50 protein-coding genes (1 of these 50 only partly in view) are annotated in these 56,028 nt (G+C 63.3%); 26 read left to right on the plus strand and 24 right to left on the minus strand.

Annotation, left to right across the window (positions count from 1 at the left end; translation table 11 throughout):
• Positions 1-106: 106 nt before the first annotated feature.
• Positions 107-838, minus strand: a complete 732-nt coding sequence (locus tag AC6UAL_RS02655; protein ID WP_500681810.1) for a hypothetical protein — start codon at positions 836-838, stop codon at positions 107-109.
• Positions 839-1,246: 408 nt separating this feature from the next.
• On the opposite strand from AC6UAL_RS02655, the gene AC6UAL_RS02660 reads away from it, so the two are divergent.
• Entirely contained in the window at positions 1,247-2,695 is a 1,449-nt protein-coding gene (locus AC6UAL_RS02660; RefSeq protein WP_500681811.1) for a catalase, read from the plus strand.
• 135 nt (positions 2,696-2,830) lie between these two features.
• On the opposite strand, the gene AC6UAL_RS02665 is transcribed toward AC6UAL_RS02660, so the two are convergent.
• From AC6UAL_RS02665 to speA, 3 genes are all read right to left on the minus strand, one after another.
• Positions 2,831-3,901 (minus strand): GNAT family N-acetyltransferase, encoded by a 1,071-nt coding sequence (locus AC6UAL_RS02665; RefSeq protein ID WP_500681812.1) that lies wholly within the window; start codon positions 3,899-3,901, stop codon positions 2,831-2,833.
• 42 nt (positions 3,902-3,943) lie between these two features.
• Positions 3,944-7,360 carry a preprotein translocase subunit SecA gene (secA, locus tag AC6UAL_RS02670; RefSeq protein ID WP_500681813.1) on the minus strand — a complete coding sequence of 1,139 codons (3,417 nt, stop codon included), beginning with the start codon at positions 7,358-7,360 and terminating at the stop codon, positions 3,944-3,946.
• Positions 7,361-7,657: 297 nt separating this feature from the next.
• Positions 7,658-9,598 carry a biosynthetic arginine decarboxylase gene (gene speA / locus AC6UAL_RS02675; RefSeq protein WP_500681814.1) on the minus strand — a complete coding sequence of 647 codons (1,941 nt, stop codon included), beginning with the start codon at positions 9,596-9,598 and terminating at the stop codon, positions 7,658-7,660.
• Between the two features lie 171 nt (positions 9,599-9,769).
• Between speA and aroB the strand changes: the two genes are divergently transcribed.
• From aroB to AC6UAL_RS02695, 4 genes are all read left to right on the plus strand, one after another.
• The gene (aroB, locus tag AC6UAL_RS02680) at positions 9,770-10,879 is read left to right on the plus strand and encodes a 3-dehydroquinate synthase (RefSeq protein ID WP_500681815.1); all 1,110 of its coding nucleotides are present in this window, start codon (positions 9,770-9,772) and stop codon (positions 10,877-10,879) included.
• A 64-nt stretch (positions 10,880-10,943) separates the two neighbouring features.
• A complete protein-coding gene (locus tag AC6UAL_RS02685; RefSeq protein ID WP_500681816.1) occupies positions 10,944-12,053 on the plus strand; it encodes an aminopeptidase in 1,110 nt (369 codons plus the stop codon).
• A 23-nt stretch (positions 12,054-12,076) separates the two neighbouring features.
• On the plus strand, positions 12,077-13,186 hold the full coding sequence (locus AC6UAL_RS02690; protein ID WP_500681817.1) for an aminopeptidase: 1,110 nt from the start codon (positions 12,077-12,079) through the stop codon (positions 13,184-13,186).
• A 126-nt stretch (positions 13,187-13,312) separates the two neighbouring features.
• Positions 13,313-14,158 carry a metallophosphoesterase gene (locus AC6UAL_RS02695; protein WP_500681818.1) on the plus strand — a complete coding sequence of 282 codons (846 nt, stop codon included), beginning with the start codon at positions 13,313-13,315 and terminating at the stop codon, positions 14,156-14,158.
• A gap of 249 nt (positions 14,159-14,407) precedes the next feature.
• Here the strand turns inward: AC6UAL_RS02695 and AC6UAL_RS02700 are convergent, their stop codons facing one another.
• Positions 14,408-15,499: an LOG family protein gene (locus AC6UAL_RS02700; protein ID WP_500681819.1), complete on the minus strand. Its 1,092-nt coding sequence runs from the start codon at positions 15,497-15,499 to the stop codon at positions 14,408-14,410.
• A gap of 104 nt (positions 15,500-15,603) precedes the next feature.
• Positions 15,604-16,419 (minus strand): hypothetical protein, encoded by an 816-nt coding sequence (locus tag AC6UAL_RS02705; RefSeq protein WP_500681820.1) that lies wholly within the window; start codon positions 16,417-16,419, stop codon positions 15,604-15,606.
• A gap of 117 nt (positions 16,420-16,536) precedes the next feature.
• Here AC6UAL_RS02705 and leuS point away from each other — a divergent pair, with 117 nt between their 5' ends.
• Positions 16,537-19,113 carry a leucine--tRNA ligase gene (gene leuS / locus AC6UAL_RS02710; RefSeq protein WP_500681821.1) on the plus strand — a complete coding sequence of 859 codons (2,577 nt, stop codon included), beginning with the start codon at positions 16,537-16,539 and terminating at the stop codon, positions 19,111-19,113.
• A gap of 362 nt (positions 19,114-19,475) precedes the next feature.
• Here the strand turns inward: leuS and AC6UAL_RS02715 are convergent, their stop codons facing one another.
• The 3 genes from AC6UAL_RS02715 to AC6UAL_RS02725 all read right to left on the minus strand — a co-directional run bounded on the left by AC6UAL_RS02715 (position 19,476) and on the right by AC6UAL_RS02725 (position 25,277).
• Entirely contained in the window at positions 19,476-22,448 is a 2,973-nt protein-coding gene (locus AC6UAL_RS02715; protein WP_500681822.1) for an autotransporter family protein, read from the minus strand.
• Between the two features lie 347 nt (positions 22,449-22,795).
• On the minus strand, positions 22,796-23,710 hold the full coding sequence (locus AC6UAL_RS02720; protein WP_500681823.1) for a ribonuclease Z: 915 nt from the start codon (positions 23,708-23,710) through the stop codon (positions 22,796-22,798).
• Between the two features lie 73 nt (positions 23,711-23,783).
• Complete coding sequence (locus AC6UAL_RS02725; protein ID WP_500681824.1) at positions 23,784-25,277, minus strand: NAD(P)H-hydrate dehydratase; 1,494 nt, start codon at positions 25,275-25,277, stop codon at positions 23,784-23,786.
• Positions 25,278-25,398: 121 nt separating this feature from the next.
• On the opposite strand from AC6UAL_RS02725, the gene AC6UAL_RS02730 reads away from it, so the two are divergent.
• The 3 genes from AC6UAL_RS02730 to AC6UAL_RS02740 are packed head-to-tail and all read left to right on the plus strand — an operon-like array spanning position 25,399 to position 28,221.
• Positions 25,399-27,165, plus strand: coding sequence for a hypothetical protein (locus tag AC6UAL_RS02730; RefSeq protein WP_500681825.1), 1,767 nt, complete (start codon positions 25,399-25,401; stop codon positions 27,163-27,165).
• Positions 27,162-27,818 (plus strand): ribonuclease HII, encoded by a 657-nt coding sequence (gene rnhB / locus AC6UAL_RS02735; protein WP_500681826.1) that lies wholly within the window; start codon positions 27,162-27,164, stop codon positions 27,816-27,818. The genes AC6UAL_RS02730 and rnhB overlap by 4 nt, the downstream gene beginning before the upstream one ends.
• Positions 27,748-28,221: a YraN family protein gene (locus tag AC6UAL_RS02740; RefSeq protein WP_500681827.1), complete on the plus strand. Its 474-nt coding sequence runs from the start codon at positions 27,748-27,750 to the stop codon at positions 28,219-28,221. The genes rnhB and AC6UAL_RS02740 overlap by 71 nt, the downstream gene beginning before the upstream one ends.
• On the opposite strand, the gene AC6UAL_RS02745 is transcribed toward AC6UAL_RS02740, so the two are convergent.
• The 3 genes from AC6UAL_RS02745 to AC6UAL_RS02755 form a co-directional block, all read right to left on the minus strand.
• Positions 28,175-28,486, minus strand: coding sequence for a hypothetical protein (locus AC6UAL_RS02745; protein WP_500681828.1), 312 nt, complete (start codon positions 28,484-28,486; stop codon positions 28,175-28,177). The two genes, AC6UAL_RS02740 and AC6UAL_RS02745, sit on opposite strands and share 47 nt — an antisense overlap.
• A complete protein-coding gene (locus tag AC6UAL_RS02750) occupies positions 28,465-28,767 on the minus strand; it encodes a helix-turn-helix domain-containing protein (RefSeq protein ID WP_500681829.1) in 303 nt (100 codons plus the stop codon). The genes AC6UAL_RS02745 and AC6UAL_RS02750 overlap by 22 nt, the downstream gene beginning before the upstream one ends.
• Before the next feature lie 86 nt (positions 28,768-28,853).
• The gene (locus AC6UAL_RS02755) at positions 28,854-29,597 is read right to left on the minus strand and encodes a phage connector family protein (protein ID WP_500681830.1); all 744 of its coding nucleotides are present in this window, start codon (positions 29,595-29,597) and stop codon (positions 28,854-28,856) included.
• A 159-nt stretch (positions 29,598-29,756) separates the two neighbouring features.
• Between AC6UAL_RS02755 and AC6UAL_RS02760 the strand changes: the two genes are divergently transcribed.
• From AC6UAL_RS02760 to AC6UAL_RS02780, 5 genes are read left to right on the plus strand one after another with little or no spacing between them, the layout of a single operon-like run.
• Positions 29,757-30,125 (plus strand): hypothetical protein, encoded by a 369-nt coding sequence (locus tag AC6UAL_RS02760; protein WP_500681831.1) that lies wholly within the window; start codon positions 29,757-29,759, stop codon positions 30,123-30,125.
• A 32-nt stretch (positions 30,126-30,157) separates the two neighbouring features.
• Positions 30,158-30,394 carry a hypothetical protein gene (locus tag AC6UAL_RS02765; protein ID WP_500681832.1) on the plus strand — a complete coding sequence of 79 codons (237 nt, stop codon included), beginning with the start codon at positions 30,158-30,160 and terminating at the stop codon, positions 30,392-30,394.
• An 8-nt stretch (positions 30,395-30,402) separates the two neighbouring features.
• The gene (locus AC6UAL_RS02770; protein WP_500681833.1) at positions 30,403-32,025 is read left to right on the plus strand and encodes a portal protein; all 1,623 of its coding nucleotides are present in this window, start codon (positions 30,403-30,405) and stop codon (positions 32,023-32,025) included.
• Between the two features lie 29 nt (positions 32,026-32,054).
• A complete protein-coding gene (locus tag AC6UAL_RS02775; RefSeq protein WP_500681834.1) occupies positions 32,055-32,360 on the plus strand; it encodes a Bbp19 family protein in 306 nt (101 codons plus the stop codon).
• Positions 32,329-33,252, plus strand: a complete 924-nt coding sequence (locus AC6UAL_RS02780; protein ID WP_500681835.1) for a hypothetical protein — start codon at positions 32,329-32,331, stop codon at positions 33,250-33,252. The genes AC6UAL_RS02775 and AC6UAL_RS02780 overlap by 32 nt, the downstream gene beginning before the upstream one ends.
• A 160-nt stretch (positions 33,253-33,412) precedes the next feature.
• Here the strand turns inward: AC6UAL_RS02780 and AC6UAL_RS02785 are convergent, their stop codons facing one another.
• Positions 33,413-34,417: a hypothetical protein gene (locus AC6UAL_RS02785; RefSeq protein ID WP_500681836.1), complete on the minus strand. Its 1,005-nt coding sequence runs from the start codon at positions 34,415-34,417 to the stop codon at positions 33,413-33,415.
• Positions 34,418-34,699: 282 nt separating this feature from the next.
• Here AC6UAL_RS02785 and AC6UAL_RS02790 point away from each other — a divergent pair, with 282 nt between their 5' ends.
• The 6 genes from AC6UAL_RS02790 to AC6UAL_RS02815 all read left to right on the plus strand — a co-directional run bounded on the left by AC6UAL_RS02790 (position 34,700) and on the right by AC6UAL_RS02815 (position 38,400).
• Positions 34,700-34,981 (plus strand): large ribosomal subunit protein bL28, encoded by a 282-nt coding sequence (locus tag AC6UAL_RS02790; RefSeq protein ID WP_500681837.1) that lies wholly within the window; start codon positions 34,700-34,702, stop codon positions 34,979-34,981.
• A 152-nt stretch (positions 34,982-35,133) separates the two neighbouring features.
• Entirely contained in the window at positions 35,134-35,361 is a 228-nt protein-coding gene (locus tag AC6UAL_RS02795; RefSeq protein ID WP_500681838.1) for a hypothetical protein, read from the plus strand.
• 179 nt (positions 35,362-35,540) lie between these two features.
• Positions 35,541-36,173 carry an MBL fold metallo-hydrolase gene (locus AC6UAL_RS02800; RefSeq protein WP_500681839.1) on the plus strand — a complete coding sequence of 211 codons (633 nt, stop codon included), beginning with the start codon at positions 35,541-35,543 and terminating at the stop codon, positions 36,171-36,173.
• A gap of 131 nt (positions 36,174-36,304) precedes the next feature.
• A complete protein-coding gene (locus tag AC6UAL_RS02805) occupies positions 36,305-37,507 on the plus strand; it encodes a DEAD/DEAH box helicase (RefSeq protein WP_500681840.1) in 1,203 nt (400 codons plus the stop codon).
• A 6-nt stretch (positions 37,508-37,513) separates the two neighbouring features.
• The gene (ruvC, locus tag AC6UAL_RS02810) at positions 37,514-38,020 is read left to right on the plus strand and encodes a crossover junction endodeoxyribonuclease RuvC (RefSeq protein WP_500681841.1); all 507 of its coding nucleotides are present in this window, start codon (positions 37,514-37,516) and stop codon (positions 38,018-38,020) included.
• A gap of 152 nt (positions 38,021-38,172) precedes the next feature.
• A complete protein-coding gene (locus AC6UAL_RS02815; protein WP_500681842.1) occupies positions 38,173-38,400 on the plus strand; it encodes a hypothetical protein in 228 nt (75 codons plus the stop codon).
• On the opposite strand, the gene AC6UAL_RS02820 is transcribed toward AC6UAL_RS02815, so the two are convergent.
• From AC6UAL_RS02820 to AC6UAL_RS02830, 3 genes are all read right to left on the minus strand, one after another.
• On the minus strand, positions 38,391-38,954 hold the full coding sequence (locus AC6UAL_RS02820) for a hypothetical protein (RefSeq protein ID WP_500681843.1): 564 nt from the start codon (positions 38,952-38,954) through the stop codon (positions 38,391-38,393). The genes AC6UAL_RS02815 and AC6UAL_RS02820 overlap by 10 nt on opposite strands.
• 691 nt (positions 38,955-39,645) lie before the next feature.
• Complete coding sequence (locus AC6UAL_RS02825; RefSeq protein ID WP_500681844.1) at positions 39,646-40,263, minus strand: hypothetical protein; 618 nt, start codon at positions 40,261-40,263, stop codon at positions 39,646-39,648.
• 55 nt (positions 40,264-40,318) lie between these two features.
• On the minus strand, positions 40,319-41,053 hold the full coding sequence (locus tag AC6UAL_RS02830; RefSeq protein WP_500681845.1) for an outer membrane lipoprotein-sorting protein: 735 nt from the start codon (positions 41,051-41,053) through the stop codon (positions 40,319-40,321).
• 261 nt (positions 41,054-41,314) lie between these two features.
• Between AC6UAL_RS02830 and AC6UAL_RS02835 the strand changes: the two genes are divergently transcribed.
• Positions 41,315-42,277: a sugar phosphate isomerase/epimerase family protein gene (locus AC6UAL_RS02835; protein WP_500681846.1), complete on the plus strand. Its 963-nt coding sequence runs from the start codon at positions 41,315-41,317 to the stop codon at positions 42,275-42,277.
• Between the two features lie 199 nt (positions 42,278-42,476).
• On the opposite strand, the gene AC6UAL_RS02840 is transcribed toward AC6UAL_RS02835, so the two are convergent.
• The 6 genes from AC6UAL_RS02840 to hemL all read right to left on the minus strand — a co-directional run bounded on the left by AC6UAL_RS02840 (position 42,477) and on the right by hemL (position 47,284).
• Positions 42,477-43,097, minus strand: a complete 621-nt coding sequence (locus tag AC6UAL_RS02840) for a TetR/AcrR family transcriptional regulator (protein WP_500681847.1) — start codon at positions 43,095-43,097, stop codon at positions 42,477-42,479.
• A gap of 78 nt (positions 43,098-43,175) precedes the next feature.
• Positions 43,176-44,123, minus strand: coding sequence for a thioredoxin domain-containing protein (locus AC6UAL_RS02845; RefSeq protein ID WP_500681848.1), 948 nt, complete (start codon positions 44,121-44,123; stop codon positions 43,176-43,178).
• On the minus strand, positions 44,124-44,945 hold the full coding sequence (gene mazG, locus AC6UAL_RS02850) for a nucleoside triphosphate pyrophosphohydrolase (RefSeq protein WP_500681849.1): 822 nt from the start codon (positions 44,943-44,945) through the stop codon (positions 44,124-44,126).
• Positions 44,935-45,252, minus strand: a complete 318-nt coding sequence (locus AC6UAL_RS02855) for a hypothetical protein (protein WP_500681850.1) — start codon at positions 45,250-45,252, stop codon at positions 44,935-44,937. The genes mazG and AC6UAL_RS02855 overlap by 11 nt, the downstream gene beginning before the upstream one ends.
• A 153-nt stretch (positions 45,253-45,405) precedes the next feature.
• Positions 45,406-45,933 (minus strand): hypothetical protein, encoded by a 528-nt coding sequence (locus tag AC6UAL_RS02860; RefSeq protein ID WP_500681851.1) that lies wholly within the window; start codon positions 45,931-45,933, stop codon positions 45,406-45,408.
• A gap of 64 nt (positions 45,934-45,997) precedes the next feature.
• Positions 45,998-47,284, minus strand: coding sequence for a glutamate-1-semialdehyde 2,1-aminomutase (gene hemL, locus AC6UAL_RS02865; protein ID WP_500681852.1), 1,287 nt, complete (start codon positions 47,282-47,284; stop codon positions 45,998-46,000).
• Positions 47,285-47,659: 375 nt separating this feature from the next.
• Between hemL and AC6UAL_RS02870 the strand changes: the two genes are divergently transcribed.
• From AC6UAL_RS02870 to AC6UAL_RS02885, 4 genes are all read left to right on the plus strand, one after another.
• Positions 47,660-48,355: a Bax inhibitor-1/YccA family protein gene (locus tag AC6UAL_RS02870; protein WP_500681853.1), complete on the plus strand. Its 696-nt coding sequence runs from the start codon at positions 47,660-47,662 to the stop codon at positions 48,353-48,355.
• Positions 48,356-48,473: 118 nt separating this feature from the next.
• Complete coding sequence (locus AC6UAL_RS02875; protein WP_500681854.1) at positions 48,474-48,938, plus strand: Jag family protein; 465 nt, start codon at positions 48,474-48,476, stop codon at positions 48,936-48,938.
• The gene (locus AC6UAL_RS02880) at positions 48,935-49,660 is read left to right on the plus strand and encodes a hypothetical protein (RefSeq protein WP_500681855.1); all 726 of its coding nucleotides are present in this window, start codon (positions 48,935-48,937) and stop codon (positions 49,658-49,660) included. Before AC6UAL_RS02875 ends, AC6UAL_RS02880 begins: the two co-directional genes overlap by 4 nt.
• Positions 49,661-49,709: 49 nt before the next feature.
• A complete protein-coding gene (locus AC6UAL_RS02885) occupies positions 49,710-51,839 on the plus strand; it encodes an alpha-galactosidase (RefSeq protein WP_500681856.1) in 2,130 nt (709 codons plus the stop codon).
• Between the two features lie 42 nt (positions 51,840-51,881).
• Here the strand turns inward: AC6UAL_RS02885 and AC6UAL_RS02890 are convergent, their stop codons facing one another.
• On the minus strand, positions 51,882-54,041 hold the full coding sequence (locus AC6UAL_RS02890) for a RecQ family ATP-dependent DNA helicase (RefSeq protein WP_500681857.1): 2,160 nt from the start codon (positions 54,039-54,041) through the stop codon (positions 51,882-51,884).
• 158 nt (positions 54,042-54,199) lie between these two features.
• On the opposite strand from AC6UAL_RS02890, the gene AC6UAL_RS02895 reads away from it, so the two are divergent.
• Positions 54,200-54,382, plus strand: a complete 183-nt coding sequence (locus AC6UAL_RS02895; protein WP_500681858.1) for a hypothetical protein — start codon at positions 54,200-54,202, stop codon at positions 54,380-54,382.
• A 105-nt stretch (positions 54,383-54,487) separates the two neighbouring features.
• On the opposite strand, the gene AC6UAL_RS02900 is transcribed toward AC6UAL_RS02895, so the two are convergent.
• Positions 54,488-56,028: the 3' portion of a glutamine synthetase III family protein gene (locus tag AC6UAL_RS02900; RefSeq protein ID WP_500681859.1), read on the minus strand. It continues 565 nt past the right edge of the window; only the last 1,541 of its 2,106 coding nucleotides appear in the window; its start codon lies off the right edge, out of view; it ends in the stop codon at positions 54,488-54,490.

The raw sequence follows: 56,028 nt of genomic DNA on the forward strand, positions 1-56,028 counted from the left end.
CCGTGTCGGGGTGCCGCGAATTATACAGATGAGTTGCCGCGACGTCAAGCTTTTTCGGCTGATTTTTTCGCAAATTTTTCAGACCACCCCGCAAGAGCCCGAGAAATCAATCGCTAAGCGAGATAATGTTATCTTCACTTTCCGCATCGGCGGCGTTTCGGCCGCGCGAATGCTCGTCTTTTGCTGATGCTTGGCCCTGCCGAAGGGTTTTAGACGAGAGTCTGAGGCTTGTTCGGCAGAAGTATTTGCCGCCTTGTGAGCAGAGGCGTGACGGTGTGTCTGTGTCGACCGAGGGGCTCACCCTTGCGAGGGGCTTCCTGCGGCGGGCTTCTTTCAGCCTCGTGTTCAAGAGGCTGCACAGGTCTTGTACGTCACTGAAAATGCTGCTGTTAATGGGCAGGGTCTTGCATCCTTGAGTTCGCCGTTGGGCTACGATGAACTTTATGCCCCTGACGTCCAGAAGGGCAAAGAATTGCACGTCGCGGTACAAGAGGGTTTCGCATGTTTTTCGTAAGGCGTGTCGATACAGAATGCGATCGCTCTCCACGCGCAGTAGCGGCTTTTTGGCCCGTGACAGGTACAGCGTGCGGAGGGCGACACCCAAACCTAGGAGGGAAAAGGCCACGCCCGCTACGCCAATCGCTTGCACTAGGGGCTCGCCTATGATGACGACAAAGCCGCAGAGCAGCATCATGCCCACCAAGGCGCAGGCCAAGCGCAGGATTCGTCCCGGCGAGGGGAAGATATCGACGGCGGAGTTTTTCGCGGAGTTTTTCTCGGTGTCTTCCCCTTCTCGCGCGTTGACGCTCTCGCATTCTTGACGGCCGGAGGTGTTCATGCTTTGTTCGTTGCCGGGCGTGTTGTCCGCCGACGGTGTTTGTTTCTCCTATACGCTTGGGTGGGTGCGATGTCAAGGCTGATGTCATGCCAGAGCAGAAGGGGGCGCTTCCGCGAGTCGGCTTCGCGGGCGTGTAAGCGGCTCCTCGGCTCTCTCTTCTCCCCCGCTTTTTCCCCGGCCGACGGGCGGCGGCGGGGCTCATTCTAAATGATTTTGAACCTTCCGGGTTTTCTCGGGGGTCTTCCCTATGAGGGTTGAGGGAGTCTTTTCTATTTTTTTATTTATTCTAATTCTATTTTCTTGACTTGTGTTTCGGGTATGTGTAGAAAGATGGTGACGCGGTCAGCTCGCCTTGGTGTTGCAGGCTGCCGTCAACCACAAACTAAAACTCAAGAAAGGAATGATACGATGGGTGAGGAATCAAAACGATTGACGACGGCTGCCGGGGCTCCGGTTGCGGACAATATGCATGTGCAGACGGCAGGGCCGCAGGGCCCGATGTTGCTGCAGGATGCTTGGTATTTGGAGAAGTTGGCGCATTTCCACCGCGAGGTGATTCCCGAGCGGCGCATGCACGCGAAGGGGTCGGGCGCGTACGGTGTGTTCAGGGTGACGAATGATATTACTCGCTACTCACGGGCGGCGCTGTTTGCCGAGGTGGGGAAGGAGACGCCGGTTTTTGTGCGATTTTCGACGGTGGCCGGGGAGCGCGGTGCGGCTGACGCGGAGCGCGATATTCGCGGTTTTGCGGTGAAGTTTTACACGGAGGAGGGTAACTGGGATTTGGTGGGGAATAATACGCCGGTTTTCTTCCTGCGTGATCCGTTGCAGTTCCCGGATCTGAATCACGTGGTGAAGCGCGATCCGCGCACGGGTCTGCACAATGCGGCGCAGAACTGGGATTTCTGGACTTCGTTGCCCGAGGCTTTTCATCAGGTGACGATTGTGATGAGTGATCGCGGTATTCCGGATGGGTACCGCTACATGCACGGGTTCGGCAGTCATACCTTCTCGCTGATCAATGCGGCGGGGGAACGTGTGTGGGTGAAGTTTCACCTCAAGAGTTGCCAAGGTATTCGCAATTTGACGGATGAGCAGGCGGCGGCGGTGATTGCCCGCGACCGCGATAGTGCGGGGCGCGATTTGCTGGAGGCTATTGAGCGGGGCGAGTTCCCGCGCTGGCGTTTCTGTATTCAGGTGATGACGGAGCAGGAGGCGCGCGATTTCCGCTTCAATCCCTTCGATTTGACGAAGGTTTGGCCGCACAAGGATTTTCCGCTGATTGAGGTGGGTATCTTGGAGTTGAATCGCAACCCGGAGAATTATTTTGCGGAGGTGGAGCAGGCTGCGTTCAATCCGGCGCATGTGGTGCCGGGTATCGGTTTTTCTCCGGATAAGATGTTGCAGGGGCGTTTGTTCGCTTATGGCGATGCGCAGCGCTATCGGCTGGGTGTGAATCATGATCAGATTCCGGTGAACCGTCCCCGCTGTCCCTATCACAGTTACCACCGCGACGGGCAGATGCGTACGGATGGTAATTTGGGCGCGACGCCGGCTTATGCGCCGAATAGTCTGGGGCTTTGGAAGGATTCTCCGGAGCTTGCGGAGCCGCCTCTGCCGCTCGCCGGGGATGCCGGGCGCTACGATTATGCCTGCGATGAGGCGGATTATTACGAGCAGCCTCGGGCTTTGTTCCGGCTGATGACGCCGCAACAGCAGGCGGAGCTTTTTGCCAATACGGCGCGTGCTCTCGCGGGGGTGCCGGAGGCGATTGTGCGACGCCATCTGGAGCACTGCTATGCCTGTGATCCGGCGTACGGACGCGGGGTGGAGGAGGCTATCGCTGCGCTGCGATAGGTGCCGAGAGGACGGTGTGCACCCGCGCAGGGCGGGTATGCGGGCGGCGGGCATCCGAGGAGTCGGGTGCTCGCCGCTTGGCAAGGGGGGAGATGCCCGGCAGTGGGGCAGGGAGAAGCCGCAGGGGCGGCGCCGTCACGCGTTGAGGCGGATGCCGAAGACGCCGGAGCGGCGGCCGGATTCTTCGAGTTGCTGCCGACGGGCGGCGGGCAGGACGCTGCGCGGGAGTTCGGCGTATTTGAGCCGGTCGCGGAAGTAGCTGACGGCACTCTGGGAAATGGCAAAGATGCGGTCGAAGCCGGCGTTGCGGGCGGTTTCTTCGACGAAGCGGCACATGGCTCGCCCGTAGCCGTGGCCTTCATAGCTTTTTTTGATGAAGAGGCAGCCGAGTTCGGCGCACTGTTCTTCGGGGTAGGGGTAGATGGCGACGCAGCCGACGATGGTGTCGTCGAGGGTGTAGACGTAGTAGCTGTCGAGGTGCTCGTGGATGGATTCGTAGCTGCGGTGCACGAGTTTGGCGTCGGCCATGCTGCGGGCGATCATGGAGAGGAGCTCGGGGATGTCGTCTTCGTGCAGGGGGCGGATTTCGCGGTAGGAGTCGCTGTGCACCATGGTGCCGACGCCTTCTTCGGAGAAGAATTCGTCGAGCATGACGCCGCGGTGCCGGCCGTCCAACAGGTGGACGCGCGGGATGCCGCGCCGACAGAGGGCGGCGGCTTGCTTCAGTTCGTCGGCGTGGGTGCAGTCGGCGGCGTGTTCGGTCTCGCTCTCGAGGATGGCGAAGATGGGCTGGCCTTGCCGACAGGGGACGCCGCCGGCTTGCAGGGTGACGTATTTGGATGCGCCCAGCCGCACGGCGAGCTCGACGCTGCCGTCGTCGAAGCGGCCTTCGGTGCCGGAGGCGACGATGGCGACTTGGTGCCGCTCGATGATTTCCCGCACGCGGGCGCAGGCGGCTTCGCCTTCGCTGAGGGCTTGCTCGGCGACGGCGGCGTGGATTTCGCATTCTCCGGCGCGTTGCTCGAGGATGCGGGTGTCGCTGCCTTCGGCGACGAGGACGAGCCGGACGCCGATTTCGTGTAGGGCGTCGGCGTCGAGCAGGGCGTCGACGAGTTCATCGGCAGCCAGCAACTCGGCGTCGATGTGGACGACGAAGAGCCGACCGCGAAAGTACGGAACGTATTCCAGAACGGAGCGGACGTTCATTGCCGATGGTGGGGTGGCGACGCAAGGGGGGCGTCTCGATCCTCAGGCTTTGGGTTCGTCGCTTTCGGGTGCCGCGCTGGCGCTTTGCCCGCCTTCGGGGGTGAAGCTGAGGTCGGCAGTGGGTTCGCCGGCGCCGGGTTCAGCTTCGAGCTCGTCGGCGGCGGGCATGACGAGGTCGCCGGAGCCTTCGGGGCGCTTGATGTTGATGCGCTGCCGCTTGCGCTTGAAGTTGAAGGGCTTGGTGTCGTGAAACTCGGGGACGGCTCCGGCTTCGACGCTGCTGCCGGACGCGCTCAGGGCGACGGGCGCAGGGGCGCCTTCCGTGTTGCTGCTGCTCGCGGTGTCGACGGTGTTGCTGCTGACGTCGACGGCATCGCTGTCGCCTGCGATTTCCTGCTGCCGAGCGCGGATGCGGCCGAGTTGCTCGCGAAGCATGCTCAGCAGGTCGCCGCCGCCGAGCAGGTCGGCGATGCTGCTGTCTTCTTCTTCGGCGTTGCTCTCGGGCAGCGAGGAGAGGAAGTCTTCGAAGGCGTTGAGGCTCGTCGTGCTGCGGAAGAGGCCGGAGCAGATTTCCGTGTCTATGTTGTGCATGAGCGACTCGAAGATTTCGTAGGCTTCACGCTTGTATTCGACGAGGGGGTCGCGCTGGCCTTGGGCGCGCAGGCGCACGCCTTCGCGCAGGGCGTCCATGTCGGTGATGTGGCGCTGCCAGAGTTTGTCGACGGCCTGCAGGATGATGTGCCGCTCCATCTGGTCGATGCGGTCGGGGCGCTCGCCGGCGATCTTTTTCTCGTAGAGTTCGCGGACTCGGGCGCTGATGTTGGCGGCGATTTCGTTGCTTTCCAGATCGTTGAAGCGGACGTCGTTCTCGCCCCAGCCCATGGGGAAGGTGGAGTTGACCCAGTGGATGAGGTCGCCGACGCGGGGTTTGCCGTTTTCGTCTTTGCTCAGCAGGGTTTCACACTTGAAGGCGGTGGCGTTGTCGAGCGCTTCGTAGATCATGTCGCGCGGGTCTTCGCACAGCAGGGCGTCGTTGCGCATGGCGTAGACGATGATGCGCTGCTGGTTCATGACGTCGTCGTAGTCGAGGACGTGTTTGCGCCAGATGTAGTTGCGCTGTTCGACGCGCTTCTGGGCGCCTTCGATGATTTTGTTCATCAGGCCGCTTTCGACGGCTTCGCCGTCTTTCATGCCGAAGCGATCCATCATTTTGGTCATGCGCTCGCTGCCGCCGAAGTTGCGCATGAGGTCGTCTTCAAAGGAGAGGAAGAATTGCGAGGCACCCGGGTCGCCTTGGCGCGAGCAGCGGCCGCGCAGCTGGCGGTCGATGCGGCGGGATTCGTAGCGCTCGGTGCCCAGAACGAAGAGGCCGCCGAGTTCGGCAACGCCTTCGCCGAGTTTGATGTCGGTGCCGCGCCCCGCCATGTTGGTGGAGACGGTGACGGCGCCGCGCTGGCCGGCCAGTGCGATGATTTCGGCTTCGCGCTGGTGGTTTTTGGCGTTGAGGACTTGGTGGGGGACTTTGACGTAGCGCAGCATGCGCGAGAGGGTCTCCGAGGCTTCGACGCTGGCGGTGCCGATGAGCACGGGCTGACCTTTCGTGTGCAGTTCGACGATTTTCGCGACGACGGCGTTGAATTTCTCGCGGCGGCTGCGGAAGATGAGGTCGTTGAAGTCGTGGCGGATGCAGGGGCGGTGCGTCGGGATGGGCAGAACGTCGAGTTTGTAGATGTCGTGGAACTCGGCGGCTTCGGTCTCGGCGGTGCCGGTCATGCCTGCCAGGCGGCTGTAGAGGCGGAAGTAGTTCTGGATGGTGATGGTCGCATAGGTCATGTTCTCGGGCTCGACGTTGACGCCTTCCTTGGCTTCGATGGCCTGGTGGAGGCCGTCGCTCCAACGGCGCCCGGGCATTTCGCGACCGGTGTTCTGGTCGATGATGACGATTTTGTCGTCCTTGACGACGTATTCTTTGTCTTTTTCGTAGATGGTGTAGGCTTTGAGAAGCTGGCTCGTGGTGTGGAGGCGCAGGCCGGTTTCTTCAAGCCGTTTCATGAGGGCGGTTTTGCGCGCTTCGCGCTCGCGCTCGGAGATGGTTTCGTCTTCGTCGAGGGTGACGAATTCGGAGCCGAGGTCGGGCAGGACGAAGGTTTCGGGATGCCCGGGGCTGATGATGTCTCGGCCCTTTTCCATGAGGTCGGCGTCGTGGGTCTTCTCGTCGATGCAGAAGTAGAGTTCTTCTTTGAGTTTGAAGAGTTCGAGTTTGCGCGGGTCCTGGTAGAGGAAGAGTTCGTATTTTTCAACGATGCGGCGCAGGTTGACGTCTTCTTGCGAGCGCATGAAGGCGCGGTTGCGCGGCATGCCGAGCTTGACTTTGAAGAGGCAGCGGCCGGCGGTGTCGTTATCGCCGGCTTTGGCGGCTTCGAGGGCTTTGGACATGAGGCCGTTGCAGAGTTCGATCTGGGCGCGTACGACTTGCTCGACGAGGGGTTTGAGGGTGTCGTACTGCTGCTCTTTTTCGATGACGGCGGGGCCGGAGATGATCAGCGGGGTGCGGGCTTCGTCGATGAGGATGGAGTCTACCTCGTCGATGATGGCGAAGTAGTGCCCGCGCTGCACTTGGCTTTCTTTGGAGGTGGCCATGCCGTTGTCGCGCAGGTAGTCGAAGCCGAACTCGGCGTTGGTGCCGTAGGTGATGTCGCAGGCGTATTGCTTGCGGCGCAGTTCGCTGGGCATCATGCTCTGAATGCAGCCGACGCTCAGCCCCATGAAGTTGAAGAGGGCGCCCATCCACATGGAGTCGCGGCGCGCGAGGTAGTCGTTGACGGTGACGACGTGCACGCCGAGGCCGGTGAGGGCGTTGAGGTAGACGGGGAGGGTGGCGACGAGGGTTTTGCCTTCGCCCGTGGCCATTTCGGCGATGAAGCCGCGATGCAGGGCGATGCCGCCGATGAGCTGGACGTCGAAGTGCACCATGTCCCAGCGGATGGGGGTGCCGCAGACGTCGATGTCTTGCCCGCAGAGGAGGCGCGCGGCGCATTTGACGGCGGCAAAGGCTTCGGGGAGAATGGATTCGAGGTAGCGGGCGCGCAGTTGGTCAAAGCGCGGCTCGATGTCGAGCAGGGCGGCTTTGGCGGCTTCGATGGATTCGGGAGCGGGTTCGACGGTGGGCAGTTTGGGGAATTCGGGGGCCAGCGAGCGGAAGCGTTCGTTGAGTTTTCCGGCGAGTTCTTCGAGCTCCTGCTGATCCATGGTCTGCACGACGCTGCGGGTGGGCAGGTCCATGGGGGTGAAGCGGTGCAGGTGCTTCTGCCATTCGCGGGTTTTGCCGACGAGGAAGTCTTGGTCCTTGTCCTTCCACTGTTCTTCCATCGCAAGAATCTTGGTCACGATGGGTTTGAGTTTGCGCACTTCGCGCTGGTTCTTAGAACCCACGATCTTGTTGAGAATCCATTTAATCATGACAGCAGAAGTTTTGTATACGATTCTTCGCGCCGCTTCGTCCGGCGGCGCGGTATTGTAGCATAGCCCCCGTCGCTTGGCAAGTGCACAGCGCCAAAAAGTGAGTTAGTGGCTCGCCCCCCGGGGCTCCGGATGCAGAGGGGCTTGGCGCGAAGGGCGTTGAAGGCGTTGACGCAAAGCTTGTTGCGGCGCGTCAGAAGGCCGCCCGGCAGCTCGGCTGTATGACAGAGATACCCCCCTGCCCTGCGGCGGAGGGGGAAGGGTGCGGATGCCTGCCTGCGCCGAGGCTTGCCTGCGTCAGAGCTCGTAGTAGGTGTAGCCGTTGAGGCCCTCGCGGTAGGCCTCGAGGGCGTCGCGTCTCTGGCGCGGGGTGATGCGGCCGTCTTCGACGGCGCGTTCGGCGATGGCGCGGAATTGGGAGACGAGGTCTTTGGGATCGTACTTGACGTAGCTGAGTACGTCGGCGACGGAGTCTCCTTCTTCTTCGTGGGTGTAGACGGGGCGGCCGTTCTCGAGGTGGACGCTCACGACGTTGGTGTCGCCGAGCAGGTTGTGGAGGTCGCCGAGGGTTTCCTGATAGGCGCCGACGAGGAAGACGGCGACGTAGTAGTTCTCCTGCCCTTCCACTTCATGCAGGGGGAGGGATTTGGCGACGTCTTCGCGGTCGATGAAGCGATCGACTTTGCCGTCGCAGTCGCAGGTGATGTCCACCAGCACACTCTTCTGGGTGGGGCGTTCGCAGAGGCGCTGGATGGGCATGACGGGGAAGAGCTGGTCGACGGCCCATGCGTCGGGCAGGCTCTGGAAGAGCGAGAAGTTGGCGTAGTAGAAGTCGACCATGTTGTCGGAGACTTCTTTGAGGTCTTCGGGGATTTCGCTCATTTCGGCCAAGCGGCGGGAGATGAGCCCCATGATGTGCCAGTAGATGGCTTCGCCGACGCCGCGCTCGCGCAGCGAGGCGTTGCCGTAAAAGAACTGCATGCGCAGCTGGTCGCGGTAGTAGTTGGCGTCGTTGTAACACTCCTGAATGTTTTTGCCGGTGAGCATGCGGTGCGTTTCATCGAGAGCCTTGAGGATTTCACTGGGGTTCTCGGGCAGCTGCGGCACTTTGGAGTCGTGGCCCGGGGCGCAGGTGACGTCGAGGATGTTGAAGACGAGCACGGAGTGGTAGGCCGTGATGGCTCGCCCGGATTCGGTGACGAGGGTGGGGTGCGGCACGTCGCACTTGGTGCACATTTCACCGACGACTTCGACGATGTCTCGCGCGTACTCCTCGATGGAGTAGTTGCAGGAGGAGTGGAAGTTGGTCTGCGAGCCGTCGTAGTCGACGGCGAGGCCGCCGCCCATATCGAGTGTGCCCATGGGTGCGCCTTCGCGCACGAGGTCGATGTACATGCGGCAGGCCTCGGTGAGGCCTTCGCGAATGACGGAGATGTTCGGTATCTGCGAGCCCTGATGGTAGTGCAAAACCTTGAGGCAGTGCAGCATGTTGACTTCTTTGAGCTGGTCGACCACCTCGATGACCTGCGCGGCATTGAGGCCGAAGACGGATTTGTCGCCCGCCGACTCGCTCCAGTGCCCCGATCCCTTGGCGGCGAGGCGCACGCGGACGCCGAGGTTGGGCTCCATGCCGAGCTTGCGGGCGCGCTCGAGGATGGCGGGCAGCTCGTTGGGCATCTCCAAAATGATGCAGATGTTGAGGCCCATGCGCTGCCCCATGAGCGCGAGGTCGATGAACTCGTCGTCCTTGTAGCCGTTGCACATGAGGAAGGCTTCGCTGTCCTTCATCTGGGCCATGGCGGCGATGAGCTCGGGCTTCGAGCCGGCTTCCAGCCCGTAGTGGTAGCGCGCGCCGTACGAGACGATTTCTTCGACGATCTGGCGCTGTTGGTTGACTTTGATGGGGTAGACGCCGCGGTATTCGCCTTGGTAGTTGACGGCTTTGATGGCGCTGCGGAAGCTGAGGTTGAGCTCGTCGATGCGGGCACGCAGCAGGTCGCGGAAGCGCAGCAGCACGGGGGCATCGGTTCCGCGCTCGACGAGACCCTGCATGATGCTCAGCAGGCTGACGTTGCGGAACTCTCCGGCGGAATCCTGCAGGCGCACGGTCACTTCGCCCGTTCGCGAGACGCCGAAGTAGCCGTTGCTCCAGTCTTCAACGCCGTAGAGGTCTGAGGAGTCCGCTGCGGTCCAGTTGCGTACTTTGCGCTTGATGGTGTTGTCTTTGCGTGCAGGCATGGCGGTTGATGGGGTCGTTTGCTCAGCGATACCCCGCGTTATATATACCAAGGGGAAGATTTTGTCAACGTTAAGTTGTCGCGCTGCTTGTCGCGCTGCGGCTCCGGGCCGGCACAAAGGATGTCAGAATAACGCCTTGCCTGCTTTTGCGGGCGCGTGTAGAATGGGCGCATGCCTACCGTATCTCTGTCGCTCGGCGCTCGTTCTTATGATGTCCACACATCCAACGGGGCGCTGGATTCTGTCGGCTTTCTCTGCGCCCGGCTGCGCATGCAGGGGCGGGCAGCGGTGATTACGGATTCAAACGTCTGCCCGCTCTATGCCGAGCGCGTCATGGCCAGTTTGGAAGACGCCGGCTATGAGGCGAGCCTCCATGTGTTTGAGGCGGGCGAGCAGAGCAAGAATCTCAGCACCGTCGAGACGCTGGCGTCCGAGATGGTCGCAGAGGGGCATGATCGTTCGTCCTTCGTGGTCGCCCTCGGCGGCGGCGTGGTCGGCGATATGGCAGGTTTTATCGCGGCGATTTATTACCGGGGTATTCCCTTTGTGCAGGTGCCCACGACGGTGATGGCTCAGGTCGACAGCTCCGTGGGCGGCAAAACGGCGGTGGATCTGGCGACGGGCAAAAATCTCATCGGCGCCTTCCACCAGCCGCGCTTCGTGGTGGCCGACCCGATGACGCTCACGTCTCTGCCGACGCGCGTGCTGCGCGAGGGCATGGCCGAGATGGTGAAGCACGCGATTATCCGCAAGCCGCGCCTGCTGGCCGATCTGCGCTGCCTGGCCGATGAGTTGCCGCTGGGCTTCACGCTCAAGACGATCGACCGCCTGCCGCGCATCATGTCCGACAACATCGAAATCAAGGCTCGCATCGTCGAGGAGGATGAGCGCGAGACGCACGGCGTGCGCGCTTTCCTGAACTTCGGCCACACGATCGGCCACGGCATCGAAGCGAGTGTTCCCTTCGGGCAGTTGCTGCACGGCGAAGTCGTGAGCCTCGGGATGCGCGCGGCTCTGTACCTGTCGCGCAAGTACGCCGGGCTGTCACGGGCGGACGAGGACGCGGTGCTCGATACGCTGCGGGCGCTCGAGTTGCCGCTGGTGCTGCCCGAGGGCGTCAACCCCGATCGCGTGATGGAGTGCGCGGCTCGCGACAAGAAGTTCGTCAACGGCGCGGTGCGCTTCGTGCTGCTGCGTGCGCCGGGCAAGCCCTTTGTCTCCGACCATGTGACAACGGAGGATCTGCGCGAGGCGCTGATGCACCTCACCACCCCCTGCTGAGCGGCGGCTCCGCCGCTTCCGCTCGCTCTCTCTGCTTTTTCTCAACATTAACCTACTGATTGATATGACAGACCCGCGCACGACGCAGTTGGCGCAGAGCCTGATTCGCCACTCCTGCCGCGTGCAGCCCGGCGAGCACGTTCTGCTTGAGATTATTGATGCACCGGATGAGATCACCATTGAGCTGATCCGCGCCGTGCGGGCGGCCGGAGCCTACCCGCACGTCAACCTGCGCCACGCTCGCGTGACGCGCGAGATGTTTGCCGGAGCCACGGATGCCCAGTACGAATCCATCGCCGCCTTTGAGCTGGCGGAGATGAAGGCGATGGACGCCTACATCGCCATTCGCGGCGGCTACAACAGCTTTGAGCTCTCGAGCGTCCCGGCAGAAAAAATGAAGCTGACGCAGAAGCACCTGCGCGCCGTGCACAATCAGCGCGTCTGCCGCACCAAGTGGTGCGTGCTTCGCTGGCCCAACCCCGCCATGGCTCAGGGCGCAGGCATGAGCACGGAGGCTTTTGAGGATTTCTACTTCCGCTGCTGTCTGGCTGACTACGACAAGCTCAAGGTGGCGATGGACCGTCTCGCGGAGCGCATGATGCGCACGGATCGCGTGCACATCGTGGGGCCGGGGACGGATCTGAGCTTCTCCATCAAGGGCATGCCGGCCATTCCCTGCGCGGGCGAGCTCAACATCCCGGACGGCGAGGTCTTCACCGCCCCGGTGCGCGATTCCGTCAACGGCACCATCTTCTACACGGCCCCGACGGTGTATCAGGGCATCCCCTTCGACGGCATCCGCCTGCGCTTCTGCAACGGCAAGATCGTGGAAGCGAGCTGCAATGGTGATTCCGAGGCTCTCAACAAGATTCTCGATACGGACGAGGGCTCGCGCTTCATCGGTGAGTTCGCTCTGGGCGTCAACCCCGAGGTGTTGCAGCCGATGCGCGATATCCTCTTTGATGAGAAGATCGCGGGCTCCTTCCACTTCACCCCCGGGCAGGCCTACGAAAACTGCGACAACGGCAACCGCTCCCAAGTGCACTGGGATTTGGTCTGCATCCAGCGCAAGGATTACGGCGGCGGAGAGATGTACTTCGACGACGAGCTCGTGCGCCGCGACGGCATTTTCGTTGACCCCGAGCTGTCTATCCTCAACCCGGCCGTGCACTGAACCCCCTTGCCCGATTTCGCGATATGAAAGACGCACGTTACGCGCTGCTGGCGCAGCAGATTGTGGGTTATTCCGTGCGCGTGCAGCCCGGCGAGCACGTGAATCTGCGCATGCAGGACATACCCGATGCCATGGTCGTCGAGCTCATCCGCGCGGTGCGCACGGCAGGCGGCATTCCCCACCTCGATCTGAGCCATGCCGCGCTGAGCCGCGAGATGCAGATGGGCGCCACCGAAGAGCAGTATGAGCTCGAAGGCCGCTACCGCCTGCAACGCGCCGAAGACATGCAGGTGCACATCTGCCTCTACGCCGACCACAACAGCTTTGAATCCGCCGACGTACCCGCCGAGCGCATGAAAATCGTCAGCAAGCACATGCTGCCCGCCAGCAACCTGACCTGCAACAAGCGCAAATGGACGGTGCTGGCGTGGCCGACGGCCTCCATGGCCCAGGCCGCCGGCATGAGCACGGAGGATTTCGAGGACTTCTACTTCCGCTGCTGCCTGGCCGACTACGGCAAACTGCGCCGCGGCATGGAGAAAATCAAGGCGATGATGGAAGCGACGGACCGCGTGCGCATCGTCGGCCCCGGTACAGACCTCAGCTTCTCCGTCAAGGGCATGCCCGCCATCGTCTGCGCGGGCGACTGCAACGTTCCCGACGGCGAAGTCTACACGGCCCCGCTGCGCGACTCCGTCAACGGCGTTCTCAGCTACAACGCGCCGTCGATCTACCACGGCTCGCCCTTTGATCAGGTTCGCTTCCGCTTCGAGAACGGCAAAATCGTCGAAGCCCATTGCAGCGGCGATGAAGAGAAACTCAACGCGATTCTCGACACGGACGAGGGTGCTCGCTTCATCGGCGAGTTCGCCTTGGGCGTCAACCCCTACATCCTCAAACCGATGCGCGACATCCTCTTCGATGAGAAAATCGCGGGCTCCTTCCACTTCACCCCCGGCCAGTGCTACGACGAAGCCCCCAACGGCAATCAGTCGGCCATTCACTGGGATCTGGTCTGCATCCAGAGGCCGGAGTACGGCGGCGGAGAAATCTATTTCGACGACGTACTCATCCGCAAAGACGGCGTCTTCATCGACCCCGAACTGGCGATCTTCAACGCCGTGACGGACTGAAGACGGCGACCCAAGCCCCTTCCCCGACCGCCCGCTCCCGCACGCCGACCGGCGCGGGAGCGGGCACGAGCGAGGGGAACGGCGCGCCCCTCGGCATTTCCCTCTCACCCACCGCATCGGCAGCTCATGAAACTCCCCAACCCCTTCGTCGGGCTGTGGCGCTGCGTCAAGCGGCACCGTTCCGCCTCCCTCGTTCTGCTCATCGGCCTGCTGCTCTGCATCGCCGTCCGAGAATACGGCAAATGGTCGGCCCGGCAGCTTGAGTTCAACACCGTCGAGCTGCCTCCCTCAGCCTTGCCGGGCGCAGGGCCGCTGCGCATCGCCTTCTTTTCTGACCTGCACAACGATATCGAGCTCTTCGAGCAAGTCGTCGGCTTCATCGAACAGCAGCGCCCCGATCTGATTATCTTCGGCGGCGACTTCATCATCGTCAACGAGCGCTTCATGCGGACGCGCTGGGCGGTGGACGGGCTGCGCCGCCTGACGGCCGTAGCTCCCTGCTACGCCGTCCTCGGCAACCAAGACTACGAAAAACAAGAGCAGGTGGAACGCGTCTTCAACGCCGCCGGCGTGCAGCTGCTGCGCAACCAAGCCGTCGACTGGAAAACCCCGTCAGGCGCCACACTGCGCATCGTCGGCCTCGGCGACTGGAACGAAGGCGACGAGCGGCCGGATCTCTGCATGGAGCCGGCGGGCGAGGGCTCTCTGCCGATTCTGTTGCTGAGCCACGACCCCGAGAGCCGCCACAAACTCGGCGACTACCGCTGGAACCTCATGCTCAGCGGGCACACCCACGGCGGCCAAATCGGCAACCCCTTCACCGGGCGCTGCATCTCCTTCCGCTCCGACATGCCCGCCGGGCTCTTTGAAGAGAACGGGCATCGCATCTTCGTCACGCGCGGCGTCGGCGCCATCATGGACATGCGCTTCTTCTGCGCCCCCGAAGTCAACATCATCACCATCGGCGACTGACGCGCCCGAGCGCCGCACCGCCCCTCCGAGAAGCCGCGCCGCCGCCCCCCTGCCCTCCGGCACCGCCGAAACACCGCCGAAACACCGCCGAAACACCGCCGAAGTCCAGCCGAAGCGCCGCAGCAGCACAGCGAAGCGCGGCCATCGCGCCGACATCGCGCGGCCGCCCCGCCCCCCGGCCGAACCAAGCGCCAAACGCGGATGCCCCGCCACGGCTCGGCCAAGTGCCGCGCCGCGCGGGCGCCCGCCTCAGCGATCATTCACCACATCAATCAGCTCTCGGAGGCGATTGAACGCACCGCGCTTGAACGTAAAGCGCAGACGCGGCAGATTCGCCAGAGCAGGATCGGGATCATTCTCAAAGCGCGGCTCCTGCGTCAAATCCTTCAGCGGCATAATATCATCGTAATCGTGCCGAATCCAATCCAGCAAGCGATCAGGCAGCGGCTCCATCATGCGGATCACCACATCATCCTTGCTGAAATAATACGAATGGAAGCGACTGTAAAAACGCTCAATACAGGCGAAGGCCGCCTCGGCACTCTTGCAGAGATACAGCAAGCGCATATCCTCCGGAGAAATGAGCCCGGCCTCCAGCAACTCCTTTTCAATAAAGCGAATCCAGCGTCCCCAGAACGTCTCGGCCGGCGGATCGAGCAACACGATCGGGAAAAGCGTCGACTTCCCCGTCTGCATCAGCGTAATCGTCTCAAAAATCTCATCCATTGTACCGAAACCGCCCGGGAAAGCCACGAGCGCATCCGTCTGTTTCACAAAATTGAGCTTGCGCGTGAAGAAATAGTGAAAATTCATCATCTTGTCACTGTGCTCCACCACATGATTCGGCTTCTGCTCATAGGGCAGCGTAATATTCAGCCCGAAAGAATGCGCCGCGTGAGCCCCCTCATTGCAAGCCTGCATAATCCCCGGCCCGCCGCCCGTCACAACCATATAGCCCCGCCCGGCAGCCAGACGGGCAAAATCATGCGCGAGCTTGTAACTCGGATCATCGGGCTGAATACGCGCCGAACCGAAGCAGGTCACCTTGCGCACATTGCGGTAGGGCGCAAACATACGATCCGCCGCATACATCTCATCAATCGTGCGGTTCATAATCTCCAGATCATGCTTCTCGATAGCCGGATTGGCAGCAGCATTCATCACCGTTGCCAACATCTGAAGCACCGTCGAAGGCTTGTGCGAACCGCAGTAGCGCTGGGCAATATCAAAAAGGTTGGCGTCGAGCAAGGGATTCCCCGTACTCTCCGGAATCGTCAGAGAGCGGTGTTTTTCCGCGCGACTGTTAATATCGCGCGCCGCCAAAATCTCGGGTCGTTTCATCCTCTCATCTTAGCCCCGAGAGCAATCATTTGTCACGCAAAAAAGTTCAGGGTGACACAAAAATCACCCCCTTCGGCTCGGCCGCAGGCGCCGTCCCCTCAGCCTCAAGGCTCGCGGAGCTCATCCTCCAACTCGCGGCAGCCGTAATACCCCTGCTGCCGCAGCTCGAGCAGTGCTCGGCCCATCTCCCCCTGCACCGCCTCGAGCCTCTCCGCGACCTCATCAGCCTCGCACGCCACCGCCGCCGCTCCGGCATATGCCGCGAGATACTCATCCACGGAGCGCCCGCAGCTCCGGACGCAGTGCAACAGCGGAGCAATCTCCTGCGCACTATCGCGGTTATTCACCCGGCGCAACAAACGCAGCGTACTCTCCGCGCTATTGAGGTGCAGGCGGCGCCCCAACTCCCCCGCGCGGGCGAGAGGCAGGCGGCCATCCTGCAAATGAGAAAGCTCCAGAGCCGCCTCGAGCGCCGTCGAACCGAAACAATCCTCCAGCCTCAACCGCTCCATCGCCTCGCACGCAGCCCGGCGCGACTGATCGCAGCGATTCACGAAACGCGCTATCATACAATCGCGAATCGGCTCCCCCTGCTCAACCTTGAGACGGCGATCCAGCCGATGCAGCAAAATAAAATCCAAAGCCACCCGCGACGCAACAAAATCCGCCTCCTCCCGATCCGAAACGGAAGCAAGCGCCGCCGCCAAATCATCATAGATCGAAGCGAACTGATCCAAATGGCGCTCGCGGCTGCTGAGCTCCGTCTCCGACGCCGCAGCCTCAGCCGCCGCAGCCTCAGCCGACGCCGCGAACCCAGCCGCCGCAGCCGCCTCAGCCGCCGCCGCAGGCAGAACCGACCCCGCAGCGCTCAGAACATAAGCACCGCACAAAACACCCGCGCTGACCCGCCGCCGTCGCATCGCGCGTCAGTTTAGCAAAACAATCAGCATCCTGCAAGAGCAGATATCGTCCCCGCCGCGAGCGAAACGCGAAAAGACTTGCTTTTCAACACCGATTAGAATATAGTCACCGCCGACATGTCAGACCGCAAGAATCCGTATCCTTTCGACGTCTTTGAACCCAAGTGGCAGGCCACCTGGGATGCAGAGAAAACCTTCAAGGTCAGCAACCCGGGCGAGCCGGGCTTCGACGCCGCCAAGCCCAAGTGCTACATCCTCGATATGTTCCCCTACCCCAGCGGCGCCGGTCTGCACGTCGGGCACCCCGAAGGCTACACCGCCACCGACATCGTCAGCCGCTACAAGAGGATGAAAGGCTTTAACGTCCTGCACCCCATGGGCTGGGACTCCTTCGGCCTGCCCGCCGAACAATACGCCATCAAGACCGGGCAGCACCCCTCCGTCACCACCTACGCCAACATCGACAACTTCCGCCGCCAGCTCAAAATGCTGGGCTTCTCCTACGACTGGGACCGCGAAATCGCCACGACCGACCCGCACTACGTCCGCTGGACCCAGTGGATCTTCCTGCGCCTCTACAACTCCTACTACAACGAAGAGCTCAAGAAAGCCCGCCCCGTCTCCGAACTTGAGGAGAAAGGCTGGACGCGCGACCAAATCGACGCCGTGCGCCTCGCCTACGTCGCCGAAGGCATGGTCAACTGGTCGCCCGACATGGGCACCGTCCTCGCCAACGAAGAAGCCGAAGAATGGAAGAGCAAAGGCTTCACCGTCGAGCGCCGCAAACTGCGCCAGTGGATGCTGCGCATCACCGCCTACGCCGAGCGCCTCATCGACGAACTGGAGCCGCTGGACTGGCCCGAAAGCATCAAACTGCTCCAGCGCAACTGGATCGGCCGCTCGAGCGGCGCCGAAGTCAACTTCGACTGCAACGGCCACACCATCACCGTCTACACCACGCGCCCCGACACCCTCTTCGGCGCCACCTACATGGTCCTCTCGCCCGAGCACGACCTCGTCCCGCAGATCACCACCGCCGAGCAAAAAGCCGCCGTCGAAGCCTACCGGAAAGAATGCGCCGCCAAGAGCGATCTGGAGCGCACCGACCTCAGCAAAGACAAAACCGGCGTCTTCACCGGCGCCTACGCGACCAACCCCGTCAACGGCAAACAAATCCCCATCTGGATCGCCGACTACGTCCTCACCGGCTACGGCACCGGCGCCATCATGGCCGTCCCGGCGCACGACAGCCGAGACTACGAATTCGCCGTCAAATTCGGCCTGCCCGTCATCCAAGTCGTGCAGCCCGACGACGCCGACACCCCCTGGCAGGACTTCTGCGGCTACGACGGCACCATGGTCAACTCCGAGCACCTCAACGGCCTGAGCGTCACCGACGCCAAAAAGAGCATGATCGCCTGGCTCGAAGAAAAAGGCTACGGCCGCGGCAAAATCAACTACAAACTGCGCGACTGGCTCTTCAGCCGCCAGCGCTACTGGGGTGAACCCTTCCCCATCATCTGGAGCACCCGAGACGGCCACCACTACCCCATCCCCGAGAGCGAACTCCCCCTGCTTCAGCCCGAGATGGACGACTTCAAACCCTCGGGCGACCCGCGCGGCCCGCTCGTCAAAGCCACGCAGTGGATCAAATACTCCGACGAATACACGCGAGAAACCAACACCATGCCCCAGTGGGCCGGCTCCTGCTGGTACTACCTGCGCTACCTCGACCCGCACAACGACAGCGCCTTCGTCGGCAAAGCCGCCGAAGAATACTGGATGGGCAGCGCCGGCAAACCCGGCGGCGTCGACCTCTACGTCGGCGGCACCGAGCACGCCGTCCTGCACCTGCTCTACTCGCGCTTCTGGCACAAAGTCCTCTACGACTACGGCCTCGTCAGCACCCCCGAGCCCTTCTTCAAACTCGTCAACCAGGGCCTCATCCTCGGCGAAGACAGCCAGAAAATGTCCAAGAGCCGCGGCAACGTCGTCAACCCCGATGACATCGTGCGCGAATACGGCGCCGACTCCCTGCGCCTCTACGAAATGTTCATGGGCCCGCTCAAAGAAGTCAAACCCTGGAGCACCAAAGGCGTCGAAGGCATCAGCCGCTTCCTCGCCCGCGTCTGGCGCGTTGCGATGCAGGAGAATCAGGAAGGGCAATGGGCCCTCTCGGGCAAAGTGACCGATGCGGACGACGGCAGCGTCACCCCCGTGCGCAAAGAACTGCACAAAACCATCAAGAAAGTCACCGAAGACATCGAGAGCATGAGCTTCAACACCGCCATCTCCAAAATGATGGAGTGCACCAACGCCATGACCTCGGCCTCCTCCGTCGCGCTGGCGGACTACGTGACCCTGCTGCACGTACTCAACCCCTTCGCGCCGCACATCACCGAAGAGCTCTACTCGATCCTTCAGGCGGCCTTCCCCGCCCTGCCCGCCGGGCAACTCTGCACGCAGACCTGGCCGAGCTACAAGCCCGAATACCTCGTCGAAAACACGCGCGAAATCGTCGTCCAAGTCAACGGCAAACTGCGCGACAAACTCACCGTGCCCGCCGACGCCACCAAAGACGAGCTTGAAGCCGCCGCCCTCGCCTCGGCCAAGGTGCAAGAGTTCACCGCCGGCAAAACCGTGCGCAAAGTCATCGTCGTCCCCGGGCGCCTCGTCAACATCGTCGCCAACTAAGCGCGAAACAGCGCGAGCCTCCCGCAGGAGACACACAGCTCATCAGGGTGGCAGGCCGCGGCCTGCCACCCTTTCCCGTATCGCCGCCCGGCACTGATAAAGCTTGCAAGACAACATTGTATAGTTTTTTTTGTCATTGTACACATACAAACTTTACAATGACATTTTTTTGTGTAACCGCCCCCGCCCCCCCGCGGCACGAAGCCCCTGCCCTGAGCGGCACGGCCCAACGAAGCCCCTGCCCTGAGCGGCACGGAGCAAAAAAGCCCCCTGCGGCGCAGAAGCGTCGCAGGGGGGAGGGGGATGAGCTGCGCCCGCTCGCCGGGGCTCAGGCGGCGGGCGCAGCAGAGCGAGAGAGCAGCTCAGAAACTCAGGCGGTAGCCCACGCCCGCATTCAGGCTGCTGTACTCGCGGTAGAGCTCATAGCTCACATCCGCGAAAATCGAGCCCGCCTCGCGCCCCAGCGGCACCGTCACGCCCGCACCCAGCTCCATACCGAAGACGCCCATGGCTGCCGACTCCACCGCAGCCTGACCGAAGCCATTGGCGAAGCTCACGCCTGCCGTACTCCGGCAGTCGCCTGCATTAAACTTCGCCAGCGCACGCGCCTCGAAGAGCGCGCTGCGGTTCAGCAGGCTCTCGCCCGCCAGAGCCTGCACGCGCGCACCCGCGCCGAAGCTCACGCTGTTCAGATTCTGATCCCCGAAGCGCAGCGCGGCATCGCTGCCGCTCTCCGTGTAGCCGTCGATGCGCGTATGCAGGTAACTCACGTTCACCAGCGGTTGCAGAATCGCCGTGTTCGCGCCGTTGAGCGGGATGTCGCGCGTGATCTCGTAGAGGAAGCCCAGGCTCAGGCCGTCCGTATCTCCGCTCGTGCGGTAGCTGCCCGAGCCGTGTGCCACGGTGCGGTTCAGGCTGATGTCGGCCAGCCCCAGCGAAGTGACCAGCGTGTGCTTCCACGCGCCGCTGCGGTATTGACCGAAGGCGCTGAGGTAATACGTATCCAGATCACCGCTCGCCGCATCGGCCGCATCCGCGTCCAAATCACTGAAGATAGCGGAGAAAGCCAGACCGCAGCTCAAATCGCGGCGCGGGGAGGCTTCGACGCCCACGGTGCCTCCCCAGCTCGTCATGGAGTAGCCGGGAGCGGTGCCGCTCTGCTCCAGCGTGAGGTAGCCGCCTTCGGCGTTGACCCAGAAGTTCAGCGGCTCGCGGCCGTCGGGGCCGGGGTCGCCCGCGGGGGCACCGAAGGAGTCGAGCTTGAGGGTGGAGATGCGGTCGCGGATGTTGTTGAGACGGTGCTGCGCGTCGGCGGCGAAGGCCATGCCGAGCGTGGTGACGCTCGCTCCGGCGGCGGCGGCCATAACATTATCCGCCGCGGCGGCGTTGCCGCCCTCAATCAAGCGGTCAAGCTCTTGCAGCAGCGCAGCGGCATCGCTGCCGGGGGCGTTGAACTGCGGCTGAGAAGCGACAAACAGAGCGTCGATCATAGCGGCTCCGGCCTGCCCGTTGTGCGAGAGCGCGGCGCGGCGGTAATAGTCCGTGATGGGAGCCAACGTCAGCACGAGGTCGCCGCTCTGCGCGTCGAGGGTGTATTGCAGGTGAGTGCCCCTGCCGTCATCAGCAGCCAGATCAAAAACCTGCTCGGGATCAACTCCTTGCAGCAGGCCCTCCACATTGCCGAGCAACAGGTAGGAATCACCCGCGGGCAAACTTTCCGCCCCGTCTATCACCAAGGCGACCCTGCCGCCATCCGTCAGAGACAAGGTGGACGTGCCGCTCACGTCGTAGGTCCGGGTGCCGTCGATGAGGTTTTGCGCATCAAACAAGATCGTGCCTCCGCTTTCGAGGGTCAGGTTTTGCAGTGTCACCGACTGCGCGGTGCCCGCGAGCTGCGCCCCCAGCACCATGCCGCTCCCGAGCGTCAGATTCGCGAGCGTGCTGCCGCCTTCGCCGGCAATGAGGGTCGAGGCGCCGTCGTCAGCGCGGGCGCCCGCAAAGTCCATGCTGCTGCCCGCGCCTACGGTCAGGGTGACGCCGTCCTCCAGCGTGCCGGCAAAGGAGCCGCCCTCGCGCAGGCGGTAGTTGCCGGCCTTGATGCGTGAATACGCCGAGCCTTTGAGGCTCTTCAGCTCAGCGGAGGCCACCCCGTCCTCCAGCGCCAGACTGAAAGTACAATCGTAATCAGGAAGGCGATATTCCCCCAGCTCCACGGTAGCTTGAGAGGCAGCATCCGCCGAGCCCAGAATCAGCGTTGCGTTTCTGGTCGAAAACACATTCACGCCACCGTCGGTAGAGTTGTACCATCCTGACTGAACAAGGATGGTGCCGGAAAAGTCGGCCGCCTCCTCGAGCAGGAGATCCCCACCCGCGAGGACGAGGGTGCCGCTGCCGATCAGCTCATTCACCGTGGCGTTAGAGTAAGAGGGTGCTGGCACCCAGATCTCACCGCCGTTCCCGGTGTCCAGATTTGCCGAAGAGTTCGAGTCACCGAAAACCAGCGCCGCTTTCTTGCCGTCCTCCACCCGGAAGTTGATGTGCTGGTATTGGCTCCGCGTCTCCACCATGGATTCATTCGCCACGACCAAGTTGTATGTGCCGGAACTCTGCAGGTAGATAAGGGAAGAACTTCCCTCAAGACGAAAAGTGCCTGCGGGCAAAGAGGATGCTTGAAGAAACAGACGGCTGGGCAGTATCGTGTTCACGATGGCAGTATCCTCCTCCGCGATCTCAAGATTGCCGTTGAAATAATAGCTGGCGTACTTGCTACCGTTAAACTGCAGGACGGAGCCGTCTCCCATGCTCAGGCTGCCGTTGAGGGTGTGGGATGGCCAAACGTCCCCCCCCCATATCTCGAGCATTGCACCGCTGACATCGCCCTCTTTTCCCCCGAGGGTGATGTCGGGGTTGTAGCTCGTGTCGTAGCGCAGTTGCAGCTTGGCTCCGGCGTCGACTTGCACGGCTGTGCCTGATGCCCGCAGGCGATCGGCAGAGTTGAATTCGGCGGTGCCGCTTGTAATGGTGATGCCGGCGACTTCGGTAATGGAGCCGCTGCCTTCAAATAGATAGGTGTTGCCTTCACCGGCATTGACGGTCATGCTGCCGACCTTCAAGCCTCCGAGGAGGTAGACGGGTTCCGTCGTGCCGCTCGGCAGTGGGCCGAAGGTGACGTTGTCTCCGGGGAGGAACAGTCGGCTGTCAGAAAAATATTCTCCGACGCCCCAATAGATGTTATAGATAAACCAAGAGAGGTCATATGCCTGAGCGACCGGAGCGAGGGTGACCAAGCAGGCGATCAGTGCTCTGCGAAGGGATGCGGGGAGGTGTGGTTTCATATGCTGCCGCGGAGGATAGAGGGTGAATGAACTCGATGTATTCTGGTTTGACTATGCGAGCATATGGTCTATTGGCTTCGATGTCAATCCGTTATTTTACAAAAATATTACATCTGCGCATATTCATGCTGCATCGGCGAACGCTTTTTGCCGAGCTTGCTTGAGCTTGGCTGTGTTGAGCCGAGCTTGGTTCGGGTTCATGCTGTCGAAGTTTTTTGTCGGCGAGGCGTCAAGCTTTCGGTTGCGGCGGCGGGCAAAAAAAAGATCCCTGTACCGCGGGTGCGGGCAGGGGGAGAGGGGAGGCGGAGGGGGCTTTGCCTGATGGGTGCCGGAGGAGAGGTTTGAGCTTACTCGTCTTCGAAGCGGAGTTCTTTTGTCCAGCCGTCACGGGCGGTGTGGGTGTTGGGAAAGATGGAGCGGGCGATGTCTCGGTAGGCTTTGGGGTTGGGTAGTGAGGGGCTGTAGTGGGTGAGCCAGAGTTCGCGCACGCCGCCGGCTTCTGCGGCGAGGCGCGCGGCTTCGCTGAAGAGCATGTGGCGGTTTTCTCGGGCTTTGGGGAGGGATTCGTCGTCGCCGTACATGCCTTCGCAGATGAAGAGGTCGGCGTTTTGCGCGGCGGCGGCGATGGCGGGTGTGGGGCGCGAGTCGGTGCAGTAGGTGATTTTCAGGCCGCGGCGCGGGGGGCCTATGACGAGGTCGGGGGTGTAGAGCTGCCCTTCGTGTTCGATGCTTTCGCCTTTTTGCAGGCGGCTCCAGAAGGGGAGAGGGATGGCGAGTGCGCGGGCTTTGTCGGCGTCGAATTTTCCGGCGCGCGGCAGGGTGATGCTGTAGCCGTAGCAGGGGACGCCGTGCCGGACGGCGAAGGCTTCGATGTCGCAGTCCAGGAAGTACATGAGTTCCTGCTCGGTTTCAAGTTCGCTGACGCGCAGGTCAAAGGGGAGGTTGGGGGCGATGACGCGCACGGCGTCGATGAGGCGTTCGGTGCCGCGCGGACCGATGACGGAGACGCTTTCCGTGCGCCCCATGTTGCCCATGGTGAGCAGCAGGCCGGGTAGGCCGCTGACGTGGTCGGCGTGCAGGTGGGTGAGCAGTATTTTGTCGACGGGTTTGAGGCTGACGGCGGCGCGCTGGGCGGCGATTTGGGTGCCTTCGCCGCAGTCGATGAGCAGGGCGTGGCCGCTGTAGCGCACGACGAGGGAGGTGAGCCAGCGGTTCATGAGGGGTTGGGTGCCCCCGGTTCCGAGCAGACAGAGATCGAGCACGGAAGGGAGTGTGGCAGAGTGCGGGGCTTTTGTCAAGCGGCTTCAGCGGCTTCGCGCACGGGGGCTTTGCTTTTCATGCGCCGGGGAGCATGGCGAGGGCTTCGCCGATGCCGCGGCTGACTTCTCCGGGGGTGACGGCGGGGGGGAGCCCGCGACGGGTCTGCGAGAGGAGGGCGGACTGGCCGCAGGCCCAGGCGCCGAGGGCGGCGGCGCGCTGGGGGCTGAGGCCTTGGGCGGCGAGGGCGGTGATGACGCCGGCGAGGACGTCGCCCTGCCCGCCGTTGGCCATGCAGGGGCCGCCGCTGCTGTTGTAGGTGATGCCTTCGTCGCCGACGATGAGGGTGCGGGCGCCTTTGAGCAGGAGAGTGGCGGGGTGCTGCCGGCGGTAGAGGAGGGCGGTTTCGAGCCGATCATTCGGGGCGCTCGGCAGGAGGCGCCGCATTTCGCCGGGGTGCGGGGTGAGGATCCAGTTGGGGCGGGGTTGCCAGTGGTCGGCGGCGGCGATGTTGAGGCCGTCGGCGTCGAGGACGACGGTGCCGGGGAATTGCTCGGCGAGTTGCCGCAGGGCGTTTTTTTCGCTTTGGCTGAGGGCGGTGCCGAGGCCGGGGCCGATGAGGAGGGCGCGGGCTTGGGGTTCTCGGATGTCGGCGATGCTGTCGATGGGCTGCACCATGATTTCAGCGGCGATGCGGGCGGCGAGGATGGGGTAGATGCTGCGCGGACAGTGGAGGCTGATGAGGCCGGCGCCTGCGTGCAGGGCGGCTTCTGCAGCGAGTTGGGCTGCACCTATCATGCCGGGGCTGCCGGCGATGAGGGCGATGCGGCCGATGCTGTTTTTGTAGCTGTTGCGGGGGCGGGGGGGGAGCCAGCCGCGCATGAGGTCGAGGTCGGCGACGGCGCGGGGGGCTTGGCCGGAGGAGGGTTCTTCGGCGATGCTGATTTCGGGGAGGGGGATGGGGAGCAGGCGCCCGACGCACTGCTCGGCGCCGTCGCGGAGCATGCCGGGTTTGACGCAGCCGATGGGGCAGCTGATGTCGGCGCGGATGGCGTCGGGGTCGGGCCGGCCGGTGTCGGCGTCGAGGCCGGTGGGGATGTCGATGGCGAGGGTGAGGCTGCGCGGTGAGGCGGTGCGCAGGCGGTTGAGTTGCCGGGCGAGGCTGCGGATGGGTTCGCGCAGGGGGCCGCTCGCGCCGGAGCCGAGGAGGCCGTCGATGAGGAGGGTGTTGGGGCGCGGCTCGGGGGCTTGCCGGTTGAGGAGTTCAGCGGGGATGCGGGCGAGCTGGGCGCGGGTGTCGGGGCTGAGTTGGTCGGGCGGGCAGGTGCTCAGGAGGGTGACGGGGAGGCGCAGGGCGGCGGCGAGGCCGATGGCGTCTCCGGCGTTGTTGCCTTTGCCGGCGGCGACGATGATGTGCTCGGGGTGAAAGTCGGCGAGTTCGCTGCGACCGGGTCGGAAGAGTTCGACGAGGCGGGCGATGACGCGGTCCATGAGTTGCAGGGAGCTGATGCGGCCTTGGGCAAAGAGCTGTTGCTCGGCGGCGCGGACGGCGGCGCTTGAGGCGATTTTCATGCTGCTACTTTACTCGCCGCGGGGCGCGGAGTCAAGTCCGCTGCTTTCGGTGCTGCTCTTGTGCTTTTCGTTGCGGTTCTTTGTGCTTGCAGGGGCGGGGGTGCTCTGGTAGCATGGGGGTATGCTGAAATGCGTCTCCGTACGGGCTTTTGTTCTCGCGCTGGCTCTGCCCTGCTACTCTGCCGCCGAGCAGACGGATGATACGATTATTGAGACGCCGACGGATGAGTTGCCGGCCGGGGATTCTCTGCCCGAGGCGGTTGCGCCGGATGCCGCAGGTGAGGCGGATGCCGCTGCGGCAGGCGGGGCGGATGCCGCTGATGCGGGTGAGGCGGATGCGCCGGATGCCGCGGGCGGGGCGGTTGCGCCGGATGCCGCGGGCGGGGCGGATGCGGGGGCGACAACGCCGTCGGATCGTTTGCGCCCGGCGATTCGCCCGACGATTCCGCGGCAAGAGACGGGGGAGGCGGAGGATAAGCATGTGGTGTCTCAGTCGCGTATGTTTTCGGTGAGCGGCGGTGAGGCTTTGCGCATGGGGGCGATTGCGTCTCGGGCGGATGAGCTCAGGGCGCAGTTGATCGGTATGTTGGGTTTGGGGAATGATTGGCGCTACTCTATTTCGATTCGTTTGCTGGGCAGTTATTCGGATCAGCCGTCGCCGAATCCGGTTCGTTTGCATGTGCGGGTGATTGGTCAGGAGCCGAATTTCCAGATTCGTATTTTTTGCGGCGGGGGTATTAAGCTGGAGAAGCTTGATCGCGCGGTGATCGCGATGGTGCTTTACGAGTACGCGCTGCGCGATTTGACGGGTGATGAGTTGCCGGATGTGGTGAGTATGCCGGAGTGGCTGGTTTCCGGGCTTTATGAGACGATTCTCTGCCGCACGGGCAAGGCGGATCGGCGCACGTATCAGACTTTGGCGCATCGCGCCGAGATGCCCGATCCGCAGAAGATTGTTTCTACGCCGTCGCCCGGGAAGCTGGATGCCGCGAGCCGCCGTCTGTACGATGTTTCCTGCGGGCTGCTTATCAGCAGTTTGATGAAGCGCCCGGGGGGGACGGACCGGGTGCGCGAGTTGATCAAGGCGGCCTCGCTGGCGGAGGAGGGTCCCTATGAGCTGATTTCCAAGTTCTTTTTGGAGTTGGGGGTGGATGATAATTTGCTCAGTGAGTGGTGGGCTCTGGAGTTGGCGGCTTACGCTGCGCCGATGGCGGATGAGTTGCTGACGCCGATGGAGTCGGATAAGGCGCTCTCTGCCGCGCTGACGCTGCACTATTTTGATCCGTACACGGCCAAGGTGCGCCCGATTAGTCTCGATGATGCCTATGCGGTGAGCCGCTTGGAGGATTGGCAGGGGCAGGCGCGTACGAACATCGATCAGTTGTTGGAGCTGAGTTATCGCTGTTTCCCCGGGTATCAGGTGATTGTGACGGAGTATATTCGCGCTATCGGGGAGCTGATGCAGGGCAGCAGTCCGGATGAGGTGCAGGGGATTCTCGGGCCGATCCGCGAGTTGCGGCAGGCTTACATGCAGACGGGTATACGCGGGCGCGATTATCTGGATTGGTATGAGATTACGACTCGCGAGGGTGATGCTCCGGCCGATGTTGAGGCTTATATGGAGACGATGCGCCTGCTGCGCCGCGAGCAGCCCGGCCCCGATACGCCGATGAGTCGCTATCTGGATGATATTGAGGCGCTGCACTTGCTCAAGGAGGGCGAGGGGCTGCCGCAGGGCTTGCGCGAGGAGATGATGCGGTTGCACCCGCGACCGACAGGGAAAGGCTCCGAGGCGGCTCGCCGACGCGGTTCCGATGGCGCGGGGCACGGGGAATCGGGCGGCGGTGAGGAGATCAGTGCGCCCGCATCGCAGGAGGAGGCGCGATGAGGGGGGACGCTGCGGCAGGGGGCACGGGGTCAGGCCCGGATCGGCAGGCGGAACGAGAGGCTCGCGCGGCCGGTTACGCCCGCATTTGCGGTATTGATGAGGCCGGACGCGGTCCGCTGGCCGGGCCGGTGGTGGCGGCGGCCGTGATTCTGCCCGAGGATTTTGAGTTGCCGGGGCTGAATGATTCCAAAAAGCTTTCCGCCAAGCGCCGCGAGGTGCTCTTCGAGGCGCTGATGGGCGATGATCGCGTGCAGAAGTCGGTGGCCGAGGCGTCGGTGGAGGAGATTGATCGCCTCAATATTTTGCGGGCGACGCATCTGGCGATGAGGCGTGCCGCGGAGGGGCTGAACCCGAGGCCGGATTTCTGCCTGATTGATGGTCTGGCGGTGCCGGGTTTTCCTCTGCCTTCTCGCAATATGGTGAAGGGGGATGCCCGCTGTCTCTGCATTGCTGCGGCGAGTATTCTGGCGAAGGTGTCGCGCGATCATCTGATGCAGCAGTTGGATCGCGAGTTTCCGATGTACGGGTTCGCCCGCCATGCCGGTTACGGTACGGCGGCTCATCTCAAGGCTTTGCGCGAATATGGAGTTTCTCCGCATCATCGCCGCTCGTTTGCACCTGTTGCACAGATGGCGCTGCCCTTGGAGTTCTGAGGAGACGCCCGATCGGCGCCGACTCGGCCGATACGGTGAGTTGGTGGCGGCTTCTTGGCTGCGGGCCCGAGGGATGAAGGTGCTGCGGCGCAATTTTCGCTGGGGCCGGAGCGGGGAGTTGGATCTGGTTTGCCGAGACGGTGATACGCTCGTTTTTGTCGAGGTGAAGAGTTTGTCCACCGAGCGCTTCGGGGCTCCGTCTCAGCATGTGGATGTGAGGAAGCGCCGCATGCTGAGATGCGGGGCGGTGAAGTGGATGTCGCTGCTGGGATGGCGGGTGTCTTTTCGCTTCGATGTTGTCGAGGTGACGCTGGCGGGCGGCAAGCGCCCGCAGGTTACGTACTGCCCCCATGCTTTTAGCTTGCGGGAGGGTGACGTGAGTCGCTCGAGCGAGCCTCGTTGAAGCTTCTGCCGTCGGCCGATTCGGGCTTCGATCTGCCCGCCGCAGGACTCAGCGGGGGCGGCAGCAGGTCGAGCAGGGAGGCGTTGAGCGCCGGGGTGCTGCTTTCTTTGCGGCGCCGCTCTTCTTCTTCGAGCATGGCGAGGCGGGTGTCTTCGGCCATGGCTTTGAATTTGTCCGCGTGGCTTACTTCGCCGCTTTCGTCGCGAAAGATGCCGGCAAGCCAGTCGCGCTTTTCGTCGATGGTCAGGTGTCGCTTCGGCCGCATGGAGGGGGGCTGGAGAAGAAGGTTAAGAGGTGGCGGACGTATTCTCGGCCTTTCGGGGCGAGAAGGTAGACGCTTCCCGCGACGCTTTGCAGGTAGTGTTCTCGCGCCAGTTTGCGCAGCAGGCTTGTGCAGCTGGAGGCACGAAGGCCCGACATGGCGGCGATGTCTTGTGCGTTATCAAGACCCGCAGCGACCAGCAGGAGGACGAGACGGCAGCCCGAGGGCATGGAATCCTGCTCGACGCGCATGAGCAGATGACAAGCAAAATCAATGGCTTTCATGAGTTTTGCACCTTTTATTCACAAAGTTATTCACAATTATAATCTCTTGATTGTCTGTTCTTTATGTCATTTATACACGGACTTATTCACCATTCGCTGACGCTGCCGCTCTGCTTCCAGAGGCGGTAGAGGGGGTGGCTGTCGTTGGAGAAGCACTGGACGGCGTTGAGGTGCTCGGCCTGCGGCAGGACGAGGCGCCTGTATTCCTCGGTGAGGGCTTCGCGAGCCGTGGTGCTGGAGGTCAGCGGGATGCAGAGCCGCACGGCGAGTTTGGTGGCGAGCGCGTCGATGAAGGGCGGGTCGAAGAGGGCGGGGTCTTCGAGGTCGGCGATGTAGAGGAGGCGCACGCGATCTCCGGGGCAGTAGATGCTGCGCCCGCGCAGGATCCAGCTCTTGCGGTTGACTTCGAGGACGCGCAGGCAGTCGCCGGGCAGGGAGTGCGGCAAGAGAGCCATCGGGCCGAACGCGGCGTCGGGGTCGGCGGCGGTGCTGCCCGCGCTTTCCGCATCGGGGTCGGCGGCGGACGATGCAGTGCCGGCGGACGCTGCTGCTGCGGCGGACGCTGCGGCGGAGTTTGTGGGCAGTTCGTCCGATGCGCTGAGGGTGACGAGGCGCGTGGCGAAGGTCCAGCGGTGAGCCATGAGGACTTCGCGGCGCACGGGGTGGTAGTGCAGGTAGCACATGCGTGCGGCGGGGGAGCCGTTGGCGTCGATGGCGCTGATGGGGGATTCGCCGAGTTTCGAGAGGGCGAGGTTGCAGATGCCGAGGGCGCTGGGGGGCTCAATCGGCGGGGCGGTCAGATCTGTTGATGGTTTTGTACTGTTGCTCATGGTTCAGTCACGCAGAGGCGTGTAGCCTCAGGGTGTCACAGAGCCCGGCTCCTCGCAACCGATAGGGGGTGCTGTGTTCTTCCGTTCCCGGCGCGGGCAGGTATTTCCCGCCCCTGCAGCACGCTGGAAATGCGGCGGAGGTCGCGCTATGCTCAGGTCATGAGCACGGATGCAAGAGAGGGCGCCGCCCGCTATTACGCCGGCAGCAAGCGCAGTCTGGCTGCCGATGTGGCCGCGCTGAGCCGCAATCCGCGAGCTGTGATCATCAGCACGCCGCGACTGTTTGTTCTGATGCGCCCGGTTGACAGCCGGAAGCCCGAGTTGTGGGCCGAGGCACTCGACGCAGACCATGCAGGCGCAGACGGCTGGTACGTGCACCTGCTGGTCGGTGATCTGGGCTTCGCTCTGCGACTCGGGGCGATGCTTGCTCCTTTGCCCCTGCTCTGTTTTATGCGGGGTGTCCGCTCCGGTCGGCCGCATCGGCTGAGCTGGCGGCGCGTGGTGCGCCACGGCGGGCGTCGCGCTTGATTTAAGATACAGACAAACACATACTCTACACGATGGGATTCTCCAAATTGTTCAAGACTCCGTCCTCGCCGACGACGGTTAAGACGGATCCGCCCGTTGTCACCGTCAGCAACGATGAAGATGTCGCCGCCGGGCAGCAGCAGAAGGACAGCACGCGCCGCGGGCTGCTCTCCACGATTCTCTCGCGCAACAACAACCGCAGCGGGGCGCTTCGCAGCAGCAGCAGCAGCAGCAGCCAAGTTTCCGGCAGCAACACGACTCTGGGCTGATGACTGCTATGGATGACATTATTGCGGGTTACCACGCGCTCAAGGCGATCCGCGCTCCGTGGGAGGGGTGGTGGGATGAGCTGCGACGCTACGTTCTGCCCGGCCGCCCGAGCGATCGCGACGAGCTGCCCGATGCCCGCCACCACCGCGAGTTGAGCGATACGACGGCGGTGGAGGCTTGCCAGAAGCTGGCCAGCGGGCATATGTCGTATATGACGCCGAGCAACGAGCAGTGGTTCAAGTGGAGCAGCCCGGATCCCGACGCCGGAGACGAGGCGGAGTCGTGGTATGCCCGCTGTTCGGAGATTGCCAACCGCGAGCTGGCGCTGAGCAATTTTTACACCGAGCTGCACGAGTGTTTTCTGGACCGCGTGGGGCTGGGAACCGGCTCGCTGTTCAGCGGGACGGGACGCAACGGCCGCCTGCTTTTCCGCCACATTCCCTGCGGGCAGTTTGTCTGCGCCGAGAATGATGAGGGCAATATCGACACTTATATGCGGGAGTTCTGCCTGACGCCGCATCAGGCGGCCTCGCAGTTCGGCCGCAAGGCGCTGGGGCCGCGGGCGCGGGCGTTGCTCGATGCCGGGCGCCACCCGCATGAGGGCAGTCTGCGCTTTCTGCATGTCGTGCAGCCGCGCCGCCGCCGCGACCGCAGCCGCGATAACGCCGCCAATATGGCTTGGAGCAGCGTGTATTACAGTCTCGATGACTCCTGCGTTGTCGAGGAGGGCGGCTACCGCGAGATGCCCTACATGGTGACGCGCTTTTTGAAGTGGGGCGAGGGGCCCTACGGGCTGGCTCCGGCGAGGCTCGTTTACCCCGATATCCGGCAGGCGCAGTTTCTCAACCGCATTCTTGATACGCTGGGTGAGATCGCGGCTTTTCCGCGCATTCTCGAGCTGGCGAATCAAGTGGGCGAGGTTGATTTGCGGGCGGGCGGGCGCACGCTGATCAACACGGAGAGCGCCAGCCTCGGCTTCCCGCGCGAGTGGGCTACGCAGGGCCGCTACGATGTCGGGATGGACCGCCTCAAGCAGAAGCAGGAGGCGATCAACCGCGCGTTTTTCGTTCCGATGCTCGAGCTTTGGAGCGAGCGCAAGCAGCAGATGAGCGCGACGGAGGTTTACGCCCGCGAGAATGAGCGCGTGATGCTATTCTCTCCTTCGTTTACTCTCTTTGCGACGGATTTTCAGCCTTTCATGGAGCGCTTGTTCGCGCAGTTGTTCCGGCAGGGCAAGTTCCCGCAGCCGCCGACAACGGTGATGCAGGCCGACCGACGCGGCGAGATGAGTATCGCCGAGCCGCATGTCGTTTACCAAGGGCGCATTGCGACCATCATGAGCCGCATCCGGAGTGAGGGTATCAGCACGACGCTGCAATTGATGCAGCAGCTGAGCGGTTTGGATGCGGGTATTTGCGACCATGTTGATTTGGAGCGCAGTTTCCGCCTTGCGGCGAGGCTCAACGGGGCTCCGGAGGAGATTCTGCGCCCGCTGAGCAACGTGCGCCGCCTGAGGCGCAAGCGCGAGGCCGAGGCCGCCGAGCAACAGCAGGCGGCACTGGCCGCCGCTCAGCAGGCAACGGCTGCGGGAGGAGGCGGTGCGCCGACGGCGGGGGCGGCTCCGTTTTGAGGAGAGACAATGTTTCAACCGGACACGACATGATGAATACGCGACAACCACGCAGTTTGCACGAGCTTGCACAGCAGGCGAGGCGGGATCGCCGCCTCCTGCTGGAGGTGCTCGGCAGCGACTCGGGCGAAGCCGTCCTGCAACGCCTCGAAGAACGCTTTGAAGTTGACCTGCCCGTCTTTCAGGGCAAGGCCGGCCAGTATGATGCGCTCGATGCCATGCGCCGCGATGCGCAGCGAGAAGTCTTCCTCGTCATCCGCCGCCAGCTGGATCTGGCACGGCAGGAAGCCACAGAAAACAACAATGAATACGAACATGATCCGCACACAGATTGATCCGCGCGCGCAGGTCGGCGAAGCAGCCCTGCCGCCCGGTGTTCCCGCACCCGAGCCCACCCCGGCAGCGATGAGCGCCCTCGGCGCCGGCATGCCTGCCGAAGCGGCGGCCGCACTGCCTCCCGCAGGGCTGCTGGCCGACGACGGCAGCTTCGCCCCGGAGTGGTACAAGCAGTTCGGGGAGCTTGAGCCCTACGCCGCCAGCCTCGCGAAGTTCCGCCGCCCCGAGGCGCTGGCGAAGAGTTACGCACACCTCGAACGCCTCAAGGGCTATCCCGACCCCGACGACGCTCCCCGCATGGAGGCTTTCCGCCTGGCGGTCGGTCTGCCCGAAAAGGCCGAGGATTACCGCCTCGAGCGCCCCGAAGGCGCCGAGGGCGAGATCTGGGATGAGGCGCTGGCCGCCGAGCTGGCGGATGTCGCCTACCGCTACGGGGTGCCGCCGCGCGCCATGCAGGCGCTCAGTGAGCGCTACAGCGAGCTCGGCACAGGCATGCTGCAGCGCTGCCGCGCAGCGGAGCAGCAGGCGGTCGAGGCGGCCGATGCCGACCTGCGCCGCGAATGGGGCGAGCAGTATGAGGACAATATGCAGAGCATCGGCAATTTCCTGTCGCGGCTCGGCGATGAGGCGCAGGTGGATGTGAGGGCTCTGGTGGAGAACCCTGCCCTGCGAGCCAACCCCGACTTCGCCCGCCTGATGCTGGCGGCCGCCGGGCAAACGCAGGAGGCGCCGATGCGCCGAGGCAGCGCCCCCGACGGCCCCGCCGAGGCGCGACGCATCGCCTCAGACCCGTCTCACCCCCTCTACGAGGCCTACATGCGCACGAACCACCCGCAGCATCGCTACGCCAACGAGCAGTACGACCGCCTCGCCTTCGGGCGCCGCCTCTGACGCGGACGCGCACGGACGTACGGGAGATGAAACTTCCCCCGGCTTCGCCTGCGGCGAGGCCGGGGGAATTGTCACGGGGCGCCCGCGCCGGACGCCGCGCCCAAAAAACTCCCTGCGCACGGTCGGCGCAGGGAGATGACAGAGGCGGAGTCGAGGCGCATCAGCGCGGCTGAGGCGCTCCGCCCGGAGCACTCGGGCGGCCGGAGCTGCCCGCCGAGGGTCCGCTCGGACGGCCGGAACTACCCGCAGAGGGTCCGCTCGGGCGGCTCGAGCTGCCGAAGGACGGACGGCTCGGGCGGCCGGAGCTGCCGAAGGACGGGCGGCTCGGACGGTTGGAGTTGCCGAAGGACGGACGGCTCGGGCGATTCGAGTTGCCGAAGTTCGGACGGCTCGGGCGATTCGAGTTACCGAAAGACGGCTGGTTGGGACGGTTCGAGTTGCCGAAGGACGGACGGCTCGGGCGATTCGAGTTGCCGAAGTTCGGACGGTTCGGGCGGTTCGAGTTGCCGAAGTTCGGACGGTTCGGGCGGTTCGAGTTGCCGAAGGAGGGCTGGTTCGGACGGTTCGAGTTGCCGAAGTTCGGGCGGCCGGGGAGGTTCCCCGCTCCCGGCTTCGTCATGCCGGGGCGCTTGTTCCAATCGTTGTGGTGCGTGGGGCTACCGGGCTTGCCGACGGCGGGCTTGCCGACGGTGGGCTTGCCGGCACCGGGCTTTCCGGCACCGGGCCTGCCGTGGCTAATATTTTTCCAATGCTGCTGATGCTGCTTGAAAATGCGGTCATTATCGTGGCGATTCGAAGGGCGCGGCGGGCGCACCCCGGGATTGTGGCCGGTCGGGAAGTGCGGAGGACGCGCCGTGCGCACCACGTACGGAACATAGCGATACGTACCGCGATACCAAGGTGCCGGTCCCCAGTTTGGCACGTGGCAGCCGGCCGTCAGCGCTGCCAAGGAGAAAATTGCCCCGCCGGCAGCCGTGTAACCGTAAACGGGCCGCCCGTTGCAATAACCGTAAATGGGGTAACCGCTCGAGTCATACCAGGCTGAATTCCAAGCACTCGAGCCCGCATAGCCGTAAACCCCGTAATGTCCGTCATCCCAGGAGCAGGAGACCGCCAACAGGGATGCGGCACAGAGCACGGCGACTGATAAGCACTTCAGTTTCATATCGTTCTCGTATTGGTGTTAGGGTTGAAAGTTCGGATCGTCGTCCTTTTGCGGAAGCAGACAGGCAAAACCGAGCCTCGCTGCCCATGACATAGCGGATGTTATCCGTATTCGCACGAAAGGTCAAGCCCGTATTGTGACAATTTATTGATAACAACAATTTTTCGTCTTTTTTAGCTGTTTTGCGGCTCTTTTTTTGTCTAAAGTCGTAGTTTTACTTGACGTGAGCCTGATTTTGTGTAAAATGGTGCCCCGCAAACTCTTTAACCTCATTATAAGCTTATGTCCAGAATCTGCGATATCACACTTGCAACCCCGCACAAGGGCCGTCGCATTCACCGCTCCGGTCTTGCCAAGAAGAAGGGCGGTATCGGCCGTCACGTCACCAAGACGGTCAATCGCACCGTTTACCCGAACCTGCAGGAGAAGCGCATTTGGGTTCCGGAGCTCAACAACGGCAAGGGTGGCTACATCCGCATGAAGCTGACCTGCAAGGCTCTGCGCTCGATTTCGCGCAACGGAGCCATGGCCACGCTTCGCAAGGCCGGCATCATCGTCGGCTAAATCAAGTTTCCCGAACTTTTTTTGAACATTTCGACGTCTCGCGTGTCCTAGGATAAGGACCCCGAGGCGTCGACTGTTGACCGGTCTGCGCGAGCAGACGGTGTGCCGGCAGGGAGCCTCCCGCAAGTTAAAGCCCCATCGAACACAAAGTTATGAGAAAGCAAGAGACCAAGATCGCCCTTCGCATCAATGATGAAAACGTCAACCATCACCTGTGGAATAACCGCGGTGTGTGGTGGTGCCACGTCACCGTTCACAAGCCCGACGCAACGGCGGAGCGCCTTCGTTTCTCCCTCAAGACCCGCAATTTGGACAAGGCGCGTTCTCTCCGGGATCGCATCTTCGCCGACATTCGTCGCCATTTCAGCATCAATGCCTGACGCAGCGGAGTTCTCTCCGGCTCAATTTTAACCGAACCGCCCTCACCTTCGGGAGAGGGCGGTTTCTTCGTATCCCCGCCTTTCTCGGGATGGCCGTGCGCGGGGCGCGGAGCGCCTATGAGCATTTTGACAGACAGTTTGGACTGGTCAAGCGTGCCGGGCTGGTGTATACTGCGCGCATGAGCAACGGTATCCGCGTCTACACGGGGGGATCGACCATGTGCAATGGTTATCTGATTGAGGGGGCTGACGGCTATGTGGCCATTGACGCTCCTGCCGGTTTTGCGGCTTGGGTGAAGCAGCAGATGCCCGACCGGGCCCGCCTGACGCACCTGCTGCTGACGCATCAGCACTTTGACCACGTCGAGGATGCCGCGCAGCTCAAGGCGGATACGGGCTGCCTCATCCATGCGCATTCGCCCTACGACCGCCGCCTGACGCTCGAAGATTTCGCCCGTCTCGACTGGGGGCTCAAGCTCAACGTCGCCCCGTACCGCGTGGATGACGTGATGGGGGATCAGCGCAGCCATGCTGATTGGGGCGGTCTGAAGTGGCAGATCATTCCCCTGCCCGGCCACTCGCCCGACAGCCTCGTCTACCGCCTCGACGAAAGGCAGACGCTTTTCACGGGCGATGTTCTCTTTGCCGGTTCCGTCGGCCGAACGGACTTTCCCGGCGGCAGCCAGCGCAGTCTGCTCAACGGCATCGAAGAGAAACTCGAGGGGCTCGACCCTCAGCTGACCATCCTCAGCGGGCACGGTCCGGCCACCACGCTGCAGGAGGAGCTCCTCAACAATCCTTGGCTGTGCTGATGCACGGCGGCGCCCGCCCCGCAGGGGACACGGCGGCGGTCGGCACCGCCTCCCATGACGCCGGGAAGCCCGAAACACGTCAAAGAAGTCAAAGAAGCAAAAAGAAGTCAAAGAAGAAACAAGAAGAAACGATGAAGTTTGAAGAATTGGGCCTTGCAGCCCCCATTTTGGAAGCCGTCAAAGACTGCGGCTACGAGCACCCCACCCCCATTCAGGAACAGGCCATTCCCTGCGTGCTGCAGGGACGCGACGTCATCGGCGCCTCGCAAACCGGCACGGGCAAGAGCGCGGCTTTTGCACTGCCTCTCCTCTCCATGATTGAGCATACCGGCGAGCCTCAGGTTCTCGTGCTCGAACCGACGCGCGAGCTGGCGGATCAGCTGGCGGAGGCCTTCCGCAGCTACGGGAAACACACCGATATCAGCGTCGCCCTGCTCTACGGCGGCGTGGGCTACGGCGCCCAGTCCGAGGCGCTCAAGGCGGGCGCGGATGTCGTCGTTGCGACACCCGGACGCTTGGTTGACCACTTCTACCGGGGCACGATGAAGTTCAAGAAGGTGAAGCACTTGGTGCTCGACGAGGTCGACCGCATGACGGATATGGGCTTTTTGCCCATCGTGCGCAAAATTGTCAATCTCTGCCCTTGGGAGGGGCGGCAGACGCTCTTCTTCTCGGCGACGATGCCGCAGATTCTCCGCGGCTTCGCCAAGTGGTGCCTCAGGGAGGACCCCGCAGAAATAGCCATCGCCCGGCGCGAGGTGGCGGCCACCATCTCGCATGCCTTTTACCCCGTGGGGCTCGACCAGCGCGATGATCTGCTGCTCGCTCTCGTCAAGTCGACGGACTTCCGCAACCTCATGGTGTTCACCCGCACGCGAAAAGAAGCCGATGCCGTCAGCCGCCTGCTGATCAACAACGGCTGGGACGGTCAGGTGGCCGTCATGCACTCGGATATCCCCCAGAAGGAACGCATGGAGGCACTGCGCGGCTTCAAAGAGGACAAATACCGCATCTTGGTCGCGACTGACGTGGCCGCACGCGGCATTGACGTCAGCGGCGTGACGCACGTCATCAACTACCGCGTGCCGGAAAACCCCGAGGACTACGTGCACCGCATCGGGCGCACGGGCCGCGCGGAAGCCACGGGCGATGCCTTCACGCTGCTGACGGCAGACGAGATTGACTTCGCCAAGAGCGTCGAAGGCTTCATCAAGCAGAAAATCGAGCGCCGCAAGCTCGAGGGCTTCCCCTACGCCTACACGGCTCTGCTCGATACCGAGCTGAGGCCCGTGCGCAAGCCCCGCCCCGCTTCCAAGCCACGCCGCCGTCGCTGATACGCCATGCGCGTCGTGAGCATAGACCCGGCGATCCGCAACACCGGCTACGCCGTACTCGAAGGCGACTACCGCGAGGCCCGCGCCCTCGAGTACGGCACGCTGAGTCTGCCTGCCTCCATGCCGCAGAGCTCGTGCCTGCGAGCCATCCACGAGCAGGTCTGCTCGCTGATCCGCCGCTGGAAGCCCGACGAACTGGCCATTGAGGCCATTATCTACGTGCAGTCGCACCGCACCGCCATCTCGATGGGCTCGGCACGCGGTGCCAGCGTGCTGGCTGCCGCGCTGCACGACCTGCCCATCGTTGAATACCCGCCCGGCTGCGTGAAGCTCGCCACCGTCGGCAAGGGGCGAGCCGTCAAGCAGCAAGTGGCCTTCATGATGCGCGCCATGCTCCGCCTGACGGAGACCCCTGCCCCCGATGCCGCCGATGCGCTGGCCGTCGGCTACACGCACTTAGCCGCCACGGACCCGACGCGTGCCAAGCTCTTCAGCGAGCGCAAAATCATCTGATCGCGGCTCGGCGTGCCGCCCCGCGCCCGCTGCGGCACGCGGCGGCGCATCCGTCGGGGCGAAAAATCCGGTGCTGAAAGGGGTGATTTTTTTCTTTTTTTTAAGCGCCATTTGAAACTTCTCTTTTTTAGTGGTGTTTCAGTATTGGCTCCATGAAAATCAAAAACATCACCCGATACACGTACGACACGACGGCCTTCCAAGGCTGGCGTCTCAATATCTGCCGCAACAGCAGGCAGTTCACCAAATATTTCTCGGACAAGCAATTCGGCAGTCCCGAGGCTGCGCTGCAGGCTGCTCTCACGATGCGCAACAGCATCATCGACGAGCTCAAGCTTCGGCCGAACGAGAGCGAGACCATTTTCGCGCGCTACCGCTGAGAGTCGCCGGGCTCGGATCTTTCGGGCTTTGACTCAGGAGCACCGCTGCGCAGAAGGTTGATTTCTCGCTCCTTTTCGCGCAGAGCCCTCAGGTAGACGGCCAGTTTTCGCACCTCTGCTCGAACGAAGAGGCTCTTAACTCTCGCACCCCGCTGCGGAGAGGAGAAGCGCATCTTGACTTCCCGGAGGCGCCCTCGCTGCACGTAGCGATACAGCGAGCTGCGCGCCACCTTGAGAATGGCCAGCGCCTCGGGGACGGTGATGAGCTTCGGCGGTCTTTTGTCGGCCAAGGGTGCGCGGCTCTCCACCAGCGCCATCACCTGCTCCTTTTTCCAATAGAGGCGCATCACCTTATCGTCGCCCTGCACTTTGCGCCGCCTCACCTTGTGTCGTGAGAGCGTGGCGCGTGCGGAGGCGAGGGTGCACCCCATCAGTCTCGCGGCTTCGCGCGAAGAAATACCCCATTCTGGGACCTTCGTGTAGGGACGGCCGCTGCGCCTGTCCCAGCCCTTCCTGCCTGCAATAACCTCGCGCGGGTAAACAACACCCGGCATATCGATAAGCCGCACTCCGCCGGCTCCAATGAGCGTGCGCGGCAGTCGATCAAGGCTCCACATATACCTGCCTTATGTACTTCTCATCGTCGCTCATCAACAGAACCACATCACCCATACTCGATACATCATCGGATGCGATTGCTTTCAGCCATATAAAGCACATTTTGGCGATTCAAGCAACGGATTTTTAATTTTTTTCTTTTGCCTTATTTATCAGGATATAGCACGCATAGGTTCTGCAGAGCTGTTTTTAATAACAAACTCCCGTTTTTTCGCCGTTTTGAATCGCTGAGTGTTGATTCTCTTACGAATACTGAGGAGCAAATTCGACGATTCGGGCTCTTTATGGGGAGCTTCGTCTCTCTCGACGCTCTCGGCACTCTCGGCACTCTCGGCGCTCTCGACGCTCTCGCGCCCGCAGAGCCCGCAGAGCCCGCAGAGCCCGCAGAGCCCGCTCGCGCACGCCGGGCCGCGCGCAGGCTGCCGGAGTCCGCAGGCGACGGCGCTGCCTCCCCCCCCTCTGCCGCGGAGGGCGTCCGACTGAGGCGCGCGGCGCGGGAAAAGTTTTTTCGCTGCGGCGGGCGGCGGGCGGCGTTTCCCTCCGAGTGTTCACGCTCCGCGGTGCGGCGGCGGCGAGCCTCGGCGGCGGCGGGCGGCGCGGAGGAGGACGGGAGGGGCAGTGCGGGGCTCAGTCCAGATGTTTGAGGGCCATCTTGCCGTAGACGGTTTCACTGAAGGCGGCAGCGCGTTCGTACATGCGCTTGGCGCGATCAGGCCGATCGGGCATCTCCTGCTCGATGAGTTTGGCCGCGCGGTAATACAGGAGGGCCCGGTCTTGGATATCTTTGACGGATTCGGCTCCTTCGGTGAGGGCGTCGAGGGCGGCGGGGACGTTGTGAAAGCTTTCCATTTGGAGGCGGGACAGCTCCTGCCAGCCTCGCAGGCGGTGGGGATCTGAACGCACGAGCACCGCCAGATCGGCGAGTTTGGCTTCGTCCTTCGATGCCTCGATTTCAGCGACCAGCCTGACCAAGCTGTCTTCGTCCGGGAAGTAGCTGCCCATGTAGAGTTTTTCGGCGACTTTTTGCCCCCACCGAGGCAGGATCCGATGCCGCAGGATGAAGACAACGAGCAGACAGAGGATGAGGAGTGCCGGCAGGACGCGCCCCAACAGCGGCAGCGCGGCCAAGGGGCCGGCGTCTTTGTCGAGCTCCGGCAGCTGTTCCCTCACCCAGAGCCCGTAGAGGGCGAAGGGCAGCAACAGCAGCAAAATGGTCAGCAGGCGGCGCATGCGGCAAGACTCCATGCGGGTTCGGGGAGAGCGTTACCCCCTCCCCCCCTTCTCCGACAGTCGCGCGAGCTTACTTGCGCGCGTCGGGCAAGTCCTCCATCTCCAGATAGTTGAGGGCGCTCGTGCGGCTCGGGTTCTGCGGATTGCGGATCTCGAGCTTCATCTGCTTGAAGAACCACGAGCCGTCGGAAAGTTTCTGCACCGAGGTGATCGTGAAGCGCTTTTTGAGCTTGCCGTCTCGACCGTAGCCGTCAATCTGCCAAGTCGTGCCGTTTTCTTTGTCCACCCAGACGCGCACCCAAGCGAACTGGCCGATGTCGGCATTGGGGTTGGGGACTTCGACGATGTAACAGTCGCGTCCTTTGATGCGGGAATCCGAAGTATCCTCCAGAACGCGACCGCCCTTCCAGTAGAGGAAACGCAGCGAGAGGTCTTCGTAGCAGACGTCCGTGCCGGCAATGGTGTCCGTGTAGTCCTTGGGCGACATTTGCGCGGCCTTGTTGCCGGTGACGCGATAGAGGCTGACGTTGGTCTCGCTGATGCGTACGTCGAAGCGCTCCCAGCCGGATTTCTGCTTGTACTGGAACACGATGGTATCGCCGCGGGAACTCAGGCTGAAGGGGACTTGGTTGCGGCCTTTGCGGATGGTGCCGCGCACGTCGCGCTCGCCTTGGCTGACGGTCATCTTGCGGACGGCGGCCAGAAGGTCGTCGGCGCGAGGAGTCGTTTCATCCGCCGAGGCGCTGCCGGGCAGCATGGCAACGGCGCAAAGGGGCATGAGCATCCACTTGATCCACTTGTTCATGCCCGCTATATATCACAGGCGGAGCTCATTGAGAAGTTTATTTTCTCCGAATGGCGGCTCATGACACGGATACGCCGCCGGAACGCGCGATTCGCGCCGGGTGTTCCCGAGTTCGGCTCAGACTGCGGCTCCGGCTGACGGCCCGGGGTCTCGGCGAACGCGCTGCGGGGCTTTCCGCTCCTGTCATGCGGTACGCGGCACGCCGACGGGCGGGAGTCAAAACGCTTGTCGCGCGCGGCAAGATTTGATACACTCCCCCGCGTGAATGTTTTTTCGAGCTGCTGGAACAGCAAGCGCCACAAGGACGGCGGCGCCATGTGCGATGAAATCCGCGCGTTGGGCTTCGACGCCATAGAGGCTTCGCACGGTCTTTCGCTGAGCATGTTGCCGGGCATCATCAAGGCGGTGGATGAGAAGCGTATCCGCGTGGAAGGCGTGCACAACTTCTGCCCGGCACCGCTCGATGTTCCGGGCGATGCTCCCGACGCCTTTCGCTTCACGTCGCACCGCGCGGAAGTTCGCGAGCGGGCGCTGCGGCTGACGCGCGAGACGCTCGAGGTGGCCGCTCGCCTCGGGGCTCGCTACGTCGTGCTACACATGGGCTCGGTTGAGCTCTTTCGCGGGCGGGCGGGCACTCGGCAGTTGGAGCGCTACGCCCGCCACGGGCAGTTGGGCAGCCGCGAGTATTTGCGCTTCAAGGGGCAGCTGGTTCGCAGGCGCGAAAAGCTGGCTCCGCTCTACTACGAGCGTGCGCGGCAAGCGCTCGAAGCGCTGCTTCCCAAGGCGCGCGAGCTGGGGCTGGTGCTGGCCGTCGAGGGGCGGAGCCATCTGGAGCAGGTACCCGGCGAGCTTGAGATGCCGCGCCTGTTGCAGGAGTTCCGCGACGAGCCCTCCGTGCGCTACTGGCATGATTTCGGCCACATTCAGCGCAAACACAATCTGCTGCTGCTCGATCACGCGCAGTATCTGGCCGGTCTGCAGGGGCTGATGTTCGGCGCTCATGTCAATGACGTGCAGTGGCCCGCACGCGACCACCGCGCTCCCTTTTTCGGCGGCGATGTGGACTTCGAGACGCTGCTGCCGCGTTTCTTCACCCGCAGCATGCCGCTGACGTGGGAGCTCTCACCTTCCGTCACCGCCGAGCAAATACGCGAGGCCAAACAGCGCTGGGATGAGCTCATGACGCGCGTGCCCGCCGCTGCTCCGGACGCGGGGCGGGGCTGAGAGCCGAGGGGGAGGGGCTTTTTCTCTGCCGCGGCTCCGTCGGCGCCTCCTCGCACTTGCCGCCCGGCACAGGTGGGCAAGTGCCCCTGCCCTTCAAGCGGTCGGCACCATATCGCCGCACCCTGAAAATGCAGTGCAGACCCAGCGTCCGTCAACCCCGGCGTCCGCCAACCCCGGCGTCCGCCAACCCCAGCGTCCGTCAGCCCTGCGCGTAGGTGCGCAGCAGGGCGACCATATCGGACGCGAGGCGGCGGATGGCGGCCTCGCGGTCGCCGATGCGGGGCAAGCCCCAGAGCGTGAATTCGTCGTGCGCCACGAGGTTGAAATACATGCCGCGCAGGCTGGTCAGGCACCAGAGCCAATCCGTGCGAGACAGGCCGGGGAAGCAGTCGAGCACGGCCTGCTGCCACTCCTGCAAGGCCCAGGAGTAATGCGACTCGTAGACGTCGCGGGTGAGCTCGGGGCTCTCATAGCCCATTTTGTTCAGAAAGGCGAGCACCTGCTCGCCGTCGGCCACCGCAGCATCGCGCCAGCGCGTGATGGGCGCGGCCAGCCACGAGTAAATCACCTCCTCCGCCGAGCCGCTCGCCCGCGCCTCGGCGAGAGCCTCGAGGCAGACGGCATTGTACTGCTCCGCGAGGAAGGCGAGGGTATCGCGGTACAGATCAGCCTTGCTGCCGAAGTGGTAGCGGATCAGCCCGATGTTCACCCCGGCGGCCTGAGCAATGTCGCGCACGGCCGCGCCGCGATAGCCCAGTGCCGTGAACTGGGCGATGGCCGCACGCATGATCTGCGCTTTCGTTGCTTCAGACTTGTTCATGGAAGGTGACCCTTGCGGAGGGAGCCGACCGAGCCGCGGACGGCTCCCCTGCACCGCCGCGAGGCGCTATCGGCTTTTTCAGTTTTTCTTGCTGCCGGAGCTTGGGGAGCGGGATTCGACGTAGGCGGCGTCTTCCGCCGTCATACTCTTGAGTCTCATGCGCAAGACGCGCCCGCCGACCTGGCGCAGATAGGCGACGCCGCGTGCGCGGTCGACGCGCTGGAGCTTCGCAAAGAACGTGCCTCGGCGGTTGGAGCGCGTCCAATCGCGGTACCCCTTGTCGCGCAGCTTGTCCTTGTAATCCTCATAATCGCTCTCGGCATTCTCGAGAGCCTTGCAGATTTCAGCCTCGCGCGCCTTCCAGTCGGTATCGTCGACGCCGTCGATCACGGGTGTTACACGGCCGGACATCGAAACAACGACGACGGCCGGGCGCCGCGAGACACCGAAGCGCCGCCCCATCGCCCGAAGATCGTTGAGCGAATAGCGCGATTTGTGCCCCGTGAACTCATCGGTCGTCTCGCTGTCATCGAGCAGAACGCGGATCACGCGGTTGTCGCACCAGGAGTCAAAAGACGGCGTGTTGAGCACGGCCTCGGCAAGCGCGTTGCTCTTCGGGCTGGCCATGGAGTCGTGAAACCAAATGAGCATCGGGCGCTCGGTGCGGCGCGCCAGACGCAGCGCCGTGCTGTAATCGGAAATCCAGCCGTTGCCGCGGCGGCGATTCTCGTAGAGAGCGTTGATTTGCTCCTCGCTGGCTTCAATGTCGTCGGGGTCGGAGAAAATCAGCTCGCCCTCCGCGCCGTTATCGAAATTGCGCAGCTCTTCCTCCGTCGCCACGTTGAGGTTGACGGCGTTGATATCGCCCTTGTTGGCGAGGAGCGGGTTGCCCAGCTGCGGCAGCTGATCGGCGGCGACCGGGGCGCGATCCTGCTTCTTCTCCTCGGCTTTGCCGCCGAAGAGCGAGCAGGATGACAGCAGCAGAGCCGCCGAGAGACCCAAACACAACAGCAGGCGATTCCGCATTCAACACTCCTTTCCCGCTTTGACTTGCTGCCAAGCCTCTTCCATCTGCTCGGCCGTCGCCTCCTTCAGGCCGATACCCCGGGCCTTCAGCAAAGCCTCCAGCGCGTTGAAGCGGCGCTCAAACTTGCGGTTGGCCGCGTCGAGAGCCAACTCGGGGTCGACCTTGCGGCGGCGGCAGAGGTTCACCACCGTGAAGAGCAAATCGCCGAGCTCCTCCTGCACGCGGGGATCGCTGTCGGGCAGAGAAAGCGTCTCCGCCACCTCGTCGGTCTCTTCGCGGATTTTGTCGACCACGCCGGCGTGCTCGGGCCAGTCGAATCCGACCTTGGCGACCTTCTTGGTCATCTTCCAAGCCCGAAGCAGGGAGGGCAGTCCCTTGCCGCAATCCTGAAGATAGGGCTTGTCTTCGATGTCGTGCTCGCGGCGCTTGATTTGATCCCACTGGCTGACAACCCCTTCGGCGTCGGCCACCTGAGCCGCGGCAAAGACGTGCGGGTGGCGGCGCACCAGTTTGTCGGACAGCTCGCAGGCAATCTCGTTAATGCCGAAGCCCGCGTCGGGGTTCTCCTGCGCCATTTCAGCGTGAAAGAGCACCTGCAACAGCACGTCGCCCAGCTCCTCGCGCAGGTGCGCCCAGTCGCGGGCGCGAATGGCGTCTATGCTCTCGTAACACTCCTCAATGAGATTCGACACGATGCTGTCGTGCGTCTGCTCGGCATCCCAAGGGCATCCGCCGGGAGCGCGCAGGCGGTGCATGATGGCAATGGCACGCTCGAGCTGGCGCTCGGGCACCCGGCAGTTGATCATCTCGTCATCGGTCATGGCGCTCTGCTCCTTGGTGTCCGCGTCGATCGCGACGCTCGTTGCGGGCTTTGCCGGCGATGATATCGTCGACGTGCTGCACCATATCCCACGAAACGCGCCGGCGCTGGTACTTGCGCCAGAGCAAATCGCGCAGAGCCGCCCAGGTGTCCTCCGTGAACTCCGCGGGCGTGAAACTCACCTCATCCTTCTGAGCGCGCCCCACCTTCGGGGCGCTGGCCAGTTGCCACCAGCCGCCGAAGTACGACGCCTCATAGATGACCTTGTTGCCGTCGGCATCTTTGTCCTGCCAAGAAAAAACCTCCATAAGATTTGTGAAAAAGTACGCGTTGGGAAGCCGGAAGATGGGAGTCGGGAGTCGGGAGTTGGTGAAAAGGGAAAAGGAGAAAGGGTGAAAAGATGAAAAAGGTTAAAAGATAAAAAAGAGGGGGAAAAGGTGCAAAGAGAGCGGAGCGGCCCCTCAGCGGCGAGAGCCCTTGCCCGATCGGAGCTCCTGATGGATGCGGGCGGCATCCTCACTCAGCGTCGGGGTGATCTCGGCCGCATTCGGGTTGAGCGAGATGATGAGCGGCTTGGAACGCTTGCCGCGCGCGTCATAGCGATAAATCACGCGCTGCACCAGCTTCTTCTCGGGGTAGGAATACATGCGCTCCTCGATCAGGCGGGACTTGCGGTCATAGCCGTACGACACCTTGTAGATAACCTCGTGCTTGTCGTTGTAAATCACGCAGCCCAGCAGCTGCCCGTAGCGGCTCTCGGTGTAATCGTTGATTGCCGCGAGTTTGCCGCTGGCCGTGTAGGTGGCGCAGAGCATCCCCTTCCACCCGACTTGGCGCTTGTAATACGAGCGCGTACCGTCGGGGTGGCGCACCACGCGCACCACGTCGCGTTCCTGCTCCGTGACCTCGGCACTTTGAGCGGATAGCTCGGGTGCAAGTGCCGCCACCAAGAGCCCCGTGAGCAAACAAGCGGTAAAACGTTGCATCATGTCCGTATCATAACCTGCGCGTGCCGCTTTGGCAAGACTTTTGCGTGCCATACGGCGCGGCGCATCAGCCCGCAAACGCCACCGTCAGCGCCCGCCGCATGGCCGCGATCGTCGCGTCGATATCGGCCTCGCCGTGAGCCGTCGAGATGAAGCCCGTCTCATACGGGGACGGTGCCACGTAGACCCCCTGCTCGAGCATCGAGAGGAAGTAGCGGCGGAACAGCCCGAAATCACCGCTCATCGCCGAATCGAGATCCGTCACGTCGCGCTCGGTGAAGAAGAGGCACCACATCGAACCGCTGCGCTTGAAGGTCAGCGGGTGGCTCAGATCATGCAGGATGCCGCGCACCCCTTCCTCGAGCCGAGCCCCCAGAGCCTCGAGCCTCGCATAGGCATCGGTGGCCTCCAGTTCGCGCAGCTGCGCGAGTCCGGCGGCCATCGCCACGGGGTTTCCGCTGAGGGTGCCGGCCTGATAAACGGGGCCGAGGGGAGAAACGCAGTCCATGATGTCCCGGCGGCCGCCGAAGGCGCCCACCGGAAACCCGCCGCCGATAATCTTGCCCAGCGTTGTCAGATCGGGCGTCAGGCCGATCTTGCCCTGCACGCCCGCCGGAGAAATGCGGAACCCCGTCATCACCTCGTCAAAAATCAGCAAAGCCCCCTCGCGCTCCGTCACCTCGCGCAGAAACTCGAGGAAGCCCGGCTTGGGCAGGTAAAAGCCCGCATTGCCCGGGTACGGCTCCACAATCACCGCCGCAATTTGCCCGCGGTAGCGTGCGAAGGCCTCGCGCACCGCCTGCGGATCATTGTAGGGCAAGGCCAGCGTCAGCGCGGCAAACTCGCGCGGCACCCCCGCGCTGTCGGGCTCGCCGTGCGTCAGAGCACCGCTGCCTGCGGCCACCAGCAAACTGTCCACGTGCCCGTGATAACACCCGGCGAACTTGATGATGTAAGGGCGCCCCGTGTAGCCGCGAGCGAGGCGTATGGCGCTCATGGTCGCTTCGGTGCCGCTGTTGGTCATGCGAACTTTCTGCATCGAGGGCACCCGGCGGCAAATCGTCTCGGCCATCTCGACCTCGACGCGCGTCGGAATCCCGTAGCCGAGGCCCAGCGGAACCGCCGCCTGCACCGCCTCGATCACCGAGCGCGGCGCATGTCCGAGGATGGCCGGCCCCCAAGTGCCCACGTAGTCGATGTACTCGCGGTCGTCTTCATCCGTCAGGTGACAGCCCTCGGCTTTTTTGACGAAAAAGGGCGCACGTTCAAGACGACGGAACGCTCGCACCGGCGAATTTACCCCGCCCGGAATCACCTCACAGGCCCGCTGGAAAAGCTCCTCGGAAATGGACATGCCGCCATTATAACCCGATCGGCCCGCTCGCGCAAGCTCGGCGACGCAAACACTCCGCCGCAGCTCTGCCGCAGCCTCCGTCCAAAAGCAGGAAACCCGAGGCATCAGCCTCGGGTTTCTCAAGCATCCCCACACGGATTCGAACCGTGGTTCTATGACTGAGAATCATATGTCCTAACCCCTAGACGATGGGGACATCTTGGAGTCTTGCAGCCGTGAGCTGCGTGACGACGCAGCGATTATAGCCGCACACCGTCGCCGCGTCAAGAGTTTTTTTCACTCTTTTGCATTTTTTCCCGCGGCGCTGCGCCGCCTCCAACGAATTGCGTCATGCTTCTTGACATCAGACACGGCGGCGTCTACAATGCGAGAGCTATGCAACAGGAAACCTCTGCTTCACTGCAAAACCTCACCAACGAGCAGGCTCTCAGCATCGTGCGCGCGTTCATGAACCGCGTCTACGCTTGGATGGCCGGCTCCCTCTTCATCAGCGCGGGTGCGGCGGCTTGGGCCGTCTCCGACCTGCAGCTGCTCAGCTGGGTCGCGCAGAACATGATGCTCTGCGCCATCATCGCCATCGGCATTCTGCTCGTCATGAGCTTCATGAGCACGCGCCTGAGCGCAAGTGCCATGGGGGCCATGCTGCTGGTGTTCGCCGCGATTGAGGGCCTGACCCTCGGCCCCGTCGTCGCCGTCACGGCATCGGGTACACTCGCCACGGCTCTTGCCTGCACGGCCGGAACCTTCGGTGTGATGAGCATCATCGGCGCCACCACGCGCGTGAATCTGCAGGGCTTCGGCCGCTTCTTCATGATGATGCTCATCGGTCTGCTGATCGCCATGATCGTCAATATCTTCATGCAGAGCAGCACGGCGGATCTCGTCATTTCGTGCATCGGCGTCCTCCTCTTCTCGGCCATGACGGCCTATGACACGCAGCGTCTCAATATGCTCGCCCTCTGCCTCGACGGCGAGGATCGCGCCAAGGGTGCGATTCACGGCGCCACGCAGCTCTATCTCGACTTCCTCAACCTCTTCCTCTTCCTGCTCAGCCTTCTGCGCGAGCGCTGATCCTCTTCCGCGCGGGTTGTCCCAAGGTCTCGGGCGACCCGCGCGGCCTTTTCGGCATCACTGCCCGAGGCCGGCCGGAGCGGGGGCCCGCCGCCCGCTCATGACTTGACGATTTTCCATGGCTGATACACAACGTCTGATCGATACCGCTACCGCCGCTCTCAAAAGCATTCTCGACCCGCTGGGCTTTGCGTGGAGCTGCACGACTGCACCCTACGATGACAGCATCGTGCTCATGCTCGAGAGCCCCGATGCCCGCTACCTCATCGGTGACGAGGGAGACCGCCTCGACGACCTCCAGTACCTCGTCAACCGCATTGTACAGGCCGAATGGGAGAGTGCTCCGCGCGTCCGCATCGACTGCGATCACTACCGCGAGCGTGCGGAAGCGAAGCTGTTGCGCCGCGCTCGCTCGCGAGCCGAGCGCGTGCTCAAAACGGGCGTACCGCTCAAAATGGAGGAGCTCAACGCCTACCAGCGCCGCCTCGTCCACAACGCTCTGGCGGCCATCCCCGGCATCCGCACGGAGTCCGAGCAGACGGAATCGCGCTTCAAGCGCATCACGATCAGCCGCTGCGAATGAAGGTTTATCTGCCGCTCCTGCTGCCGGCGGCAGCCGCATGGCTGGCGGCCGACGAATACACCGTCTACATTCCGGAGGGCAGCGACACAGCCGCCCTTGAAGAGCAGCTGCTGCCCCTGAAAGAAATTGACGGAGCCGCGCATTGGTCCTACGTGCCGCTCAGCCTCCGGGCCGACAGCGAAAAGCAGGCCGCGCGTGCCGCCATGGCCATACGCGACGGGGTCTCGCTGCTGCCCTGCCTCGCTCTTTCGGATGAACGAGGCTGCTACGCCTGCCTGCCGCTCAGCGCCATCGGCGCGGAACAAATTGCGGAGGCGCGCCGGCACGCTCAAGCGCCGGATCGCGACCGGAAAGCCAAGCGCCGCAACTATGAAGCGGCACGCTACCTGCTGTTTGCCCGCCTCAGCTTCAAACCCGCAACCGACCTGCCCGCCTGCCGAAGATACATCGACGAAGCCCGTCGGCTGGCGACGCACGAGAGTGCCGACGTCGAAGATCGGCAGCTTCTCGGTCTGCGCGTTCTCTACCCCCTGCTCATGAAGAAATACAGTCTTCTCGGGCAGGGAGCGCACACGCCCGAATCGGAGGCGGCTCTGCTCGAAGCCATCGCGGCGCTCGAGGCCGCACGCGACCTCGACCCTCTGTCCGTTCTCGGGCGTCAGGCTCATGCCGAGCGCGAGCGACTGCGAGCCGCACGCCTCAAGAGCCGCCAATACGAGTAAGAGGCCGCCGGGCATCGAGCCCTTTTCTTCTCATCCCCCTCCCTCCGCCATGCTGCTCCACTTACTGACCGCGCACAGCCAGATGAGCCTCGAAATCGGCGAGGACGGGCGCACGATGCTCTACGCGCTCGGCCCGCGCCTGCTCTGCCCCGACGACATCGGGGCGACGGCGCCCGACACGGCTTGGCCCCTCGTTTCGACCGACCTCGACGAGCGCGCACCGCAGGGCAACTACAGCGGCGAATCCTCTCTCAACGTCCGCCTGGCCGACGGGACGGCGCCCCTACAGCTGCGCCACCACAGCCACGTGCGCGAACAAATCGACGGGGGCACGCGCCTGCGCATCGAGTTGCGCGATCCGCAACACCCTGCCCTGCACGTCACCGTCACGCTCTGCGCCTATGAGGAGGAGGACGTCTTCACGCAGCAGGTTCGCCTGCAAAACGTCGGCAGCAGCGAGATGATTCTGCTGCGGGCCGATAGCCTAAGTCTGCGGCTTCGCGCCGACGCGTACACCCTCAGCGCCTTTCGCGGCGCGTGGGCGGGTGAAAATTACCTCAGCGAACAAGCTCTTGCGCGAGGGCTCTGCACCACCGTCGGCTCGCGCAGCGGCATCCAAAATGCTCAGGCCGGCACGCCGGGCTTCCTGCTCTCCCTCGGGGCTCCGGCCGGCGAAGAGACGGGCTGCTGCCTGCTGGGGGCTCTCTACTGGAGCGGCGACTACGAGCTGAGCTTCAAGCACAGCGACTACGGGCATCTCTTCTTGCGGGCGGGGCACGATTTCGCACACTCGCCCTACCGCCTGCCGGGCAAGCAAACGCTCGATCTGCCCGAGGCGGTGGTGACGCTGAGTTGCCGCGGCAAGGGCGAAGCCTCGCGGCGCCTGCACCGCCACCTGCGGCGCCGCGTGCTGCCGCGCGGGCAGGAGGCGCGGCGCTGCCTGCTCAACAGCTGGGAGGGAGTTCACTTCGGCGTCAGCGAAGAAACGGTGCTGGAGATGATTGACGCCTGCGCCGAGCTCGGCGGCATCGACCTCTTCGTGCTCGACGACGGCTGGTTCGGCCGCCGCGACGACGACAGCTCGTCGCTGGGCGACTGGCGCCCCGATACCCGCAAACTGCCGCACGGCCTTGCCCCACTGTGCGAGCGAGCCGCCCGGCACGGCCTGGGCTTCGGCATCTGGGTTGAGCCGGAGATGGTCAGCCCGCACAGCCAGCTCTACCGCGCACACCCGACGTGGGCGCTTCAGCTCGCCGGGCGCGAGCCGAAGCAAGAGCGCCGACAACTCGTGCTCGACCTCTGCAACCCGGCCGTGCAAAACTACATCCTCGACAGCGTCTTCCGCCTGCTGCGCGACAATCCCGGCATCAGCTACGTGAAATGGGACTGCAACCGCAAGATCAGCGACGCGGGCTCGCCCTGGCTGCCGTCGTCGATGCAGGGCAACCTCCCCTTTGACTACACGCAAGCCTACTACGGCATCATGCGACGGCTGCGCGAGAGTTTTCCGCAGGTCACCTTTCAGGGCTGCTCGGCAGGCGGAGCCCGGCTGGATTTGGGCGCCGCCGCCCTGCATGAGGAGTTCTGGCTGAGCGACAACACCGATCCGCACGACAGGCTCTGCATGCAGTGGAGCGCCGGCTACTTCTTCCCCGCCAACGCCCTCGGCTGCCACGTCACGGCCTCACCCAACCTCTACACCGGGCGCGAGAGCAGCCTCAAATACCGCTTTGACGTCGCTCTGGCCGGCCGCCTCGGCCTCGAACTCGACCCGCGCCGACTGAGCGCGGACGAGAAGGCCGAGCTCCGGCAGCGCTTGGCACTGGCTCGCGAGCTGAGGGACATCGTGCAGCTCGGCGAGCTCTATCGCCTTGTTTCTCCGTACGACGGCCCAGACAGCGCGGTGCTCTACCGCCGCGGGTCGCGCGCCCTCCTCATCGCCTGCACCACGCAGCGCCACTTCACGCACCAACACGCGCGCGTTCCGCTGCGCGGGCTCGACGCCGACCGCCGCTACCGCCTCCGCGAGCTCGGTCAGGACACCTGCGGCAGCCTCTGCCCGCTAAACGGGTGCAGCCTCGGCGGCGACGCGCTGATGAGCCCGAGTTCCGGCCTGCCGATTCGCTGGAATCGCCCGCAGCAGTCCTGTCTCATGCTCTTTGAGGAAGAGTCTCTTTGAGGGAGAGAGGCCGCCGGCGGGGTCGATCGCGAGCGGCAAGCCTCAATCCACCCCCTCGTAAGCCTGAATCAGCTCGACAAAAGCGCGCAGGTAGCGCCGCGCGGTGTAGGGGCCGACGCCTTTGAGGCGCGATGCGGCCTCGAGCGTCGTGGGTTTCAGGGTGGCGAGTTCGCGCAGGGTCTCGGTGTGCAGCACGCGATAGACTGGCAGGTTGTGCTCTTGGGCGATGTCGCGGCGCAGCTCGCGCAGGCGGCTCAAGAGCTCCTTGTCCGTGCGCCCCAGCGCGAGGCCCTGCAGCACGCGCTGCGCGGCGCGGCTCCTTCCGCTCGTCGCCTCGCCGCCGGGGCGCGGCTTGTCGCTCCAGCCCCGCGGCGACACCTTGGCGGGGCAGCGGCTCTGCATCACATCCTCCCCCTTGGGAGTGAGCGTCAGCAGGGGCATCTCGCCGCCCGTCGTCATCAGCAAACCCGCCTCCTGCATCGCGCGGAAGAGAGCCTTGAGTTTCTTATCGGTGAGATGGCGAAGCAGGCCGTAGGTTGAGAGCGAGGTCAGGTAGCGGTGCATCGAGGCGTTCTGCGCGCCTCGGAGCATGTCCATGATCTTGCTGCGGCCGTAGATGGCCTGCCAGTTGCCGGACTCATCGCGGCGGGAGGCTCGCGCCACCCCCGCCAGCGCCTTGCGCACCGTCAGCAGATCGTCGCCCTCGAGCGGCTCGGCTTCCGGAGCATCCTCCGCGCGGCAAACGTCGCAGTGCCCGCAGGGGCCGGCATCCGCCTCGCCGAAGTAGTCGAGAATCCACTGCTGGCGGCAATTCGTCGAGTAAGCGTAGCGCGTGATGGCTTCGATCTTGAGGTGGTCGCGGCGGGCTTTCTCTTCGAGAGACTCTCTGTCGATGTTCAAGGCGGCGAAGGGCCGCTCGGGGTCCTTCACGCGCGTGCCTCGCACGCTGCGTCCGGGCAGGTCAAAGCGCTCGATGGCGCCTGCGTGAATCAGCAGAGACAGCGCCGTGCTGACCGCCATCGGATTCACCTCGCGCCCCAAGCTCTCCGCCATCTCATCCACCGTCATCGTCAGCTCGTGAGCTTCGCGGCTGCACTCGGCGCAGAGCATGGCGTAGAGTGCGCGCAGCAACTGAAGCGGCGGATTGCTGCCCTCGAAGAAAAACTCCTGCGTTTTGAGGTCGACATGATTGAACAGCAGTTCGCAGACGGCCGGCTCCCCGTCGCGTCCGGCGCGCCCCGCCTCCTGATAATACGCCTCGACACTGCCCGGAATTTCGAAGTGAAGCACAAAGCGCACATCCGCGCGGTCAATCCCCATGCCGAAAGCGTTCGTCGCCACCACCACATCGGCCTCACCCGAAATAAAGGCGTTTTGAGAAAACTCGCGCTCCGCATCGGACATCCCCGCATGATACGCCACCACGCGCAACCCATCCCCGCGAATCTCGTCGTAGACCTTCATCACGTTCTTGCGCGTCGAACAATAAATGATGCCCTGACGCCAGCGCCGCATCACCGCGCGAATGCGATCGTACTTGGCGCGGTGATTCTCGCAGTGCGTGATGGAGAAATCGAGGTTATCGCGCCCGAAACCGCTGATGACAACGGCCGGATCGCGCAACTGAAGCGTGCGCAGAATATCCTCGCGCACCGCCGCCGTCGCCGTCGCCGTCAGCGCCATCGTCTGCGGAAAGCCCAGCCGCTCGCGAGCCAGCCCGAGCCGCAGGTAATCGGGGCGAAAATCGTGTCCCCACTGGCTGAGGCAGTGCGCCTCGTCCACCGCCAGCAAGGACACCTGCAGGCGCGAGAGCGTCGCCATGAAGCCCTCTTGCGCGAAGCGCTCCGGCGCCACATAAATCAAACGGAGCGCACCCGAGCGCAAATCCGTCATCACGCTGCGGTATTCATCGCTGCTGAGCGACGAATTGACGGCAGCCGCCGGAATGCCGCGAGCCGTCAGCGCGTCCACCTGATCCTTCATCAGAGCAATGAGCGGAGACACCACCACCGTCAGCCCCTCGCGGCACAGCGCGGGCAGCTGGTAGCAGAGCGACTTGCCGCCGCCCGTCGGCATAATGGCCATCACGTCGCGCCCCGCCATCACCGCTTCCACCACGGCATCCTGCCCCGGCCGCAGCGCCGAAAAGCCGAAAAAGCGCTCGAGGGCCTCCTGCACCACTGCTGACACCCGCTCATCCATGCCCGCGCATTGTACCAGCTTGCGGCGCCGCTTGCAAGTCAACAATCCGAGCGAGTGCGCCGCAAGACGCGGGCAACAACTGCCCCGCGTGCGGCAGCATGCGCCCTGCCCCGGCACAGGCTCGCCCCCGCCCCCGTCGCCGTGCACAATCAAGGCCTATGACCCTACCAACCATCATCTCGCGCGTCTATGCCGTCAGTTCGGCGGCGGGCTGCACCGTCAGCACCGTCAGCGGCATCACCCTGTTGAGCATTCCGGCCAACAGCCAGGGCTTCTTCGTCGCCCCGGAGACCCAAGTCGTCCTCAGCGATGAAAACGCCCTCGTCACCTGCCTGCCCTAAAACGGCGCCGGGCGCCTCTGCGGGATAAAAAAACCGGGGCTCCACTCGGAGCCCCGGACGCCCTGCGGAAGAGCGCGGACGGCGCCCTCCCCGCCGGACTGCTACTTACTTGCTGTGGATGTTGAGCATCTGAGCATAAGTGGGCACCGGCCAGAGGTCGGCATCCACGATTGCCTCGAGGGCATCAACGGTTGCGCGGGCGTCGTCCATGCACGTCTTCATGCACTCGGGGCAGCCCTTATCGATGGCTGCACTCAGAGCAGCCGTCTTGTCGATCATCTCATCGTAGAGAGCACCGACGCACTCAGCCTTCTCCGTCGCAGCCTTGAGACCGGCCTTGAGACCGGCGGCCTGAATCGAAGCCACCGTGCCGCAAATCTCGGTCATCTGAGCAGCAATGGCCGGCGCATAAATCGTCTGAAGCATATTCAGGCAAGTCTTGGCCTCAATGTCAATAAGCTTCTCGTAGTTCTCCTCCTGCACCTCAATGCGGGCCAGAAGCTCGGCCTTGGTGAGCACCCCGTACTTCTCCATCAGCGCGATCGTCTCGGGCTTGGCGAGCACCTTGAGAGCCTCGGGAGTCGTCTTGAGATGCGGCAGGCCGCGGCGCTCGGCCTCGGCGATCCACTCGTCGGAATAGCCGTTGCCGTTGAAGATGACGCGATCATGCTTCGTGATCATCTCCGTGATGAGCTCGGTCACCTTCTCCTTGAACTCGGGCTTGCCGACCCAGGGTTCGAGCTTCGTCGCCACGTCATCGAGCGTCTCGGCCACAATCGTGTTGAGCACGGCCATCGGCCAGGCGCAGGTCTGCGACGAGCCCACCGCGCGGAACTCAAACTTGTTGCCCGTAAAGGCGAAGGGAGACGTGCGGTTGCGGTCCGTCGTATCCTTCGGCAGAGCCGGCAGGATATCGACACCCAGCTCCATCGTGGTCTTAGCCGCCGAACTCTTGGCGCCGCCGGCCTTGATCTGCTCGATAATGTCGGTGAGCTGGTCGCCGAGGAAAATCGAAATAATCGCGGGCGGAGCCTCGTTGGCGCCCAAGCGGTGATCGTTGCTCGCCTTGGAGATCGACGCACGCAGCAAGTCCGCATGCACGTCCACCGCCTGAATCACACTCGCGAGGAAGGTCAGGAAGAGCAGATTGCTGTGCGGCGTCTTGCCCGGGCTGAAGAGCGAACCGAGCTCAGGCGTCGAAAGCGACCAGTTGTTGTGCTTGCCCGAACCGTTCACCCCGGCATAGGGCTTCTCGTGCAGCAGGCACACCAGATTGAACTTGAGAGCCTGGCGCTGCAGGATATCCATGATCATCACGTTGTGATCCACCGCCACATTGATCGGCTCGAAGAGAGGCGCAATCTCAAACTGCCCGGGAGCCACCTCGTTGTGGCGCGTCTTGGCGGGAACACCGAGAGCCCAGAGGGCGTGGTCCACCGAAGTCATGAACTCGAGCACGCGCTCCTTGATCGAGCCGAAATAGTGATCCTCCATCTGCTGGTGCTTGGGCGGCAGGCAGCCGAAGAGCGTGCGGCCCGTCTCGATGAGGTCGGGGCGCTGCAGGTAGAGATCGCGATCGATCAGGAAGTACTCCTGCTCCGCGCCGAGATTGCTATCCACAAAGCTCGGCTCAATGCCGAAGCAGT

The sequence above is a fragment of the Candidatus Parakkermansia intestinigallinarum genome (assembly GCF_944389695.1).
Taxonomy (GTDB): Bacteria; Verrucomicrobiota; Verrucomicrobiia; order Verrucomicrobiales; family Akkermansiaceae; genus Akkermansia; species Akkermansia intestinigallinarum.

Excerpts from the sequence above, each read along its gene's own strand:
- AC6UAL_RS02820 (WP_500681843.1), bottom strand. The coding sequence starts at position 38,954 with ATGCCGGGTGTTGTTTACCCGCGCGAGGTTATTGCAGGCAGGAAGGGC.
- AC6UAL_RS02745 (WP_500681828.1), bottom strand. The coding sequence starts at position 28,486 with ATGCGGCCGAAGCGACACCTGACCATCGACGAAAAGCGCGACTGGCTT.
- AC6UAL_RS02750 (WP_500681829.1), bottom strand. The coding sequence starts at position 28,767 with ATGAAAGCCATTGATTTTGCTTGTCATCTGCTCATGCGCGTCGAGCAG.
- AC6UAL_RS02725 (WP_500681824.1), bottom strand. The coding sequence starts at position 25,277 with ATGAAAATCGCCTCAAGCGCCGCCGTCCGCGCCGCCGAGCAACAGCTC.
- AC6UAL_RS02815 (WP_500681842.1), top strand. The coding sequence starts at position 38,173 with ATGAAAATCAAAAACATCACCCGATACACGTACGACACGACGGCCTTC.
- AC6UAL_RS02755 (WP_500681830.1), bottom strand. The coding sequence starts at position 29,597 with ATGAGCAACAGTACAAAACCATCAACAGATCTGACCGCCCCGCCGATT.
- mazG (WP_500681849.1), bottom strand. The coding sequence starts at position 44,945 with ATGACCGATGACGAGATGATCAACTGCCGGGTGCCCGAGCGCCAGCTC.
- AC6UAL_RS02660 (WP_500681811.1), top strand. The coding sequence starts at position 1,247 with ATGGGTGAGGAATCAAAACGATTGACGACGGCTGCCGGGGCTCCGGTT.
- AC6UAL_RS02775 (WP_500681834.1), top strand. The coding sequence starts at position 32,055 with ATGATGAATACGCGACAACCACGCAGTTTGCACGAGCTTGCACAGCAG.
- AC6UAL_RS02730 (WP_500681825.1), top strand. The coding sequence starts at position 25,399 with ATGCTGAAATGCGTCTCCGTACGGGCTTTTGTTCTCGCGCTGGCTCTG.
- AC6UAL_RS02840 (WP_500681847.1), bottom strand. The coding sequence starts at position 43,097 with ATGAACAAGTCTGAAGCAACGAAAGCGCAGATCATGCGTGCGGCCATC.
- AC6UAL_RS02685 (WP_500681816.1), top strand. The coding sequence starts at position 10,944 with ATGACAGACCCGCGCACGACGCAGTTGGCGCAGAGCCTGATTCGCCAC.
- AC6UAL_RS02665 (WP_500681812.1), bottom strand. The coding sequence starts at position 3,901 with ATGAACGTCCGCTCCGTTCTGGAATACGTTCCGTACTTTCGCGGTCGG.
- AC6UAL_RS02890 (WP_500681857.1), bottom strand. The coding sequence starts at position 54,041 with ATGGATGAGCGGGTGTCAGCAGTGGTGCAGGAGGCCCTCGAGCGCTTT.
- AC6UAL_RS02825 (WP_500681844.1), bottom strand. The coding sequence starts at position 40,263 with ATGGAGTCTTGCCGCATGCGCCGCCTGCTGACCATTTTGCTGCTGTTG.
- AC6UAL_RS02845 (WP_500681848.1), bottom strand. The coding sequence starts at position 44,123 with ATGCGGAATCGCCTGCTGTTGTGTTTGGGTCTCTCGGCGGCTCTGCTG.
- AC6UAL_RS02780 (WP_500681835.1), top strand. The coding sequence starts at position 32,329 with ATGAATACGAACATGATCCGCACACAGATTGATCCGCGCGCGCAGGTC.
- AC6UAL_RS02875 (WP_500681854.1), top strand. The coding sequence starts at position 48,474 with ATGGCTGATACACAACGTCTGATCGATACCGCTACCGCCGCTCTCAAA.
- AC6UAL_RS02800 (WP_500681839.1), top strand. The coding sequence starts at position 35,541 with ATGAGCAACGGTATCCGCGTCTACACGGGGGGATCGACCATGTGCAAT.
- AC6UAL_RS02700 (WP_500681819.1), bottom strand. The coding sequence starts at position 15,499 with ATGAAACGACCCGAGATTTTGGCGGCGCGCGATATTAACAGTCGCGCG.
- AC6UAL_RS02785 (WP_500681836.1), bottom strand. The coding sequence starts at position 34,417 with ATGAAACTGAAGTGCTTATCAGTCGCCGTGCTCTGTGCCGCATCCCTG.
- rnhB (WP_500681826.1), top strand. The coding sequence starts at position 27,162 with ATGAGGGGGGACGCTGCGGCAGGGGGCACGGGGTCAGGCCCGGATCGG.
- AC6UAL_RS02880 (WP_500681855.1), top strand. The coding sequence starts at position 48,935 with ATGAAGGTTTATCTGCCGCTCCTGCTGCCGGCGGCAGCCGCATGGCTG.
- speA (WP_500681814.1), bottom strand. The coding sequence starts at position 9,598 with ATGCCTGCACGCAAAGACAACACCATCAAGCGCAAAGTACGCAACTGG.
- AC6UAL_RS02655 (WP_500681810.1), bottom strand. The coding sequence starts at position 838 with ATGAACACCTCCGGCCGTCAAGAATGCGAGAGCGTCAACGCGCGAGAA.
- AC6UAL_RS02885 (WP_500681856.1), top strand. The coding sequence starts at position 49,710 with ATGCTGCTCCACTTACTGACCGCGCACAGCCAGATGAGCCTCGAAATC.
- AC6UAL_RS02860 (WP_500681851.1), bottom strand. The coding sequence starts at position 45,933 with ATGATGCAACGTTTTACCGCTTGTTTGCTCACGGGGCTCTTGGTGGCG.
- secA (WP_500681813.1), bottom strand. The coding sequence starts at position 7,360 with ATGATTAAATGGATTCTCAACAAGATCGTGGGTTCTAAGAACCAGCGC.
- AC6UAL_RS02740 (WP_500681827.1), top strand. The coding sequence starts at position 27,748 with ATGGAGTTTCTCCGCATCATCGCCGCTCGTTTGCACCTGTTGCACAGA.
- leuS (WP_500681821.1), top strand. The coding sequence starts at position 16,537 with ATGTCAGACCGCAAGAATCCGTATCCTTTCGACGTCTTTGAACCCAAG.
- aroB (WP_500681815.1), top strand. The coding sequence starts at position 9,770 with ATGCCTACCGTATCTCTGTCGCTCGGCGCTCGTTCTTATGATGTCCAC.
- AC6UAL_RS02790 (WP_500681837.1), top strand. The coding sequence starts at position 34,700 with ATGTCCAGAATCTGCGATATCACACTTGCAACCCCGCACAAGGGCCGT.
- AC6UAL_RS02765 (WP_500681832.1), top strand. The coding sequence starts at position 30,158 with ATGGGATTCTCCAAATTGTTCAAGACTCCGTCCTCGCCGACGACGGTT.
- AC6UAL_RS02705 (WP_500681820.1), bottom strand. The coding sequence starts at position 16,419 with ATGCGACGGCGGCGGGTCAGCGCGGGTGTTTTGTGCGGTGCTTATGTT.
- AC6UAL_RS02795 (WP_500681838.1), top strand. The coding sequence starts at position 35,134 with ATGAGAAAGCAAGAGACCAAGATCGCCCTTCGCATCAATGATGAAAAC.
- AC6UAL_RS02830 (WP_500681845.1), bottom strand. The coding sequence starts at position 41,053 with ATGAACAAGTGGATCAAGTGGATGCTCATGCCCCTTTGCGCCGTTGCC.
- AC6UAL_RS02760 (WP_500681831.1), top strand. The coding sequence starts at position 29,757 with ATGAGCACGGATGCAAGAGAGGGCGCCGCCCGCTATTACGCCGGCAGC.
- AC6UAL_RS02855 (WP_500681850.1), bottom strand. The coding sequence starts at position 45,252 with ATGGAGGTTTTTTCTTGGCAGGACAAAGATGCCGACGGCAACAAGGTC.
- AC6UAL_RS02805 (WP_500681840.1), top strand. The coding sequence starts at position 36,305 with ATGAAGTTTGAAGAATTGGGCCTTGCAGCCCCCATTTTGGAAGCCGTC.
- ruvC (WP_500681841.1), top strand. The coding sequence starts at position 37,514 with ATGCGCGTCGTGAGCATAGACCCGGCGATCCGCAACACCGGCTACGCC.
- AC6UAL_RS02895 (WP_500681858.1), top strand. The coding sequence starts at position 54,200 with ATGACCCTACCAACCATCATCTCGCGCGTCTATGCCGTCAGTTCGGCG.
- hemL (WP_500681852.1), bottom strand. The coding sequence starts at position 47,284 with ATGTCCATTTCCGAGGAGCTTTTCCAGCGGGCCTGTGAGGTGATTCCG.
- AC6UAL_RS02695 (WP_500681818.1), top strand. The coding sequence starts at position 13,313 with ATGAAACTCCCCAACCCCTTCGTCGGGCTGTGGCGCTGCGTCAAGCGG.
- AC6UAL_RS02870 (WP_500681853.1), top strand. The coding sequence starts at position 47,660 with ATGCAACAGGAAACCTCTGCTTCACTGCAAAACCTCACCAACGAGCAG.
- AC6UAL_RS02715 (WP_500681822.1), bottom strand. The coding sequence starts at position 22,448 with ATGAAACCACACCTCCCCGCATCCCTTCGCAGAGCACTGATCGCCTGC.
- AC6UAL_RS02690 (WP_500681817.1), top strand. The coding sequence starts at position 12,077 with ATGAAAGACGCACGTTACGCGCTGCTGGCGCAGCAGATTGTGGGTTAT.
- AC6UAL_RS02770 (WP_500681833.1), top strand. The coding sequence starts at position 30,403 with ATGGATGACATTATTGCGGGTTACCACGCGCTCAAGGCGATCCGCGCT.